Origin of the sequence: Burkholderia sp. SRS-25, assembly GCF_004343765.1 — a bacterium.
In the GTDB taxonomy this organism is placed as follows: Bacteria; Pseudomonadota; Gammaproteobacteria; order Burkholderiales; family Burkholderiaceae; genus Burkholderia; species Burkholderia contaminans.
This window is the reverse complement of the sequence record NZ_PTXM01000010.1, coordinates 172,598-227,717: the sequence shown is the minus strand read 5'-3', so window position 1 is coordinate 227,717 and position 55,120 is coordinate 172,598. Positions and strand designations below refer to the sequence as shown.

Genomic DNA, 55,120 nt, shown 5'->3' with positions numbered 1-55,120 from the left:
CGTCTGCGCGCGCTCGGCCTGCGGCGGCAGGCTCGCGCATGCAACGAGCGCCAGCAACGAAAGAAGCGCACCCCACGAACGCAGCATGGTCATGATTGCCGTCCCACTCCCGGCCGAAGCTGTTTATTTTCGCCGCCGGATGGATCGCGGGGCTGTCTGGTTTTCCTTTGGCCGCAACCGGTGTCGCGCGCGGAACGGCCGCGCTACAGCATACTTCGATTGACCGCGGCGCGGCACCCTCTCGGTACTTTCCTGATCACCACATGGGTCGCGCGTGCCCGCAAAGAAAAACCCGCGACGCATGAAGCCATCGCGGGTTTTCGGCATGCTGCGTGAACGCGCGCATGAAATCTGGTGGGCCCGGCGGGGTTCGAACCCGCGACCAATCGATTATGAGTCGACTGCTCTAACCGCTGAGCTACAAGCCCTGATGAGAAGCGAAGCGTGTCACACGCTGCCCCGACGAAGAAGCCGGGCCGGCATTGTAACAACAAAGGAGAGAAACGCCACCGGCATCACGCGGATGCCGGCGGCGTTCGCAGGAGAGACGCTGGAAATCAGTTCCCTTCGAGGAACGACTTCAGCTTGTCGGAACGGCTCGGGTGACGCAGCTTGCGCAGCGCCTTGGCCTCGATCTGACGGATCCGCTCGCGCGTGACGTCGAACTGCTTGCCGACTTCCTCGAGCGTGTGATCGGTGCTCATTTCGATACCGAAGCGCATCCGCAGCACCTTCGCCTCACGCGGCGTCAGCGAATCGAGCACGTCCTTCACGACGTCGCGCATGCTCGCATGCAGCGCGGCATCCGCCGGCGCGACCGTGTTGGTGTCCTCGATGAAGTCGCCGAGATGGGAGTCGTCGTCGTCACCGATCGGCGTTTCCATCGAGATCGGTTCCTTCGCGATCTTCATGATCTTGCGGATCTTGTCTTCCGGCATTTCCATCTTCTCGGCGAGCGTTGCCGGATCCGGCTCGAGACCGGTTTCCTGCAGGATCTGCCGCGAGATGCGGTTCATCTTGTTGATCGTCTCGATCATGTGAACCGGAATACGGATCGTGCGCGCCTGGTCCGCGATCGAGCGTGTGATGGCCTGACGGATCCACCACGTCGCATAGGTCGAGAACTTGTAGCCGCGACGGTATTCGAACTTGTCCACCGCCTTCATCAGGCCGATGTTGCCTTCCTGGATCAGGTCGAGGAATTGCAGGCCGCGGTTCGTGTACTTCTTCGCGATCGAGATCACGAGACGCAGGTTCGCCTCGGTCATTTCGCGCTTCGCCTGGCGTGCCTTCAGTTCGCCGGCCGCCATCTGGCGGTTGGTTTCCTTCAGGTCCTTCAGCGGCAGCACGACGCGCGCCTGCAGGTCGAGCAGGCGCTGCTGCTGTTCGCGGATCGCCGGGATGTTGCGCGACAGGACCGCGCTGTACGAATGGCCTTCGGCCATGATCTTCTCGGCCCAGTCGAGATCGGTCTCGCTGCCCGGGAAGCGCGCGATGAATTCCGAGCGCGGCATGCCGCACTTGTCGACGACGATGTGCAGGATCTGGCGTTCGACCTGACGCACTTCGTCCACCTGCGCACGCAGCGTGTCGCACAGGCGTTCGACGGTACGCGCGGTGAAGCGGATCGTCATCAGTTCGGTCTGGATCGTTTCCTGCGCCTTCAGGTAGGCCTTCGACTTGTAGCCTTCCTTTTCGAATGCGCGGCGCATCTTGTCGAACCACTCGCTGATCTGCGAGAACTTCTCGAGCGACGCACGCTTGAGGGCTTCGAGCTGGGCGGCGTTGGCCGATGCCTGCGCGGCACCATCGTCCTCCTCCTCTTCCTCCTCTTCCTCTTCCTCTTCGGCTTCCTCGTCCTCGTTCTCGATGGCTTCCGCTTCCTTCGCGGAGAAACCGTCGGTATCGGCGGAGTCCGAAGCATTCGGATCGAGCAGGCCGTCGACGAGTTCGTCGACGCGGATCTCTTCGTTCGCGACGCGTTCGGCCATCGCGAGGATGTCGGCGATCGTCGTCGGGCACGCGGAGATGGCCATCACCATGTGGCGCAGGCCGTCCTCGATCCGCTTCGCGATCTCGATTTCGCCTTCGCGCGTGAGCAGTTCGACCGTGCCCATTTCACGCATGTACATCCGGACCGGATCGGTCGTGCGGCCGAATTCCGAATCGACGGTGGACAGCGCGACTTCCGCTTCCTCTTCGACTTCATCGTCCGACGACGCGGCGGGCGCGTTGTCGTTCAGGAGCAGCGTTTCCGCGTCCGGCGCCTGCTCGTAGACCGCCACGCCCATGTCGTTGAACGTGCCGATGATGCCCTCGAGGGCTTCGGTCTCGGTGAAGTTGTCCGGCAGGTGGTCGTTGATTTCGGCGTACGTGAGGAAGCCGCGCTCCTTGCCGAGCTTGATCAGCGCGCGCAGTTTCACGCGGCGCTCTTCGAGCTCCTCGGCCGTACCCGGCGTGCTCGTCGCGAACGCTTCCTTCAGTAGCGCCTTTTCCTTGGCGCGACGATCGCGCACCTTGGATTTGCCCGGTGCAGCCGCTGCCGCTGCTGCTGCGGGCTGCTCGTCGCTCTGATTTGCGTCGTCTTCGACGGATACTTCGTTCAGCTTTTTGGTCATGGAGTTCGCCGTACCGGCTATATCGACTCGCGGCTGCTGGACGACAGCCGGTTGAACCGTGGGTGCATGAGTAGTACGTACTGCCGTTTCGTCCGCGGCGGCAGTCGTGTCCCTTGCGCTTTTCGCACTTGCCCGCTTCGCCGCCGGCTTGGCCGGCCCGGAGTCGGGTCTGGCGGCAGCCCGTGTTCTGGCTGCCGGCGCCGGCGCAGCCTGAGCAGTGCCGGCCGCGGTTTTCTTTCCTGCAGGGGCTGACGTGGCTGAAGACGTTGTCCTGGTGGAAGAAGCAGACTTGGCCGCTGTGACCTTTTTGGTCGGCTCCGTCGAGCCCTTGCCTGTTGCTTTCTTTCCGCCTGTCGTCTTTGCCATCGCGATTCTCGCCTCTGCTTGGAAAACAAACCGCTGGAAACCTTATATTATAGCACGCTGGGAAGCCCTCTCTAAGCTCCCCGGCCGCCTACAGCCCGAGCCGACGCTTCATGTCGGTTCGCTGCTGGTTCAATTCCGTCAATTCGGCCAATTCCTCGGGTGTGAAGGTGGATTGCCGCGCCAGCCTGTCAAGCCGGTCGCAGCAGGCGTCGTAACGCATCTTGAGCACCGCCGCCTGCAGTTCCTCCGCCGCGATCCGTTCCTGTTCACGCTGCCGCTCGGGCACCGTCTCATCTTCCGGATTCTGTAACAGCAAGTCGCGGACGTTTTCATCATAGTCCAGAATTTCGCGGAAGATTTCCTCGTAAGTCGCTCCATTCGAGGACGTCCGCAGCACATCCGACAGCAGCCGGAACTCCGCGCCGTCGCCCAGCGCGCGCGCATGATCGACGACTTCCGCGAACAATTCGCCGATGCGCGGCAACGCGCGCAGGGTCGCCAGTTGCTCATCGTCGAGCTGCGACGCGATGCGCGGATGCATCACCAGCGTGCGCAATGCGCGCTTTTCGCTGTCCGTCACGCGGCGCCGCTCGCTGCGCGCAGGCGCCTGGCGCGGCGGTGCCGCGATCCGTGTATCGACGTCGGACAGCTCTGCAACCTCTTCGAACGGAATGTCGAGGCGGTCGGCGAACATGTGCATGATCTGCGCGCGCAATGCGTTCGCGGGGAGCGCCTGCAATAACGGCTTCGCATCGAACAGCGCCTTCGCGCGGCCTTCCGGCTGATCGAGCGCCTTGCCGGAAATTGCTTCGTTCAGCAAAAATTGTGACAGCGGCATCGCGCGCTCGACCTGCTCGGAGAACGCGTCCGCGCCGAATTCGCGCACGTAGCTGTCCGGATCGTGCTCGGTCGGCAGAAAAAGGAACCGGATCGTGCGGTTGTCCCCCGCATGCGGCAGGCAAGCCTCGAGCGCGCGCCGGGCCGCTCGCCGCCCGGCCGAATCGCCGTCGAAACTGAAAATGACCGTGTCGGTCTGGCGCAGCAGCTTCTGCACGTGAATCGGCGTGCACGCGGTGCCGAGCGTCGCGACCGCGTTCGGGAACCCGAGCTGGGCGAGCGCGACGACGTCCATGTAGCCCTCGACGACCAGCACGTACTTGCGCTCGCGAATCGCGAGCCGCGCCTCGAACAGGCCGTACAGCTCGCTGCCCTTGTTGAACAGCGGGGTTTCGGGCGAGTTCAGGTACTTCGGCTCACCGCTGCCGAGCACGCGGCCGCCGAAGCCGATCACCTGCCCCTTCACGTTGCGGATCGGGAACATGATCCGCTCGCGGAACCGGTCGTAGCGGCGCGCGACGCCCTGCGCATCGGTCTTCTCGCTGACGATCACGAGCCCCGACTCGACGAGTGACTCGTCGCGATAGTCGGGGAACGCGGCTTCGAGGTTCTGCCAGCCGTCCGGCGCGTAACCGAGCCCGAAGCGCGCAGCAATCTCGCCGGTCAGGCCCCGGTTCTTCAGGTACTGGATCGCGACGGTCGCGCCGCGCAACTGCTTGCGGTAGTAGTCGCACGCGGCAGTCATCGCATCGGACAGCGCGGTTGCGACCGATTTCGACACCGGCGCCGGATAGTCGCCTCCGCCCCCACCGCCGCCACGCATCGACGGCTCGTGCGGCACGGTCAGCCCGACGGACTGCGCGAGATCCTGTACAGCCTCCGGGAACGTGAGCCCCGCGTGTTCCATCAGAAAGCCGATCGCCGTGCCGTGAGCCCCGCAACCGAAGCAGTGATAGAACTGCTTGGTTGGGCTGACGGTAAACGACGGGCTCTTCTCGTTATGGAACGGGCACAGCCCCATGAAATTGGCGCCGCCCTTCTTGAGCTGCACGTACTTGCCCACCACGTCGACGATATCGACGCGGTTCAGCAAATCCTGCAGGAACGAATGCGGAATCACCGTGGGATCGAGCGAAAAAAAGACAATACGACACCCCGGCGCACGCACGGCGCGCCAGGGAAACGGGTTTTACTTCGTGAGTGCGGCCTTGACCAGCGCGGAAATGGCCGTCATGTCGGCGCGGCCTGCGAGCTTGCCCTTCAGCACGCCCATCACCTTGCCCATGTCCTGCGGGCCGGCGGCGCCCGTCTGCGCGACCGCTGCCTGGACTTCGGCGGCCACCTCGGCCTCCGACAGCTGCTCGGGCATGTAGCCGCTCAGCACGGCCAGTTCGGCCTGCTCCTTCGCGACGAGGTCGTCACGGCTGGCTGCCTGGAACTGGCTGATCGAATCCTTGCGCTGCTTGATCATCTTGTCGATCACGGCCGTGATGCCCGCGTCGTCGAGGGTGATCTGATCGTCGACTTCGCGCTGCTTGATCGCGGCCATCAGCAGGCGAATCGTTGCCAGGCGCTCGCTTTCCTTCGCGCGCATCGCGGCCTTCATGTCTTCGCTGATCTGCTCTTTCAAACTCATCTTTCACCCGGGAAGGAAACGTGAATCCGACGCCCGCCATAAGGGCGTCAACACAAAAACCCGCTTGGGACAGTGTCTCAAGCGGGTTGCTCGAATCCGGCATCGGCGGCTCGCCTGATCGATCGCACGATCATGCTCGATCTTTCGCGATCACCTGATCGCACGGAGTCGCCGGTGCGCCGCTCAGCGAACCGCGCGGCGCCCAATCGTTCAGTACAGCTTCTTCGGCAGTGTCTGGCTGCGGATGCGCTTGTAATGACGCTTCACTGCAGCAGCCTTCTTGCGCTTGCGCTCCGCGGTCGGCTTCTCGTAAAACTCGCGCGCACGAAGCTCGGTCAACAGACCATTCTTCTCGATCGTGCGCTTGAAGCGACGCATTGCAACTTCGAACGGCTCGTTCTCTTTAACGCGAATGATCGTCATGATCCGACACGAATAAAGGTTTGCAAGGAAAGACTACCGAGTATAGCAGAGCGATTGCCTAAAGGCACGGGGACTGGTCCCGCCAAAACGGCGTCGGCCCGGCCTCGTCAGGCGCCGCGCGCATACTCGGCCGCGGCCTGTCCGGCCGCCGTACCGGACGCCCATGCCCACTGGAAGTTGTAGCCGCCGAGCCAGCCCGTCACGTCCACCGCCTCGCCGACGAAGAACAGCCCCGGTACGCGCGCGCTCATCATCGTCGCCGACGACAGGTCGCGGGTATCGACCCCGCCCTTCGTCACTTCGGCCTTCTTGTAGCCCTCGGTGCCGTTCGGTATCAGCGTCCAGCCGGACAGCGCGTCGCCGATCTGGCGCAGCGTCTTGTCGGGCAGGTCCGCGAGCCGCGCGTCGGCCGCGACGCGGTGAGTGTCGAGCCACGCATGCGCGAGGCGCGACGGCACCCAGTCCGCGAGCAGCGAACCGATCTGGCGCTTTGACGTGCGCTTCGCGTCAAGCAGGTCGGCGACCGTGTCGCGCTGCGGCAGCAGATCGACGCGGATCGGGTCGCCGGGCTGCCAGTAGCTCGAGATCTGCAGGATCCCGGGCCCGGACAGGCCGCGATGGGTCAGCAGCAGGTCCTCGACGAATTCGCCGCCGCGCTTCTTGTCGCCGGTCGATACGCGCACCTCGAGCGATACGCCGGACAACGCCGCGAACGGCTCCCAGTCCTGCTGCGCGAACGTCAACGGCACGAGCGCGGGCCGCGTATCGATGAGCTTGTGGCCGAACTGCTTGGCGATCCGGTAGCCGAAGTCCGTCGCGCCGATCTTCGGAATCGACAGGCCGCCGGTCGCGATGATCAGTGCGCGCGCACCGATCGGCCCCGCCTGCTGCGTGTCGAGCGTGAAGCCGTCGGACGGCGCATGGCGCACCGCGTCGACGACGACGGGCCGGCGCCACGCGATACCGCCAGCGTCGCACTCGTGCTTCAGCACGTCGATGATCGCGTCGCTGCCGTGGTCGCAAAAGAGCTGGCCCTTGTGCTTTTCGTGCCAGGTCACGTGATGGCGCTTGAGCAGCCCGAGGAAGTCGCGCGGCGTATAGCGCGCCAGCGCCGAGCGCGCGAAATGCGGGTTCGACGACAGATAGTTGTCGGGGCCGGCGTGCAGGTTCGTGAAGTTGCAGCGGCCGCCGCCCGAGATGCGGATCTTCTCGGCGAGCCGCGGCGCGTGATCGATCAGCACGACGCGGCGGCCGAGCTGCCCGGCAACCGCGGCGCTCATCATTCCGGCGGCGCCCGCGCCGATCACGGCGATGTCATAAGTTTCCATGGCGCGGATTGTACCTGCCCGGCATCCGGCCCGGGCCGCTGCCAGCGGGGGCAGGCCCTCGCCTGCTATACTTTCCGGTTACGTTGACCTTCCTGCGGCGCGCCCGATACGGCGTGCCCTGCCCGTACCCATGCTCGTTCTCGGCATCGAAAGCTCCTGTGACGAAACCGGCCTCGCGCTCTACGACACGCAGCGCGGCCTGCTCGCGCACGCGCTCCACTCGCAGATCGCCATGCACCGCGAATACGGCGGCGTCGTGCCCGAGCTCGCATCGCGCGACCACATCCGCCGCGCGCTGCCGCTGCTCGAGGAAGTGATGGCGCAAAGCGGCACGCGCCGCGACGACATCGACGCGATCGCGTTCACGCAGGGCCCTGGCCTCGCCGGTGCGCTGCTGGTCGGCGCGAGCATCGCGAATGCGCTCGCGCTCGCCTGGAACAAGCCGACCGTCGGCATCCACCACCTCGAAGGCCACCTGCTGTCGCCGCTGCTCGTCGACGAGCCGCCACCATTCCCGTTCGTCGCGCTGCTGGTGTCCGGTGGCCACACGCAACTGATGCGCGTGACCGACGTCGGCGTGTACGAGACGCTCGGCGAAACGCTCGACGACGCGGCCGGCGAAGCATTCGACAAGACGGCCAAGCTGATCGGCCTCGGCTACCCGGGCGGCCCGGAAGTGTCGAAGCTCGCCGAAACCGGCACGCCGGGTGCGGTCGTGCTGCCGCGCCCGATGCTGCATTCGGGCGACCTCGACTTCAGCTTCAGCGGCCTGAAGACGGCCGTACTCACGCAGATGAAGAAGTTCGAAGCGGCGAAGCTCGAAGGTGAAGCCCTCGAACGCGCGAAAGCCGACCTCGCGCGCGGCTTCGTCGATGCGGCCGTCGACGTGCTCGTCGCCAAGTCGCTCGCCGCACTGAAGAAGACGAAGCTCAAGCGCCTCGTGGTCGCGGGCGGTGTCGGCGCGAACCGCCAGTTGCGCGCTGCACTGTCGGCCGCCGCGGCCAAGCGCGGCTTCGATGTGCACTACCCCGATCTCGCGCTCTGCACCGACAACGGCGCGATGATCGCGCTCGCAGGCGCATTGCGGCTCGGCCGCTGGCCCGAGCAGGCGAATGCCGACTACGCATTCACGGTGAAGCCGCGCTGGGATCTCGCATCGCTCGCGCGCTGAGCCACGCACGCGACGCAACGTCGCACCGGCAAACAGAAAGGCCGCTCGATACTGAGCGGCCTTTTGTCATCGACGCGACAAAACGCCGCGGCGTTATGCCGCCTGTCGCTTGTCGCGTTCGATCAGCGCATACGCGCTGTGATTGTGGATCGACTCGAAGTTCTCGGCTTCGAGCACGTATGCCACCACACGCTCGTCCGCATCGAGACGCTGCGCGACGTCACGCACGAGATCCTCGACGAACTTCGGGTTCTCGTACGCGCGCTCGGTGACGAACTTCTCGTCCGGACGCTTCAGCAGGCCCCACAGCTCGCACGACGCCTCTTCCTCGGCGAGGCGGATCAGCGCCTCGACCGGCAGGTCGGCCGCGAGTTCCGCGTCGATCGTCACATGCGAACGCTGGTTGTGCGCGCCGTACTGCGAGATCTTCTTCGAGCACGGGCACAGGCTCGTCACCGGCACGAGCACCTTCAGAAACAGGCGCGTATCGCCGTTGCGGCTTTCGCCTGCGAGCGTCACTTCATAGTCGAGCAGGCTCTGCACGCCCGACACCGGCGCCGTCTTGTTCACGAAGTACGGGAACGTCACTTCGATGCGGCCTGCTTCGGCTTCCAGCTTCTCGAGCATCGATGCGAGCATCGCGCGGAAACGCTCGACCGTCAGCGGTGCACGATTCTCTTCGAGCAGCGCGACGAAGCGCGACATGTGCGTGCCCTTCTGATCGGCCGGCAGGCGGACATCGAGGTTCCAGACACCGACGGTCGGCTGCACGTCGCCGCTTTCGGTACACACCGTCAACGGATGCCGGACCGCCTTCACGCCCACACGCTGAATCGGAATCTGGCGGGTATCCACCGTGCTCTGCACGTCGGGCATCACGAAGGCGGGATTCATCTGGTTCATCTTGTTCAATCCTTGTAAGCCGCGCGTTCGACGACGCGCACGCCGCGTCATGCGGCAGCCGGAAAAGCAACATGGGCCCGCAGGCCCATGTTTTCCGCATCAATGAAGACCGGTTGCGCCAGTCGCGCCGGCACCGCCCGCAGGCGGCGCCAGCTTATGCGACGCGCTTCGCCTGACCGGCGACATCGGCCGCCGGATTCAGAAAGCGTTCGCGAATCGATTTCGCGATACCCGCGCCGTCGAGGCCGCATTGCGACAGCAGCTTCGCGGGGTCGCCGTGATCGATGAACAGGTCAGGGAGGCCCAATTGTAGTACGGGTCGGATAACCCCACTCTCCATCAGGGCTTCCACGCAGGCCGAGCCCGCGCCGCCCATCACGCAGCCTTCCTCGACCGTGACGACGTAGTCGTGCGTCTCGGCGAGTTCACGCACGAGCGCCGCATCGATCGGCTTCACGAAGCGCATGTTCGCAACGGTCGCATCGAGTTCCTCGGCCGCGGCGAGCGACGGTGCAACCATCGTGCCGAACGCGAGGATTGCGACGCGCTTGCCTTCCGGCTGCGACGTCTGGCGACGCACTTCACCCTTGCCGAGCGGGATCTCGGTGAATTCCTTCACCGTCGGCACGCCCGTGCCCGCGCCGCGCGGATAGCGCACTGCGGTCGGGTTCGGCTGCTGCAGCGCCGTGTGCAGCATCTGGCGGCACTCGTTCTCGTCGGACGCAGCCATGATCGTCATGTTCGGGATGCAGCGCATGAACGCGAGATCGTACGCGCCCGCGTGCGTCGCGCCATCCGCGCCGACCAGGCCCGCGCGGTCGATCGCGAACACGACCGGCAGGTTCTGCAGCGCGACGTCGTGAATCAGCTGGTCGTAAGCACGCTGCAGGAACGTCGAGTAGATCGCGACGACCGGCTTGAGGCCTTCGGTTGCCATGCCGCCCGCGAACGTCACCGCGTGCTGCTCGGCGATGCCGACGTCGTAGTAGCGATCCTTGAAGCGCTTCTCGAACTCGACCATGCCCGAGCCTTCGCGCATCGCGGGCGTGATGCCGACGACGCGCGTATCGCGCTCGGCTTCGTCGCACAGCCACTCGCCGAACACTTGCGTGTACGTCTTCTTCGCGGGCGTGGCCGACGGCTTGATGCCTTCGGCCGGGTTGAACTTGCCGGGGCCGTGATAGAGCACGGGATCCGCTTCGGCGAGCTTGTAGCCCTGGCCTTTCTTCGTCACCACGTGCAGGAACTGCGGGCCGCGCAGTTCGCGGATGTTCTGCAGCGTCGGAATCAGCGAATCGAGATCGTGACCGTCGATCGGACCGATGTAGTTGAAGCCGAACTCTTCGAACAGCGTGGCCGGCACGACCATGCCCTTCGCGTGCTCCTCGAGCTTGCGTGCGAGTTCGAGCACCGGCGGCGCAACGCTCAGCACGCGCTCGACGCCCGCGCGCGCAGCCGCATAGAAGCGGCCCGACATCAGGCGTGCGAGATGGCGATTCAGCGCGCCGACCGGCGGCGAGATCGACATGTCGTTGTCGTTCAGGATCACGAGCACTTTCGCATCTTCCGACACGCCCGCGTTGTTCATCGCCTCGAACGCCATGCCGGCCGTCATCGCGCCGTCGCCGATCACGGCGATCGAGAAGCGGTCGTCGCCGTTCAGCTGACTGCCGATCGCCATGCCGAGTGCGGCCGAAATCGACGTGCTCGAGTGCGCGGTGCCGAACGTGTCGTATTCGGATTCGCTGCGACGCGGGAAGCCCGAGATGCCATCCTGCTGGCGCAGCGAATGCATCTGGTCGCGGCGGCCCGTCAGGATCTTGTGCGGGTAGGTCTGGTGGCCCACGTCCCAGACGATGCGATCGTTCGGCGTGTTGAACACGTAGTGCAACGCGATCGTCAGCTCGACCGTCCCGAGGTTGGACGACAAATGGCCGCCCGTCTTCGACACACTGTCGAGCACGAACGCGCGCAGTTCATCCGCGAGCGGTTGAAGTTGGCGACGATCGAGGCGGCGCAAATCCGCCGGGTCGTCGATGGTTTTCAGCAAGTCGTACATCGTCGTTCCATTGTAGGAAATCAAACGCGCCCGCATTCTGTTGCACGCACCGTAGCATGTGCGCGGCGGCGGGCTTTCGCGTCAGCTGACCCGGTTCACTACCAGGTCGGCAAGTTCGGCCAGACGCTGTGCGCGTGCGCCGAACGGTTTCAGCGCGTCGTGCGCTTCGGCGCGCAGTTGCGCTGCGAGCTCGCGCGACGCCTCGAGGCCGAGGATCGATACATAGGTCGGCTTGTCATTCGCCGCATCCTTGCCGGCCGTCTTGCCGAGCGTCGCCGAATCGGTCGTGACGTCGAGAATGTCGTCGACGACCTGGAAGGCCAGGCCCACGGCCCCCGCGTACACATCGAGCGCAGCCATCGTTTCCGCGGACGGCGTCTCGCCGGCCAGCGCGCCCATCCGCACGGCCGCGCGCAGCAATGCACCCGTCTTCATCCGGTGCATCGTCTCGAGCTGCTCGCGCGTCAGCTTGAGGCCGACGCTCGCCAGGTCGATCGCCTGGCCGCCGGCCATGCCGATCGAGCCGCTTGCCAGCGCCAGCTCGCGCACGAGCGCCGCCTGCTGCACCGGCGACAGCGCAGCGGCGTCGGTCAGCGCAACGAACGCCTGCGACTGCAGCGCGTCGCCGACGAGCAGCGCCGTCGGCTCGTCATACTGCACGTGCACGGTCGGCTTGCCGCGACGCAGTGCGTCGTCGTCCATGCACGGCATGTCGTCGTGCACGAGCGAGTAGACGTGGATCATCTCCAGCGCCACCGCCGCCGCGTTGCGCGCCGCTTCCGTCGCGCCGGTCAGTTCGCCTGCTGCATGGCACAGCAGCGGGCGAACGCGTTTGCCGCCGCCGAGGACCGCATAACGCATCGCCTCGTGGAGTTTCGCCGGCATCGCGGTTTCAGCGGGCAGATAATGGCCGAGTGCGTCCTCGACACGGTCTAGCACGGACCGCATCCATTGTTCGAATGTCATAGATCGTCGTCTTCGCCGTCCGTGGCGGCCGTTCCGGACGAAAGCGGCTTCAGCGTCGCGCCGTCGAGCACGCGAACCTGCTGCTCCACTTTCTCGAGCTGCTGTTGGCAAAACGCAACGAGGGTCGCACCGCGGCGATACGCCGTCAGTGAATCCTCGAGGCTCAACGCGCCGCCTTCCATCCGGGCAACCAGCGTCTCGAGTTCCGCGAGCGCCATCTCGTAATTGTCCGGCAACGGTTCGGTGCCATTGCCGGGCGGCGTGGCGCCTGGGGATGCGGTTTTCGCCATGGACGAGGGTGTCAAATTTCAAAACAAGTCGGACATTCTACGGCAAAAGAGAATTTTCCGACCTGCCGTCGTGGGCACCCGGCACATATTCCGGCCCCATCTCCGACTCACAGTGTGCGCCTCCCGATTGCCGCCCGACAAAAAATTGACACAAATCAGGCACTTAATCCTAGCCTTGAGAGGCGAACCGGGTATAATTCCCCGTTTCCCTAAATCGATTTTTCGATGGTTGGGTTGTTCACTGCTTTCACGCTAACACCGGGAGTGGGAATGTCCAATCTGAGCGATGCGCTTCAGTTGAAGTCGGCTCACAGCCAGCTTCCAGTCACTGCATACTTCGATGAGGCGCTACTCGAGCGCGAGATCGAAACCCTCTTCAAGAAAGGACCTCGTTACGTCGGGCACGAGTTGATGGTGCCCGAGGCGGGGGATTATTTTGCGCTGCCGTCCGAGAAGGAAGGCCGCGTGCTGGTCCGTAACCAGACGAACCAGATCGAACTGCTGTCGAACGTCTGCCGCCACCGGCAGGCAATCATGCTCAACGGGCGCGGCCGCACGCAGAACATCGTGTGCCCGCTGCACCGCTGGACGTACGACCTGGAAGGCGAGTTGCTCGGCGCACCGCACTTCCCCGACAAGCCGTGCCTGAACCTCGGCAAGAGCCCGCTGCAGAACTGGCAGGGGCTGCTGTTCGAGGCCGAAGGCCGGCATGTCGCGCGCGATCTCGCCAACCTCGGCACGAAGCATCACTTCGACTTCTCCGAGTACCTCTTCGATCACGTCGAAGTGCACGAGTGCGATTACAACTGGAAGACGTTCATCGAGGTCTACCTCGAGGATTACCACGTCGTCCCGTTCCATCCGGGCCTCGGCAGCTTCGTGTCGTGCGACGACCTCAAGTGGGAGTTCGGCGACTGGTACAGCGTGCAGACGGTCGGCGTGCACAACGCCCTCGCGAAACCGGGCAGCGCGACTTACCAGAAATGGCACGAGCAGGTGCTGAAGTTCCGCAACGGCGTGCCGCCGGAGTTCGGTGCGATCTGGATGGTCTACTACCCGGGCCTGATGATCGAGTGGTATCCGCACGTGCTCGTCGTGTCGTGGCTGATTCCGCAAGGCCCGCAGAAGACGACCAACATCGTCGAGTTCTATTACCCCGAGGAAATCGCGCTGTTCGAACGCGAATTCGTCGAGGCCGAGCGCGCCGCCTATATGGAAACGGCCGTCGAGGACGACGAGATCGCGATGCGGATGGACGCAGGCCGCCGCGCGCTGATGGCCCGAGGCGAGTCGCAAGTCGGCCCGTACCAGAGCCCGATGGAAGACGGCATGCAGCACTTCCACGAGTTCCTGCGCCGCCACCTCGGCGACGTTTGATAACCGGCGCGGCGCTTTGACGCCGCACGGCATCCGGCAGACGAAAAGACGGGCTTCGGCCCGTCTTTTTTTGTTTAGACTTGGAATGTCAGGCCATTCGCACTCCAGGGAGCCGTCATGCCACACACTCACTACACCACGCTCATCTCCGCCGCCAATCTCGCCGAGCGCCTGGCGGCGGCGCCCGGCAGCGTCGCGCTGTTCGACTGCCGCTTCGATCTCGTCGACCCCGCTGCCGGCGAAGCCGCGTACGCGGCCGGCCATCTCCCCGGCGCCCAGTACCTCCATCTCGACCGCGACCTGTCGGGCCGCAAGACGGGCACCAACGGCCGCCATCCGCTACCGACCCGCGACGCACTCGCCACGCTGCTCGCGAGCCGCGGCCTCAAGCAGGGCCAGCAGGTCGTCGCGTACGACGCGCAAGGCGGCGCGTATGCGGCGCGCCTGTGGTGGCTGCTGCGCTGGCTCGGCCATGATTCGGTTGCCGTGCTCGACGGCGGCCTGCAGGCGTGGGAAGCAGCCGGCCAGTCGCTGGCAACCGACGTGTCGCACCCGGCCGCCGGCGATTTCCGCGCAGCCGCGCCGCTCGAATCGACAGTCGACGCGGCAGCCGTACTCGCCAACGTGAACGCACCCACGCGCGTCGTGATCGATGCACGCGCACCCGACCGCTACCGCGGCGAAAACGAAACGATCGATCGTGTGGGCGGCCACATCCCCGGCGCGCGCAATCGCTTCTTCAAGGACAACCTGACCGCCGACGGCCGCTTCAAGACCGGCCATGAACTGCGCGAGGCGTTTTCCGCCGTGCTGGCGGGCACCGAACCGAACCGCGCGATCCTGCAATGCGGCTCCGGCGTCACCGCATGCCACAACGCGCTTGCGCTGGAGGTGGCGGGCCTGCACGGCGCGTCGCTGTATCCGGGCTCGTGGAGCGAATGGAGCGCCGATCCGTCGCGGCCGATCGCAACCGGCCCGACGCCGTAAGCGCCGGCGCGGCGCAGTCGCAACGAAGCGGCGGCCTGTGCCGCCGCTTGCCGTTTACATCACACCGTACTTGTGGAGCCACGCGATCGCGCGCTTCCAGCTCTCCTCCGCGTCGGCCTTCACATAGCTCGGCCGGTAATCGGCAAAGAACGCGTGACCGGCATCCGGGTACACGACGATCTCCGATTCGCGCGCGAGCTTCGAGTCGCTCGCCTGGATCGCCTTGCGCATGTCCGCGAGCGACGCCTGCGTGATGTTCGTGTCCTTCTCGCCATACAGCCCGAGCACGGGCACCTTCAGCAACGATGCATGATCGACCGGGTTGAACGGCGTCATCTCGTCCGTCTTGCCTTCGACGAACCCGTACCATGCAACGGCCGCACGCACGTGCGGGTTGTGCTCCGCATACAGCCAGCTCTGGCGGCCACCCCAGCAGAACCCGACCACACCGAGACGCGACAGGTCGCCGCCGTTCTTGCCGGCCCATGCGACGGTCGCATCGAGATCCTCGGTCACCTGCCGGTCCGGCACCTTGCTGACGATGTGCTCGACCAGATCCTTGATCGTCGGATACTTCTCCGCATTGCCCTGCCGCGCGAACAGGTCGGGGGCGATCGCAAGATAACCGAGCTTCGCGAAGCGGCGGCAGACATCGGCGATGTGCGCGTGCACGCCGAAGATCTCGTGGATCACGATGACGACCGGCAGGTTCGTCTTGTCCTTCGGCTGCGCGCGATACGCGGGCACGCTCGCATCGCCCGAGCGGATCTCGACGGTGTCGACGTCCAGCCCTTCGCTGTCGGTCGTGACCGTCTGCGCCGACACGGGCAGTACGGCCGCCGCGAAGGCACCGCCCAGCGCGGCCTGCATGAACTTGCGACGCGAGAACGGAACGTGGGGAACCAGGCTGTCGACTTCGGGTTTCAACATGAATGCACTCCTCGATTGGGGGCCGCCGTCACGATCACGGACACGGCATGACGGGGCATCGCGCCGGCGCGCGGCGCGGACGTCGCGGCGGTTGGCACCCCGCCGCGAACGGAAACCCGGACAAGATGCCCAATAATCCGTTGTCGCGTCAACTGTCGGATATGTAAGACTCGATTACGGCGTGTTGATTCGGCCGCACGGCAACCCGCGGTGAGCCCGTTGAATCGCAATGCAACGAGCCGCATGTCGCCCCCGGTTGCGCGCCCGGATGCTTGCGAATTGAAACGAAAAACATGCGGCCGATATTGCCCGCCAAGCGCACGCATGGCCGCCCGGCAGCCCGCAAAAAGCAACGGACGGAGACCACGCACCATATGCGTACTCCCCGTCCGCTTCCCGCGCGAACGCGCGCTCAGTGCAGCTTGACGCGCGGCAGTGTCGTGCGACGCAGCCAGTGTGCAACCGTGTCGAGCATCATGCGCGGATAGCCGTGCAGCGCGGCGATGTGCACCCGGTACAGCGACATGTACATGAAGCGCGCGAACAGCCCTTCGATCAGCATGTTGCCGCCGATCAGCCCGCCCATCAGGTTGCCGACCGCGCTGAAATGGCCGAGCGACACGAGCGAGCCCAGGTCGCGATAGGTGAATTCGGGCAGCGGGCGCCCGTCGAGCCGGCAGCCGATTGCCTTCAGCAGGAAGCTCGCCTGCTGGTGTGCGGCCTGCGCGCGCGGCGGCACGTTGCGCTCGTTGCCGGGCCAAGCACAGGCTGCACAATCGCCGAGCGCGAATACGTTGTCGTCGGTAAAGGTCTGCAGCGTGCGGCGCACGTCGAGCTGGCCGAGCTTGTTGACCTGGAGGCCATCGAGATTGGCGAGTACGGACGGCGCCTTGATGCCGGCAGCCCAGACCGTCAGGTCGGCACGCACTGTCTTGCCGCTCGCCGTATGGACGGCCCCGGGCGCCACCTCGGTCACGCGCTCGGCGAGCATCAGCCGCACGCCGATCTTTTCGAGCAGTTCGGCCGTCGCCGACGACACGCGCTCCGGCAACGCCGGGAGGATCCGCGGCCCCGATTCGATCAGCACGATGCCGACGTCGTGCCGTGGGTCGAGCTTGTGCAGCCCGTAGGCCGACAGCACCTGCGCGGTGTTGCGCAGCTCGGCGGACAGCTCGACGCCGGTCGCGCCGCCACCGACGATCGCGACCTGGATGCGCGGCTCGGCCGATTCACCCGGCGCAGTCGGCGCCGGCGCCTGGTGCTCGGCGCGCATGCACGCGGCGATCAGCCGCTTGCGGAAGCGCTCGGCCTCGCCCACCGTATCGAGCGCGATCGCGTTTTCCGCCGCGCCCTGCACGCCGAAGAAGTGCGTCGTACTGCCGATCGCGATCACGAGCGTGTCGTATTCCAACTCGCGGGCCGGCAGCAGTTCCTCGCCGTCGCTGTCGTTGATGGGCGACAGCGTGATGCGCTTTGCCGCGCGATCGAGCCCGGTCAGCCCGCCCTGCTGGAATTCGAAGCCATGCCAGCGCGCCTGCGCCGCATATTCGAGCTCCTGCGTGAACGGGTCCATGCTGCCCGCCGCAACCTCGTGCAGCAGCGGTTTCCAGATGTGGGTCGGATTGCGGTCGACGAGCGTGACAAGCGCACGCGCGGGACGATTGCCGCGCGCGCCGTAACGGTCGCCGAGCCGCGTCGCCAGTTCCAGGCCGCCCGCGCCTCCACCTACGATGATGATCCGATGCATCTGTTCCCCCTTTGCGATTCGAAACTGCTGCCGCCGGACAAGGCAAACGCGATGCATTCGCACCACCCGGTGGATTAACCGGTTCGGACATCATCAATGTGCAGTTCGAAGCACTTGATGTTTCCAATCCCGGAACGCGGGGCGCGCTGCCCCCGTGTCAATGACATGCATTGTCCGGGAGCTTGCGCGTTGACCACAAGCAAACCATCTCGATATTCAGCATCCCTGCAACAATATGCCGCAGGAATCGGGAACCGCGCAACGGTGCGTCAGTGTGCCTCTTCCCAGTTCGCGCCGGCACCCACTTCGGCCACCAGCGGCACCTTCAGCTTCGCCACGCCGCACATCATTTCCGGCAGTTTCTCGCGCACCAGCGACAGCTCGCCGTCGGGTACCTCGAGCACCAGTTCATCGTGCACCTGCATGATCATCCGCGACGCAAGCTTGTCACGCGTGAGCCAGTCGTCCACCGCGATCATCGACAGCTTGATCAGGTCGGCCGCCGTGCCCTGCATCGGCGCATTGATTGCCGCGCGCTCCGCCGCCTGGCGGCGCGGACCGTTGCCGCCGTTGATCTCGGGCAGCCACAGGCGGCGCCCGAAAACGGTTTCGACGTAGCCCTTCTCCTTCGCAACCGAACGCGTGTCTTCCATGTACTGCGCGACACCCGGGTAGCGGGCGAAATAGCGGTCGATATAGAGCTTCGCCGCATCGCGCGTGATGCCGAGGTTCGACGCGAGCCCGAACGCGCTCATCCCGTAGATGAGCCCGAAGTTGATCACCTTCGCAATGCGGCGCTGATCGGAATTGACCTCCAGCGGCGTCACGCCGAACACCTCGGCGGCCGTCGCGCGGTGGATGTCCTCGCCCTGCGAGAATGCACGCAACAGCGACGCGTCGCCCGAGATGTGCGCCATGATCCGCAGTTCGATCTGCGAATAATCGGCCGACACGATCCGGTGTCCCGGCGAAGCGATGAACGCCTCGCGGATCCGCCGGCCCTCGGCCGTGCGCACCGGAATGTTCTGAAGATTCGGATCGTTCGATGCCAGGCGGCCCGTGACCGCGACGGCCTGCGCGTAGTTCGTGTGCACGCGCCCCGTTGAAGGGTTCACCATGCGCGGCAGCTTGTCGGTATAGGTCGACTTCAGCTTCGACAGCCCGCGATGCTCGAGCAGCAGCTTCGGCAGCGGGTAGTCCTCTGCCAGCTTCTGCAGCACTTCTTCGTCGGTCGACGGCGCACCGCTCGGCGTCTTTTTCACGACCGGCAACTGCAGCTTTTCGAAGAAGATCTGCCCGATCTGCTTCGGCGAGCCGAGATTGAATTCGCCGCCCGCCAGTTCGTACGCCTGCGCTTCGAGCTCGATCAGGCGCGTCGCGATTTCGGTGCTCTGCGCCTGCAGGCGCGCATCGTCGATCAGCACACCCGTGCGCTCCATCTTGCGCAGCACGCGCGACACGGGCATCTCGATCTCGCGGTACACGTACAAGAGGCCCGGTTCGCGCGCGACTTGCGGGTACAGCGCGTGATGCAGCTGCAGTGTGATGTCTGCATCTTCGGCCGCGTATTCGGCGGCCTGCGTGAGCGCGACTTCATCGAAGCCGATCTGCTTCGCGCCCTTGCCGGCCACGTCTTCGTACTTGATCGTCTTGACACCCAGATGACGCAGCGCGAGGCTGTCCATGTCGTGCGTGCGGTGCGATTCGACCACGTACGATTCGAGCAGCGTGTCGTGCTCGATGCCGTTCAGCGCGATGTCGTAGTTCGCGAGCACCTGCGCGTCGTACTTCAGGTGCTGGCCGACCTTCTTGCGATCGACCGATTCGAGCCACGGCTTCAGGCGCGCGAGCACTTCGTCGAGCGGAAGCTGTTCGGGCATGTCGGGGCCGCGATGCGCGACCGGCAGATAAGCCGCCTTGCCCGGCTCGACCGAGAACGACAGGCCGACGAGCCGTGCGAGCATCGGGTCGAGCGCGGTCGTCTCGGTGTCGAATGCGGTGAGCTCGGCCGCGTCGATCTTCGCGAACCACGCGTCGAATTGCTCCCAGGTCTGGATCGTGTCGTATTCGCGCACGGTGTCGGCCGCCACCACCGGCGCCGGCTCGCCTTCCGGCGCGTCGGCGCCGCCGCCTTCCGCCGGCGCGCTGTCGACTTCGCGCAGCCAGGTCTTGAAGCCGTAGCGCGCGAAGATGTCGCGCAGCAGGTCGCGCGCTTCGCCGTCGGTCTTCAACGACGCTTCGATCGATTCGAGATGCGGCGCGAGATCGCAGGCCGTGTCGACGGTCACGAGCTTGCGGCCGAGCGGCAGGAAATCGAGCGCGCGGCGCAGGTTGTCGCCGACCACGCCCTTGATGTCGCCCGCATGCTCGATCACGCCGTCGAGGCTGTCGTATTGCGCCAGCCATTTCACGGCCGTCTTCGGCCCGCACTTCTCGACGCCCGGCACGTTGTCGACGGTGTCGCCGATCAGTGCGAGGTAGTCGATGATGCGCTCGGGCGGCACGCCGAACTTCGCAATCACGCCGTCGCGGTCGAGCGTCTCGTTGGTCATCGTGTTGACGAGCGTGACGTGGTCGGTGACGAGCTGCGCGAGATCCTTGTCGCCGGTCGACACGATTACGTTCATCCCGTGCCGCTCGGCTTCGCGCGCGAGCGTGCCGATCACGTCGTCGGCCTCGACGCCTTCGACCATCAGCAGCGGCCAGCCGAGCGCACGCACCGCGCCGTGGATCGGTTCGACCTGCAATGCAAGATCGGGCGGCATCGACGGACGGTTTGCCTTATAGTCGGCATAAAGGTCGTCACGGAACGTCTTGCCCTTTGCATCGAACACGCAAGCGCTATACTCTGCACTGACTTCCTTGCGCATACGGCGCAGCATGTTGATGATTCCGTAGAGCGCTCCGGTCGGCTCCCCGCCAGGGCCACGCAAATCAGGCATCGCATGGTAAGCCCGATACAGATAGCTCGAACCGTCAACCAATAGCAGGGTCTTACCTTCCAGATTTCGTTCTTCAGGCATTATGAACAAGAGAAAAGTGATTCCGAGTCTGCGTTCGCTCGCAGATCAAGAACGCGCGACGGCCAAGAAGGCCCGCGCATCGTGGCAGATGTTCACGATTATGGCAGAGTTTATCGAGGCGACCGAGTACCTGTCGGAGATCCGCCCGGCTGTCAGCATCTACGGTTCTGCCCGCCTCAAACCCGATACGCCGCACTACAAGCTCGCCGCGCAGATCGCGCGCAAGCTGTCCGACGCCGGCTTCGCCGTGATCTCCGGCGGCGGTCCCGGCATCATGGAAGCGGCGAACAAGGGCGCGCACGCCGGTAAAGCGCCGTCGGTCGGCCTGAACATCGAGTTGCCGCACGAACAGGCCGGCAACCACTACCAGGACATCTCGCTGCGCTTCCGCCACTTCTTCACGCGCAAGGTCACGTTCGTGAAGAATTCGGATGCGGTGATCGTGATGCCGGGGGGCTTCGGCACGCTCGACGAACTGTCGGAAGTGCTCACGCTGATCCAGACGAAGAAGTCGCGCCTCGTGCCGATCATTCTCGTCGGCAGCGAGTTCTGGAAGGGGCTGCTTCAGTGGTTCCGCGACCAGCTGATCCCGATGGGCCTCATCAACCCGGAAGACATGGACCTGATGCAGGTGATCGACGATCCCGACCAGGTGCTCGACGCGGTGCTCGCGTTCTACGAGGACAGCGGCGAGGAAGAAGGCTCGGACGATGAAGGCCATCCGCCGCGCCCCGAAGAAGACCGGATGTTCTACCTGTAATCCATCCCTGACGACCGCCGGCCCGACGGCCGGCGCGCCCCTCCCGCGCGGCAGACGTGGCAATTCAGCCACCTGCCCCGTGTCAATTTGTAACGCCCCATTAATCGCGCTTCGTGGCCTCGCGCCATCGAATGTCAAATCAGCACAGCCCGTGCCGTGCGGCGCGCGCCATCTTCCGCACGCGCAGGCCGCCATTGTCAAATGACGCAGCCCGACGCCCGCATCCGGCGCCTGCCGGCCGCCAATCCTCCGTAACAACCCCGCCTCGCATTTTCCGTCGCGCGCCATCACACTGCATGTGTCGGTGCGGCGTTCCCCCGGTGGAACGGTCCCCCTCGCTTCCATCGCGTCGCGCCGGCCTTTTATAACGACACCACGGAAAAGAACATGCAACGCTCGCTGATCGCCCTTGCCTTCGCCGGCCTCGGCCTTTCGCTGTCCGGCCTCGCCCACGCCGTCAACGTCGACGTCAACATCGGCACGCCCGCACCGGTCGTCGTCGCGCCTGCGCCCGTCGTGGTCGCCCCGGCGCCCGCGGTGATCGTCGGCTGGCATGGCGATCGCTACTACGACGGCCGCCGTTACTGGGAACGCCGCGAGTGGGAAGATCACGAGCGTCATCACGGCCGTGGCGGCTATCACTGCCCGCCGGGGCATGCAAAGAAGGGGGAGTGCTGAGCCCCCAGCCTTGCCGCTTTGAGCCACCTGTACCGCGAATCGGCGATCTGCCGACGCAGGCGCGCTCTTCTGTCGAGCCGCCCTGACCGGGCCGAAAGAACGTCGACCGACGCCCCCCCTCGACAGTCGCACACGTCACGCCCGCGCTTGGGGTGGCGCAAATACGCCGGCGCCGCGCAATCAGCCCGCTGTCGGGCAGATTGCCGGTTCGCGCCGCGATGTCGATCCGCTGCTCGACGATATCGGCCATGTCGTCGCTGACGATCAGCTCGGCCGTCATGCCCGGCTGCCAGTCGCAAAATTCGCCGAGCAACGGCGCGAGAAAACGACGGGCCAGCGAATATGGCGCCGCAACACGGATGAAGATGCTCACGTTCCGGCGACATCATGGCCTCGCCCGGTCCGTGTCGATGCAGAGCTGGCACAGCCTGGTCTGCCGCGACGACGAGCGCGACATGCTGCCGTCGGTGACACTGACGAATACCGTCATCGCATTCAATCGATTCCCCGTAGCGGGCATGCCTTCACGGCACTGCTCGGAGCGGAGACCGTAGCGATCACAATGACGAGAAAAAGCCGACGGCCGATTAACGATTAACGATGAAATCTCGAGGCTGCCGGTGTCTCCCCCGGGCTTGCGCAGTAGCGGCCGCTCCGTCGCGCCATTGACGCGTTCCCTTCTCTGTCGCGCCTCAACCTGCGAACGAGGCGCACCCAAGGATGGGCGCGCCTGTTTCACGGCTTACTTAACGAAGTAGCACCAACACGGTTTGGGTTTGCTCGGGCCGACTACTGCGACGGATTCGCAAGGATCGGACGGGCCGAGCACCGCTTCTCTTTCGCAAGGCGGCTTCGGCTTGGATGGACCGATCACCGCTTGGGCCATGGCCGACAGCGAAGCAGTGAGCATCAGGGAAGCCAGCAGGATTTTGATTTTCATCGGATATGTCTACTCTCAATATTATAGGAATCAATTGGATCGGCTGTTCGCCGATCCTTCGTGCGGGCGTCGGACAACGCCACGCAGGAGAGCATATTCTCGATGACAACGACAAAACTATAGGACAACTTCCAAATTGGAGAAAATGGTCGCGTCCGCGTACGAAGGCCGCATTGCGGCCACGACGAATGTCCAGGCGACCGGAGGTGTGACGCAGGCGCGCGGCCGCCGCCGTGAAGCCCGGCAGGGCATCGCCCTCCCCCTGCCAGTCATGCGCGTTACTGAAACGCCACTTCCGCGAAACTCCGCAGCTTCCGACTATGCAGCTTGTCGAGCCCGTTCGTGCGCAGGATCTCCATCGCCTTCACACCGATCTGCAGATGCTGGTCGACCTGCCCGCGATAGAACGTATCGGCCATGCCCGGCAGTTTCAGCTCGCCGTGCAGCGGTTTGTCCGACACGCACAGCAGCGTGCCGTACGGCACGCGGAAGCGGAAGCCGTTCGCGGCGATCGTCGCGCTTTCCATGTCGAGCGCGATCGCGCGGCTCTGCGACAGGCGCTGCACGGGTTCGCGATGGTCGCGCAGCTCCCAGTTGCGGTTGTCGACGCTCGCGACCGTGCCCGTACGCATCACGCGCTTCAGCTCGACGCCATCAAGTTGCGTGACGTCGGCCACCCCGCGCTCGAGCGCGAGCTGCACTTCGGCCAGCGCCGGAATCGGCACCCACAGCGGCAGGTCGGCATCGAGCACGTGATCCTCGCGCACGTAACCGTGTGCGAGCACGTAGTCGCCGAGACGCTGCGTGTTGCGCAACCCCGCGCAGTGACCGAGCATCACCCACGCATGCGGACGCAGCACCGCGATGTGATCGGTGATCGTCTTCGCGTTCGACGGGCCGACGCCGATGTTGACCATCGTGATCCCGCTGCCGTCCGCGCGCTTCAGGTGATACGCGGGCATCTGCGGCAGGCGCGGAGGCGCGGCGCCCTCGGCCGGCTCGCTGCCGAGGTTCGCGTTGTAGGTGACGACATCGCCCGGCTCGACGAACGAGCTGTACTGGCTCCGGTATGCACGCACCTCGGGGTCGTCGCTCTCCGTCATCACCGTACGGCCCAGCTTCACGAACTCGTCGATGTAGAACTGGTAGTTCGTGTAGAGCACGTAGTTCTGGAAATGCGTGGGCGACGTCGCCGTGTAATGGCGCAGCCGGTGCAGCGAGAAGTCGACGCGCGCGGCCGTGAACAACGCGAGCGGATGCGGCTCGCCCGGCGCCGGCTCGAACGTGCCGTTGACGATGCGGTCGTCGAGATACGACAGGTCGGGCGTGTCGAAAATGTCGCGCATCGCGAGCAGGCGGTCGCGATCGAGCTCGCCCTCGAGATGGATGCCTTCCGGAAACGCGAAATGGATCGGAATCGGCTGCGACGACACGCCGATCTCGATCTTCACATGGTGGTTCTTCGCCAGCAGGCGCAGTTGCTCGCGATAGTAGTTCGCGAAGAGATCGGGGCGCGTGACCGTCGTCTCGAATACGCCGGGGCCCGCGACGAAACCGTACGAGCGGCGCGAATCGACATGCGTGTTGACGTCGGTGCGGATCCGCACGAACGGGTAGCATGCGCGCACGTGCTCGGTAATCGATTCGTGGCGGCGATAGCGGGCGAACGCATCGCGCAGGAAGCCCGTGTTCGTGTCGTAAATGGCGGACAGCCGCGCGACGGCGGCGATCGGATCGTCGAAAGCCTCGACTGACGGGCTCTCGGGCGTCAGCACTCGGTGCCGGCGGCTCAAATCGTTCTTCATTTTCATCACCTCGTCTGATCCGACGACATTACCACGGAACCCGGTCGCCCTTATGGCTGCCCCTACGCACGCGAGGGCCGGATGGGGCGCAGTATTTGCTAAAATCGGTGGGTTCACTGGAGACTCATCATGAAGCCGCTCATTCTCGTCGCCGCTGCCGCCGCGTTTGCCGCCGCCAGCGTCGCTTACGCCGCCGGCGGCACGCCTGACGCCGACGCGCAGGCTCGGGCCGAGGCCAACGAGGCCGCCGGCCTGCCCGATCTCCGCAAGATCAACCGGCCGGGCGCCGAAGTCACGTCGAAAGTCGACTTCGCCGACATCCGCCGCACGCCGAGCTTCCACGAAAAGAGCAAGAACGGCACCGAAGTCACCGAGTACCGTGATCGCGGCAAGCCGGTCGAGATCGACGTGAAGTCGAACTTCGGCACGCGCTACCAGATGAGCTCGACGCCCGACACGTCGCCGAAGCCGCACGACGCGGGCATCCCGATCACGCGCCTGCCGTCGCTGAACCTGCGCTACTGATTCCGTGGCGCGCGGCACCGACCGCCGCGCGCCGCCTCCCTTCACCCGATGTCGCGACGCACGCCGCCCGCGTGCCGACACCCTGACCTGACGCATCCCGCATGGCCGTTTTCACTGCTGTTTCCGACTCCGATCTCGCGCAATGGATGCGCCACTACGAACTGGGCGACGTGCTCGCGTTTCGCGGCATTCCGTCCGGTATCGAAAACAGCAATTTCTTCCTGACGACGACGCGCGGCGAGTACGTCCTCACGATCTTCGAAAAGCTCACGGCGCAGCAACTGCCGTTCTATCTCGACCTGATGCGCCATCTGGCCGGCCACGGCGTGCCGGTGCCGGATCCGATCCCGCGTGACGACGGCGCGCTGTTCGGCGAGTTGCACGGCAAGCCGGCCGCGATCGTCACGAAGCTCGACGGCTCGGCCGAACTGGCGCCGGGGGTCGAACACTGCATCGAGGTCGGCCAGATGCTCGCGCGCCTGCACCTCGCCGGCCGCGACTATCCGCGCAACCAGCCGAACCTGCGCAGCCTGCCGTGGTGGCAGGAGAACGTGCCGGCGATCGTGCCGTTCATCACGGACGAGCAGCGCGCGCTGCTGGAAGGCGAACTCGCGCACCAGGCCAGCTTCTTCGCGTCGGACGACTACGCGGCGCTGCCGGCCGGGCCGTGCCATTGCGACCTGTTCCGCGACAACGTGCTGTTCGCGCACGCGGCGCCCGGCACCGGCCACGACGTGCGGCTCGGCGGCTTCTTCGACTTCTATTTCGCGGGCTGCGACAAGTGGCTGTTCGACGTCGCGGTCACGGTCAACGACTGGTGCGTCGACCTCGCGACCGGCGTGCTCGACGTCGCGCGCGCCGACGCGCTGCTGCGCGCGTACCAGACCGTGCGGCCGTTCACGGCCGAGGAGCGCCGCCACTGGAGCGACATGCTGCGCGCGGGCGCGTACCGCTTCTGGGTGTCGCGCCTGTACGACTTCTACCTGCCGCGCGCGGCCGAGATGCTCAAGCCGCACGATCCCGGCCATTTCGAACGCATCCTGCGCGAGCGTATCGCGCATACGCCCGCGCTTCCCGAGATCCACACCGCATGCAACTGATCGAAGTGCCCGCCAAAACGGGCTATGTCTGGTTCCGTCAAGGCGTCTGGCTGTTCCGCCGGAATCCGCTCGCGTTCATCACGCTGTTCTTCACGTACCTGCTGGCGATCACGCTGATATCGATGGTGCCCGTGATCGGCTCCGCGCTGCCGCTGGTATTCATTCCCGGCGTCGCGGTCGGCTTCATGGCCGCGTGCCGCGACACGGTGGCCGGCAAGCCCGTGATGCCGACGATCCTCGTCGACGGCTTCCGTTCATATGGCACCGTCGCGACCCAGCGGCTGCTCGTGCTCGGCGTGATCTACGTCGCGTCGATGGTGATCGTGTTCGCCGCTTCGTCGTTCGTGGACGGCGGCGCGCTGTTTCACGTGATGATGGGCGCGGCGGACGAAGCCAGCACGACGCCGGAAGCGCTCGCCGCGCAAGGCACGCTCGGCGCGCTGTTCTTCGCGACGCTGCTCTACCTGCCGGTCGCGATGCTGTTCTGGTTCGCACCGGTGCTGGTCGCATGGCATGACGTCCCGCCCGCCAAGGCGCTGTTCTTCAGCGTCGTCAGTTGCTGGCGCAATCGCGGCGCGTTCGTCGTGTACGGCGTGCTGTGGTTCGCCGTCGCGCTCGGCACGTCGCTCGCGCTGTCGCTGCTGCTGCAGGCGCTCGGCGCCGGCGCCTACGCGCTGACGATCATGATGCCGGTGACGATCATCATCGTCACGATGCTGTACTGCTCGTTCTACGCGACCTATCGCGGCTGTTTCGGCGTACAGGAACCCGGCGCGACGACCACTACGTCGGGCCGCTGAAGCCCCCCGGCCGGCGCGCGTCGCCGGCCCGCCGCTCTCCGCACCGGGTCAAGACCCGGCGCACCCGCCCTTCTCCTGTCTCCGTCGACCAGAGCCCTTCGCCGGCCGCCCCTGTTCATCCCGATGTTTTGCGCGCAAAATAATTTGCGTGCAAATTGTTCGCGCGTTCTCCGCGCGCCCGAATCATGGACCGCCTGCCTCCGCTGCCCCAGACGCTCGACGAGCAACTCTGCTTCGCGCTCTACTCGACTTCGCACGCGATGACGAAGGCGTACAAGCCGCTGCTCGACAAGCTGTCGCTGACCTATCCCCAATATCTCGCGATGCTCGTGCTGTGGGAGCGCGACGACATCGCCGTGAAAGACATCGCCGCGCGGCTCGACCTCGACCCGGCCACGGTCACGCCCCTGTTGAAGCGGCTGGAGGCGCTCGGCTACGTCGAGCGCGTGCGCAGCGCAACCGACGAACGCATCGTGAACGTACTTGTGACGCCGGAAGGCCGTGCACTGAAGGAGCGCGCGCGCTCGGTACCGGCCGATCTCTTTTGCGCGATGCAGCAATCCCCCGATTTCCTGGTCAGGCTGCGCGCCGATCTCCAGCAGTTGCGCGACGCACTGTCAGCCGCGAACGAGCGCTGACAGGCGGGCCTCGAGGAACCGGCCCGGCACTGTCGGGCCTTTTCGTCCAAAATTCATTTGCACACAAATTATTTGTGTTCTATTGTTCGTGTGTGGCCGGCGACACCTATTCGACCGGGCCGCTTTTCCTCCCTTTTCCAGACAGGAGCTGCACGATGAACATTCTGTACAAGACCAGCGCCACGAGCACGGGTGGCCGCGATGGCCGCGCGGTATCCGCTGACAACAAGCTGGAAGTCAAGCTGGCCGCGCCGCGCGAACTCGGCGGCACGGGCGCGGAAGGCACGAATCCGGAGCAGCTGTTTGCCGCAGGTTACTCGGCCTGTTTCCTGAGCGCGATGAAATTCGTCGCCGGCCAGGACAAGAAGGCACTGCCGGCCGATACGCAGGTCACGGCGGAAGTGGGCATCGGCCCGAACGACGCAGGCGGCTTCGGGCTCGACATCGAGCTGCGCGTGTCGCTGCCGGGGCTCGACAAGGCCGACGCGCAAGCTCTGGTCGAAAAGGCACACCACGTGTGCCCGTATTCGAACGCGACGCGTAACAACGTGCCGGTGCGCCTGACGGTCGTCTGACGCGACACAAGGCCTGGAATGCAAAAAGGGCGCGTGCGGCATGGTGCCGCACGCGCCCTTTTCTGCTGCGTGACTCGCCGGAACGGCGGACCTGACTACCCGCCCTGTGCTTCTTAGCGCGAGCCGAACGTATACGGGCGGTTCATCGCCGCTTCGCGGTCGATCTTGCGCATGCGGAATTCGAGATCATAGATGTCGGTGGCTTCAGCCAGATACGCGTCGGCGCGCTCTTTCGAGGCCTTTTCAGCGTTCTTGGTCAGCATCAGGAAGAGGTGGCTCAGCAGGTACATGGTTGATCTCGCAATCCAAAGGTTCTTTGACTAGGGTTTTCCCGAATTATAGGGAAAACCCTAGTCTTTGGCCAGCATCGATCAGCCGGTGCGTCGTTAGGTCGCCACAGTGCGGCGCTGGGTTTCGAAAAAGGCCCAGATCATCGCGCTCGCATCGGGGCCGACCGCCGCGTGGAACGGCACGGCTTCGTCGCCGCCGGCCCATGCATGGTCGAGCCCTTTCACATGGCAGAGCCGCACGACCGGCTCGCCGTCACGGCAGACATCGGTGATCTGCGCGCCGGCGTCGCGCGTCTCCACTCGCTCCCCGCCGCGCAGGGCGCCGCGGCTGTCGGCAAGCCCGTTCAGGCGCATGAACTGCACCGTCAGCTGGTCGGCATTCTTCGGCGCGACCACGTGGTCGCCGTCGCCCTGGACGACCAGCGCCGGCATGCCCGGATACGCGGCGGCATCGACCAGCGCATCGACCGCCGCCGCCGGGTTCTGGCGCACGCCGCGCCGCATCACGTCCATCGCGGTAATGCCCGAAGTCGCCTCGCCGAGCGCGGGGCCCGAATGCAGCGCCACCGCCGCGAAACGGTCCGGATGGTGCAGGACAAGAAGCGACGCGAGACCCGCGCCGGCCGACAGCCCCGCGACATAGACACGCGAGGCGTCGAAACCATGTTCATCGACGAGCGCGTCGACGAGCGACGCCACCGCGTTCGCCTCGCCGCGGCCCGCGCGGTCGGTGTCCTCATACCAGTGCCAGCAGCCGTGCGCGTGCGCGCGCAGCGACTGCTCCGGATACAGCACCGCGAAGCCGTGCTTGTCGGCCAGCAGGTTCATCCGCGTGCCTTGCACGAATTCGTCGACGGACTGTTGGCAGCCGTGCAGCATCACCACGAGCGGCATCGCGCCACGCCGGCGGCCAGGCGGCACGTAGAGGCCGTACGCGAGATTCTGGACGAGGCGCCCGAGCGCGGGGGCCATCGGATGTTCGCCGCGCGTCCACTCGCCGGCCGCCCATGCGGCCGCGCGCGGTCGCACGCGCGATTCGCGCGGCGGGGACAGATCGGATACGGCGGGAGAAGCCGCCGCCTCGAGTGCGTCACGTGTGATGCGCTGCGCATCGCGCGCCGCGCGCTTGGCGGCCGGAGACAGCATGCGTTTCATGCCGCCCAGCCACACCTTGGTCAGACTTTTGGTCATCGATCGGGCTCGCAGTCAGGAAAAATAGGGGCACCACAACGGATGCATCGTTCGTCTTTGTGCAATGCACCATAACATTGTTTCTGGGATTTTTCCTGCGCGCGGATAGTTCCCGCCCGCGCAAAAAACGGGGCTCGTGCGCACGCGGCGCTATACTGGGGCTTCGCCGCTTGTATCCGTTGTAGTCGTTCTTCCCGGCTCGCGCGTTGATTTAAGCATCTTCCCCGCCTTCGTTCGTCCCCTTCCCGATGTTCGACCTGTCGTCTCACCTGTGGATCATGATCACCGCGTTCGGCGGCGCCGGCCTGACCTTGCCGCTCGCGATCACGATCGCCGTCTGGCTCGCGCTCGGCTACTCGTGGCAACGCGCGGCGGCGTGGCTCGGCGTGCTCGCGGCCGCGATCGGCGTGGTCGCGCTCACGAAGATCGCGTTCCTCGGCTGGGGGATCGGCATCCGCAAGTGGGATTTCACGGGGTTCAGCGGCCATGCGATGCTGTCGACGTCGGTCTATCCGGTCGCGATTTTCCTGGCGCTGATCCGCACCCGCGCGCCGGTGCGACTCGCCGGCATCGCGCTCGGGCTCGCGGCCGGCGTCGCGGTCGGCGTGTCGCGCGTCGCACTCGACGCCCATTCACCGTCCGAATCGATCACCGGCTGCATCGTCGGCGCGATCGCCGCGCTCGCGTTCATCGCCGGTTCGTGGCGCGCGGTGCCGCACCGCTGGTCGGTGCCCGCGGTCGTCGCAAGCCTCGCGCTCGTCACGGTGGCGCTGCACGGCATCACGGTGCCGTCGCACCGCTGGGTCACCAAGGTGGCGTTGCAACTGTCGGGCCACGAGCGCCCGTTCGTCCGCGCGCGCTGGAAGGCCAACCCGAACTACCGCCCCGCATCGCAGCCGTCGTCGCTGCAGCGCACCCGGTCGTCGCCGCAAACGCTCCGTACGTGACCGGCCGCCCGGCCGTCCCGCCCCCTTTTCACGTCTGACCATTCCATGCGCGCGGCCGCATGAGCACTATGTCGAGCGTTATAACCCGCCCTATATTACGATTACGGTTTCCACCCGTTCAAAACGACTCCACCATGCGCTCAACCGTCCGTCCGCTTCGCCGCACCCTGCTTCGCCTGCTGCCGATCGCCACGCTTGCCGCTGCCGGCATCGCGTTCAGCGCGCCCGCTTCCGCAGCAGACGAACTGGTCGTGTCGGCCGCCGCCAGCCTGACGAACGCGTTCAAGGCCGTCGGCGATGCATACGAGAAGCAGCATCCGGATACCAAGGTGCTGTTCAACTTCGGCGCGTCGGACGTGCTGATGCAGCAGATCGCCAAGGGTGCGCCGGCCGACGTGTTCGCGTCGGCCGACCAGAAGGCGATGGATCGCGCGGCCGACGAAAAGGTGATCGTGCCAGGCACGCGTCGCGATTTCGCGGCGAATTCGCTCGTGCTGATCGTGCCGGCGGACAGCAAGGCCGCCGCACCGAAGTCGTTGAACGACCTGACCGCGCCCGGCGTGAAGCGCATCGCGTATGGCGACCCGGCATCGGTGCCGGTCGGTCGCTACACGGAAGGCTCGCTGCGCGTGGCCGGCGTGTGGGACGCGGTCAGCGCGAAGGGCGTACTGGCCGCCAACGTGCGCCAGAGCCTCGACTATGTCGCGCGCGGCGAGGTCGATGCGGGCTTCGTGTTCGGTACCGACGCCGCGATCATGCCGGGCCGCGTGAAAATCGCGCTGACCGTGCCGACGAAGACGGCCATCACCTATCCGATCGCCGTGGTCAAAGACAGCCGCCACGCCGCGCAGGCGCAGTCGTTCATCGACTTCGTCGCGTCGCCGCAGGGCCAGGCCGTGCTGTCGACGTTCGGCTTCAAGCCCGCGGGCAAGTGAGCGTAACGCGATGCAAGACGCCTGGGTACCGCTGCTGCTGTCGTTGAAGGTTGCCGGCTGGGCAACCGCGCTCGACATCGTGCTCGGCGTCGCGGCCGCGTTCATGCTCGCGCGCTGGCGCTCGCCGCTGCGCGACGTCGTCGATTCCGTGCTGACGCTGCCGCTCGTGCTGCCGCCGACGGTACTCGGCTATTACCTGCTCGTGCTGCTCGGCCGGCGCGGCGTGTTCGGCGCATGGCTCGACAAGCTCGGCATCGAGCTCGTCTTCACGTGGCAAGGCGCGGTGATCGCTTCGATGGTCGTCGCGTTTCCATTGATCCTGAAGTCGGCACGGGCGGCGTTCGAAGGCGTCGATCCGCACCTCGAACGCGCCGCGCGCACGCTCGGGCTCGGCGAAGTCGCGGTGTTTTTCCGCGTGACCCTGCCGCTCGCCACGCGCGGCATTCTCGCGGGCGCGCTGCTCGCGTTCGCACGCGCGCTCGGCGAGTTCGGCGCGACGCTGATGATCGCGGGCAACCTGCCCGGCCGCACGCAGACGCTGTCGGTCGCGATCTACGCGGCCGTGCAGGCCGGCGACGACAGCACCGCCAACTTCCTCGTGCTGGTGACGTCGATCACCTGCGTGCTCGTACTGCTCGCGACCGGCTGGCTCGTGCCGTCGCGTGCCCGGCGGAGCCAGCTGACATGAAGCGCTCGCCTCGTTTATCGTCTTTCGCGGTCGAGCGGCTTCGGCGGAGGCACGCATGAGCCTCGCCGTCGATATCCGCAAGACCTACGCAAACGCCGAGCGACGCTTCACGCTCGACGTGTCGTTCACGGCAACGACGCAGCGCGTCGTGCTGTTCGGGCCGTCCGGTGCGGGCAAGAGCATGACGCTGCAAGCAATCGCCGGCCTGCTGTCGCCCGACGAAGGCACGATCACGCTGGACGACGAACCGCTGTTCGACGCCGCGCGCCGCATCGACGTGCCGACCCGCGAGCGGCGCGTCGCATACCTGTTCCAGGATTACGCGCTGTTTCCGCATCTGAACGTGCGCCAGAACATTGCATTCGGGCTCACGTCGGGGCTGCGCAACCCGCGCGCGAAAACGGTGCCGCCGGAAGTCGCGTACTGGCTGCAGGCGTTCGACCTCGAAGCGCTCGCGGGGCAGTATCCGTCGCAATTGTCGGGCGGCCAGAAACAGCGCGTCGCGCTGGCGCGTGCACTGGTTGCGCAACCGCGGATCCTGCTGCTCGACGAACCGTTCGCGGCGCTCGACGGCGCCATGCGCCAGCGCATGCGTCACGAACTCGCGGAGCTGCAGGCGCGGCTCGATATCCCGATGGTGCTGATCTCGCACGATCCCGACGATGTCGCCGCGTTCGGCGACCAGGTCGTGCAGTTGAGCGAAGGACGCGTGCAGGCGACTCCGCCGCACGCCGAGTGGCCGACGCGCGTCATGTGAGCGCGCGAGGCCGTGGTCGTGGCAGGCAGGTCGAAGCCTGAGAGAGGCCGCGTGTAGCGGCATAGGCTGAAAGCGGAAACGAAGCCGGAGCCGTGCAGGCGCTGTGCGATGCCGGCTTCGCCCCGCCCGTCACAAGATCGTCGACGCACCGCCCGGCCTGCTTCGTCAGCCCGTTACCGCAAGAATCACGCTCGACGCCTTGAACAGCGCGATCGCCGGCCGGCCGGCGTCGAGCTGCAGTGCAGAGACGCTGTCGTTGGTCACGACGGCCGTCAGCGTCCCGCCGCCGTCGAGCGCCAGCGTCACCTCGCTGTTCACCGCGCCCGCCGCGACGGTTTCCACACTGCCGCGCAACTGGTTCCGTGCGGACACCTTCAAATCGTACTCGCCATCGTCGACCGCGAGCACGACCCACGACGCCTTCACCAGCGCGCAGGCGTCCGCGCCGACCTGCAGGCCGAGCGCATCGGCGCTTTCGTGCGTCAGCACGGCAACGATCGGCTGTCCGCCGGGCAACGCGAGCGTGACCTCGTCATTGACGGTGCCGCGCACGATCGATGCGACCTTGCCGAACAACTGGTTGCGCGCGCTGGTCTTCATCCCGATCCGGCCGATCAGCGCCCAGTCGACGTCGAACCCGGCCACGGCCGCGCTCGCGGCCTCGATGAACCGGCGATGCTCGCGCTCGATCGTACGGAACGCGGCGATCAGCGACGTGGCGCGCGGCGTCAGCGTCGTGCCGCCACCGCCCTTGCCGCCCGTCGAACGCGCGACGAGCGGTTCGCCGGCAAGATTGTTCATCGTGTCGACCGCATCCCACGCGGCCTTGTAGCTGAGGCCGACGGCCTTCGCCGCGCGCGTGATCGAGCCGGTGTCGCCGATCGCCGCGAGCAACGCGATGCGCGTGGCGCCGCCGAGCGTCTGCTCGCCGGCGCGCAGCCACAGCTCGCCGCCCAGTTCGAGCGGTTCGGCGGACGGGAAAGAATGCGGTGCGTCGGTCATCGGGATACGTACGGGAATCGGGCGGCCATTATAGTCAGCGCGTACCGGTCAACCGGGCTTGCCTTCGAGCTTCGGCGGCCGCAGGCTGGCCAGCAGCGTCTCGGCGTCGCGCGCCGCGCGCTGTTCGAGCGCTGCGCCGTAGCCACGCACGAAACCGAGCTGATACGGCGGCGCAGCCAGTTTTTCGAGGTGCTGCAGCGCGACCATCGTGTCGTTCGCTTCGCCGAGCACGCTCTGCACGCGCGTAAGCGTCTTGACCGTCTCGGTACGCGTGCGGCGCGACGCCAGCGACGCGAAGAATTCGAGCGCATAGCGCAGCCGCTTCGCATCGATCCGCACCTGATGGCGCGCGGCCGTGTCGAGCGACGTCAGCGACGGCGACGCGTACAGATGACCGAACAGCCGCCGCACGCGCTTCGTCGCGTGGCGCCGCAGCGAGGGCGCGTCGCCGTCTTCGGCAGCCGGCAGCGCAAGCGAGCTCAGCCACTCGAGCCAGCCGAGCGCCAGCCGCGCATAGCGAGCCGAATGCAGCGCCTGCCGCAACTCGACCCGCGCAGCCGCGCACTGCGCGCGCGCGGCGTCGAGCGTGCCGTTCCACTCGCCGTCGCCGCCGTCGGCCGCGATCAGCGCGGGCAGGCTTTCGGTCGCGAACACGTCCCAGTCACGCACCGTGCCGAGCAGCGAGGCAAGCCAGCGCAGGTCGACACCGAGCGTGTCGCGCCACTGGCGGTCGGCAAAGCGCGGGAAGAAGCGCATCAGCGTACGCAGGCGGCGCAGCGCGACACGCATCTGGTGCACGAATTCGGGGTCGTCGTGCTCGATCACCCCGCCCTCGTTGCCGAGCCATTGCGCGGTGATGTCGCCGGACAGCGCGAACAGCGCGGCGCGCTGCGTGCGCACGCCGGTCAGGTCGACGAGCTTGGCCTTGACGGGCCCGTCGGCAGCCGGCTCGGCCGCGCATGCGCGATCGATCACGCTCGTCAGCTGCACGAATGCGGGCCACGCGCCGCTCAATTCGCGCGCCGCGGCAAACAACGCATGCAGCGCGGCGGTACGCGCGGGCAAGGTTTCCCAGTCGGGCGCGGCAAGGCGCAGCTCGACGTAGCGGCGCGGCGGCTCGCTGCCGCGATGCAGCGTGACGTCGTCGAGCGTCATCTCGACCACGACGCCGCTGTCGTCGGCCCAGCGCCCGCGCCGCCGTTCGCTGACGAGGCGCAGCGCCGACGATTCCGGCTGCACGCCTGGGGCCGCGGGCACTGCGGCGTCGGGCGCGACGCCATCCACTTCGTCGGCAGGTGCATCGGCCTCGGCAGCCGCCTCGGGCAGGGGCAGCGGCATCGCGACGGCGATGCCCTCATGCTCCGCGTCGAACAGTTCGCGCGCAGTGACGCCCGGCGCAAACGCCTTCGTGCGCGACGCGACCACACGCCTTCCATGTGCGTTCGACTCGACCCACGTCCACCAGCTCGCGCCGGGGCTCAACTCGGCCTCCTCGATCTGGCACGGCTCGATCGTCACGCGCTCGTGGCCGCGGCGCATCCGGACCTGCGGGCAGATCCGCCACGCGCGCACGAGTTCAGCGCCGAAATCACGCTGCGCCCCGCGGGCGCGACTCGCAGCCTTGACCGGCCACCCTTCCAGCGACAGCGACAACACGACTTCCAGCACACGCGACATGGAGGCTCCTGCACATGAAGAACCGCCGGCGCATCGATCGCGCCGGCGTCATCCGTGAAGCTGCTTCCATAGTACACGTCGCGAAAACTCGCAGGCGACGATCTGGCCCTGCCGTGCTGTCGCAGGTCAAACGGCGTATTGCGCGAGGCCGTTGCCGAACGACCAGTCCTCCTTCAGCACCTCGACAAGACTGATGAATACGTCCTGCTGCCGCACGCCCGGCTGCTGCGCGAGGTTGTCCGCGATCGCCCGGTACAGCGCCCGCTTCTGCTCGAGCGTGCGCGTGTTGTTCGCGGTGATCTGGATCATCACGAGATCGTCGCTGCGTTCGATATCGAGGTAGTGACGGCCGAACACGAAATTCTCGGCCGCGTGCTCGGTGACGACCATGAAGATGTCGTCCTCGGGCACGTTGAACGTATGCATCAGCGCGCGATGCACGCCGTCGACGAGCGCCGCGCGGTAGGCGGCCGGCTTGCCTTCGCGAACTGCGATACGGGTGAATGGCATGGTCCTGCTCCTGTCGGTGAAGTTGGCGTTGAAGAACGGAAACACAGCGTCAGGTTAGGCGCGCCGAACTATAATAAACAGTCATCGATGAATATTTCATCCATTTACATCGAAAATGAAAGTCCTTGATCTCGATGCCGTCCGCGCGTTCGTGCTGGTCGCCGATCTCGCCAGCTTCACGCGTGCCGCCGATGCGCTCGGCACCACGCAATCGGCCGTCAGCCTGAAGCTGAAGCGGCTGGAGGCCCACCTCGGCAAGCCGCTGCTCGCGCGCACGCCTCGTGTCGTCAAGCTGGCCGCCGACGGCGAAAATTTCCTGCCGGCCGCCCGCGCGCTGCTCGATGCGCACGATCATGCGCTGGGTGCGATCTCGGCCGGCACGCATCGGCTGTCGCTCGGCGTCAGCGAGCACGTCGCCGTGCCCGACCTGCCGGCCGTGCTCACGAGCCTGCATCGGCAGGATCCGGGGTTATCGCTCGAAATGCATCTCGGCACGTCGACGAACCTGCTCGCGCAATACGACGAACGCCGGTTCGATGCGGTGATCGTGCGGCACGAGCCAGGCGAAGACCCGCCGCGCGAAGACGGCACGCTGCTGTTTTCCGAACCGCTGGCCTGGCTCGCCGCGCCGGACTGGGTACCGCGCGCAGGCGAACCGCTGCCGCTCGCGGTGCTGGCCGGCCCGTGCGGCGTACGGGCCGCCGCGCTGCGCGCGCTCGACCATGCGGGACGGCCGTGGCGCGAGCGCTTCACGGGCGGCGGCGTGGCGGCGGTCACGGCCGCCGCCGCCGCGGGGCTCGCGGTCTGCCCGCTGGCGCGGCGGGTTGCGCCGCGCACGCTGGTCGACGTCGGCGCGAAATTCGGGCTGCCGCCGCTGCCGCTGTCGCAGGTCGTGCTGTATTCGCGCGTACGCGACGCACGTGCCGGCGCCGCGTTGCGCAGGTTTGCCGACAGCCTTGCAATCTCGGCGTAAACTGACGCGTTCCGCCGCCCGCAATCTCCAGAAGAATTCCAATGAAGCCCGAAGCCCGCAAGCACCTCCGAGCCAACCTGCTGATGCTCGCCGCCGCCGCGATCTGGGGTTCGGCGTTCGTCGCCCAGCGACTGAGCCTCGACGTGATCGGGCCGTTCCTGTTCACGGGGCTCCGTTTCCTGCTCGGCGCGCTGGTGCTGGTGCCGCTGCTGATGCTGAACACGGCGTCGCGCATGCAGTTCGCGGCGATCCGCCGTGAGCCGACGCTGCTGCTGCCGGGCCTCGCGCTCGGCGGGTTGCTGGCGGTATCGATTTCGCTGCAGCAGATCGGCCTGCAGTACACGCGCATCGCCAACGCGGGCTTCATCAGCTCGCTGTACGTCGTGATCGTGCCGCTGATGGGCGTGTTCGCCCGTCACCGGATCGGCCCGGGCACATGGTTCGGCGCGCTGCTCGCGGCGATCGGCCTGTATTTCCTCTGCATCAACGAGCAATTCTCGGTGCTGTACGGCGACTGGTTCCAGCTCGCCGGCGCCGTGATCATCGCCGCGCACGTGATGGCCGTCGGCCATTTCGCGAAGCGCCACAATCCGCTCGTGCTCGCGTTCATGCAATTCGTCGTGTGCGGCGCGGCGTGCCTCGCGGTCGGCCTCGTCGTCGAGCCGGTCAGCGGCACGATGCTGCGCAACGCGCTGCCGACGCTGCTGTACGGCGGCATGCTGTCGGTCGGGGTCGGCTATACGATGCAGGTCGTCGCGCAACGCGACGCGGCGCCCGCGCACGCGGCCGTGATCTTCAGCATGGAAGGCGTATTCGCGGCGGTCGCCGGCTGGGCCGCGCTCGGCGAAACGCTGACGCTGCGCGCGCTCGTCGGCTGCGCGCTGATGCTGGCCGGCCTGCTCGCGTGCCAGCTGCTGCCGAACGGCGACGCCCGGAAAAAGGACGAAGACGCACTGCCGGCGTGACACGCACCGTCCCTATAATGACGGTTCGCGTGACTTCCACGCCAACCGCTCCCGACAGGCCAGCTCCGTGACGTCCACTACAGTCGATCCCGCCGCCGACCTGCTGCGCGAACGCGCAGCGCATTACGCCACCCAGGCGGCGCTGTTCCTGCGCGACCAGGCGCTCTCCACCGCGTCGCACGACCTGCGCAGTCCGCTGAACGCCATGCATAGCTGGGCGTACGTGCTCGAGCGCCAGCTCGCCAACGCCGATCCGAACCTGCAGCGCGCTCTCGCGGGCATCCGCACGGGCATCGACCAGCAGGTCGCGCTGATCGACGACGTGCTCGACGCGCCGCGCGCAGAAACGCGCACGCTCGCTCTCAAGCCGCAGCCGTTCGCGCTGCGCGCGCTGCTCGACGACACGATCGCGCTCGCCCGTTGCGCGCTCGCCGACGCACGACAGGTCGCCCTCGACGCGACGCTGCCGGACGGCGAACTGTCGCTGACCGCCGACCGCGAACGCATCGCGCAGGCGCTCTGGACGATGCTGACGACCGCGGTCGAAGCCAGCGCCGCCGGCAGCCGCGTGACGTTTGCGTGCGCTCGCGACGGCATGCACTTCACCGCGCGCGCCACGTGTAACGTCAACGCGGACGCGCTCGTCGATTCCGCGCAACCGCATGCATTCGAATCGTTCGCACGACGCGAGATGCTGCGCGAGCGCGACGCCAAGCGGATCGCCTGGACGCTCGCGCTTTGCCAGCGCGTCGCGCTCGCACACGGCGGCACGTTCGCGCATGACGCGTTCGCCGATGGCGCCCCGGCCACCATCACGTTCTCCGTGCCCGGTGAGGCGCCGGTGTAAGCAATCGGCCGCCCGCCGCATTACAACTTCCTTTCTGGCTCTATACTGATGGGCCTGTCATAACCGGAGTGTTTCTTTGTTACAGATCTTCGCGCTCATCGGCGCGTTGTTCCTGGTGGCCCTGAACGGGTTCTTCGTTGCGGCCGAATTCGGCCTCGTCAAACTGCGCGCCACGCGCGTCAAGACACTGGCCCGCAAGCACGGCCTGCGCGGTCGCATCCTCGGCATCGTGCACGGCCGTCTCGACGCGTATCTTTCCGCGTGCCAGCTCGGCATCACGCTTGCGTCGCTCGGCCTCGGCTGGGTCGGCGAACCGGCTTTCGCGCAACTGCTCGGCCCGCTGCTCGACCTGATCGGCGTGGAATCCGAACGCGTCGTGCACCTGATCTCGCTGGTGTTCGCGTTCTCGCTGATCTCGTTCCTGCACATCGTCGTCGGCGAGCTGGCGCCGAAATCGATGGCGATCCGCCAGTCGGAGAAGGTCGGCCTGTGGGTCGCGTTGCCGCTCTATGCGTTCTACTGGGCGATGTATCCGGCGATCTGGGTGCTCAACAACAGCGCCAACGCGGTACTGCGCCTCGCGGGGCTCTCCGCCGACCACGGCAGCGACGCCCACTACTCGACCGACGAGCTGAAGCTGATCCTGCGCAGCCGCCGCAGCACGGCCGGCAACGCGGCCCAGCCGGCGCGCGGCACGTACAGCAACGACGAGTGGAACACGCTCGCGCATTCGCTCGATTTTTCGTCGATGACGGTGTCGGACCTGATGCGGCCGGCCCATGAAATGATCGGCCTGCGCCGCGACCTCCCGCTGCCCGACAACATGGAGATCGTCGCGCGGCACCGCTTCAGCCGTTATCCGCTGTTCGAGGATGCGTCGCGCGAACAGGTGAGCGGGCTGATCCACCTGAAGGACCTGCTACTCGCGCGTCACGCGGGCGCGGCGCTGGAAGACCTGTCTGACTATGTCCGCCCCGTGCAGTACGTGAGGCCAGACACGCCGGCGCTCGACCTGTTCCGCCGCTTCCGCAAGGGCGCACCGCACTTCGCGCTGGTCGGCAACAAGGGCGAGAAGCCGATCGGCTTCCTGACGCTCGACAACCTGCTCGGCGCGCTGGTCGGCCAGATCCACGACGAGTTCCGCCAGGGCGACGCCGACTGGAGCCGCCTCGACGACGGCACGCTGATGGGCAAGGGCAGCCTGCCCGTCGTGTCGCTCGAACAGGCGCTCGGCATCGACATCGACGAAGGCCGCGCGGAATCGGTCGGCGGCCTCGTGATCCAGGCGCTCAGCGACTTGCCGACCGAAGGGCAGCGCGTGTCGTTCGACCGCTTCGACGTCGTCGTGAAGAAGATGAACGGGCCGCGCATCGTGCTCGTGCGCGTCTACCCGAAGATCTCGAAAGAGGCCGACGAATGACCGCCGCGCTTCGCTGCACGCGATGAACGCCACGCTGCCGCGCTGCTGCGTGATCACGCCGGAGCCGGCGTCCGCGTCGGCGGCCGATTGCGCGGCGTTCCTCGACCGGCTGTCGGCCGTGCTCGCGCGCGGCGAGACGCTCGTGCAACTGCGCGTGAAATCGCTCGATGCAGCCGCGTTCGTGCAACTCGCCGCCGACTCGCTCGCGCGCTGCGACGCGGCCGGCGCGCACCTGATGCTGAACGGACCGATCGATGCGGCCGGCGTGATGCGGCTCGACGGCGCCGGCTGGCATCTCGACGGCACCGCGTTGCGCGCCGCCGCGCAACGGCCGTTGCCTGCCGGACGCCGGGTGTCAGCCGCCTGCCACACGCGCGACGACCTGCTGCTGGCCGCGCGCGCCGGCGCGGATTTCGTCACGCTGTCGCCTGTGTTGCCGACACTCAGCCACCCCGGTGCGCCGACGCTCGGCTGGACGCAGTTCAACGCGCTGGCCGTCGAGGCCGCGATGCCCGTCTTCGCGCTCGGCGGCATGACGCGCGCGCACCTCGACGAGGCGCGCCGCCACGGCGCCTACGGCATCGCGGGCATTCGCGGGTTCTGGTAGTTCGGGGATTTCCTGCGGTACAGCCGGGCGCAGATGCGCCCAGCCTCTCAAACGCTTACCCGCTCACATCGTCATGCGTTCAGGTTCGGACGCGATCCGCGCCACGCACCATCGTCGATGCGACGTGCATCATGCGTAAGCGCATACCGGTTGACGTCACCCGTCAGCCACGCGACGAGCGCATACGGCGGCAACACCCCTTCATCGACCCGGTCGCGCGCACGCGCCGGCGTCTCGAACACGATCCGTCCTCTCGGTGCGTCGAACGGCACCGCCTCGGGCGACAGGTTCAACGCGATCGTCAGCGTCTCGTCGTCGGCGAGCTTCCATGATGCAAGCAGCGCGTCGGCATCGCCGTCGCCGTCCGACTTCAGCGCACGCGCTTCCTGCGGCCTGCAATCGGACAATCGCGGCGCGATCAGCTTCGCGCGCACCGCGAGCGCCGACTGCACGAAGTGCGCTCGATCGGCGTCGCGCGCGGTTTCGTCGAAGATCAACGGAATCTGCGGTGTGAGCAGCGACAGCGCGAGGGCAGCCAGACCGGCCTCCTGCCCGTGATCGCCCTGCCCGCTGTCGCGCCACGCACCGTCGGACAGCACCAGCGACGTCAACGACAGCCCGCTGTCGGCAGCCATGCCTTCGCCCACCCCGGCCGGCTGGAATGCGGCCCCGGCCGCGGTCAGTGCGCGGGCGAGCGTGTGGATCGACTGGTGCGTGGAAATGCCTTCGTGGGCCGACGTATCGCGCCCCGTCAGCCGGTGCAGCGCGCGTTCGCCGCATCCGTTCCACTGTGCATCGAAATGGGTGTCGGCAAGGTGCGCCGGATGCCGCTCGCTGCCGAGTACGAGATGGATCAACCGGTCGGCCGGCACGGCCGCGCGCACGCGATCGGCGATCTCGCGCAGCCACGACACGCCGATCCGGTCGGCTTCGCGCAGGCGCAGCCCGTCGCAACGGTACTCGTCGATCCAGTACAGCGCGTTGTCGCAGAAGAAATCGCAGACTTCCGGATGATCGAGCGCGAGCGGCGGCGCCTGGAGCGGATCGTCGCGCGTATGGAAGAACGGCGCCGCGTAGTGGCGCAGCGCATCGGTGCCGCTGCCGAAACGCGCGTAATCGAGTTCGAGCAGCACCGCGAGACCGTAGCCGTGCGCGTCGTCGATCAGCGCCTTCAGCGCGTCGGGGCCGCCTTCGGCGGCGAGCGGCGCGAACGGCAGGCTGTCGTGCGGCGACGCGAGCAGTTCCAGCGCGGTCACGCCGAGGCGCGCGAGTTGCGGCAGGCGCCGGCGCACGCCGTCGAAGCCGCCCACCGCGTGCGGACGAATCGCATAGAGCGCGATGTCTTCCCATGCACGCCCGCGCCAGAACGTGTTGCGCCACGTGAACGCGCGCGGATCGATGACCTCGCTCGGACCGTTGAGCCCTTCGGGTTGCGAGCGCGACGCGGGATCGGGAATCGACACCGCATCGTCGAGGCGATAGCGGTAAAGCGCACCCGCGCCGCAATCGGCAAAGACTTCGAACCAGTTCGTGCCGGCGGCAGCCATCGGGACGAGCAACGGGCCGAAGCCGGTATCGAGTTCGAGCTGGACCTGCGTGCTGCCCGGCGCCCACACGCGAAAATGCGTGCGCGGCGTCGCACAGAGCGCGCCACAGGGCTGGGCGCCAAACGGCAAGCAGTGAATGTGGTGCTGCGCATACGGATCGTGCGGACAATCGGACATCATGCGCTCCTCGTGCGTACCGAGCGGCATGGCCGCGCCCGCGGGGCGCGGCGCATCGGGGCCCGGCATGCGACGGCCAGGCGGGGGGAGAGAAACGAGTATGCGCCGGATTCGCTACCGCGATGCATCGTGCCCGGACATTTTTAAATACGAATCGACCCCGGGGAAACCCGCAATCCGACACGTCCCGACGAGTCGGGTAGCCCGCATACCGGGATGACCACTTGCCTTGTTGCACCGGCCGCGCACGCTTACGCTCTGCGCCAGGCTCGCGGGCACGTCGTCCGCCCCCAACCGAGGAACCCGCCATGTCGCTTCCCGCCAGCGCCGCCAAATTCGATCCGGCACGCGCGCACGAATACGCCGAGCAATCCCGCATCGCGCTCGCCGGCTACGATGCCTGCCACGAACTCACCGCGTGCATGCTCGCATCGGCCATCGACACGCCCGAGGCACGGATCCTCGTCGCGGGTGCGGGCGGCACGGGGCAGGAAATCTGCGTGGCGGCCGCGCTCGAGCCGGGCTGGCAATTCACGGCCATCGACCCGTCCGCGCCGATGCTCGCGCTTGCGCGTTCGAACGTCGAGGCCGCAGGCTTCGGCGCGCGCACGGCGTTCGTCGAGGACGGTGTCGACGCGTTGCCCGATGCATCCGCGTTCGACGGCGCGACACTGATCGGCGTGCTGCATCACGTGCCCGGCGACGAAGCGAAGGCCGCGCTGCTCCGTGCGATCGCGCGGCGCCTGAAGCCCGGCGCACCGCTCGTGCTCGCCGGCAACCACCGCCGCTACGCGGACCACCCTCGCCTGCTCGACGCATGGCAGCAGCGCTGGCGCATGAAAGGCGCGACGCCCGACGCGGTGCGCGCGCAACTCGCGAAGATCCTGCAGGGCGCCGATCCGCCCGCGTCCGAGGAAGCCGTGTTCGGCCTGCTGCGCGATGCGGGCTTCGATGCGCCGCTGCGCTTTTTCTCGAGCCTGTTCTGGGGTGCGTGGATCGCGGTGAGGCGCGCGTGAACGAACGGGGTGGCCGGCCAAGCGCGGTCGGCCAGACGCGGTCGGCCAGACGTGGCTCGTCACGGCGCGCAACGCTTCGCGTACGCGCCACGCGCGCTGGGTATGATGTCGTTCCCGTCCCCACGTCCGGCGTCGACATGCTCACCGTCCACCACCTGAACAACTCGCGCTCGCAGCGCGTGCTCTGGCTGCTCGAAGAACTGGATGTGCCGTACGAGATCGTGCGCTACGCGCGTGATCCGAAGACGATGCTCGCGCCGCCCGCGTTGCGCGCGATCCATCCGCTCGGCAAGTCGCCCGTCGTTACCGACGAAGGCCGCACGTACGCCGAATCGGGCGCGATCATCGAATACCTGGTCGAACGCTACGGCAATGGACGCATGGCGCCGCCGCCCGGCGCGCCCGAGCGGCACGACTACACGTACTGGCTGCACTACGCGGAAGGGTCGGCGATGCCGCCGCTGCTGCTCAAGCTCGTCGCACTGCGGATCGCGCATGCGCCGATGCCGTTCTTCGCACGGCCGATCGCGCGCAAGATCGCCGACACGCTGCAATCGGGCTTCGTCGATCCGCAGATCGCGCTGCATCTCGGCTATGTCGACGACACGTTGAGCCGCACCGGCTGGTTCGTCGGCGACGGTTTCAGCGCAGCCGACATCCAGATGAGCTTTCCGCTCGAAGCGGCGACCGCGCGCGGGGGCGGCAGCCGGTATCCCGCGATCGCGCGCTTTCTCGATGCGATCCACGCGCGGCCCGCGTACCAGCGGGCGCTGGAGCGCGGCGGCCCTTATGACCTGCTCAAGTAACGCTGCGGATGACCCGGGCCTGCATCAGCTCAGCAGGCCCGCCGCGACGTTGATCGACAGCCCGAGCACGGCCATGTTGAAGTAGAACGACAGGATCGACTGCGCGAGCACCGAGCGCCGCGCGGAGCGGTTCGCCAGCGACACGTCGGCCGTCTGCGACGCGACCGCGATCGTGAATGCGAAATACAGGAAATCCCAGTAATCGGGCTCGGGGTTCTGGTCCGGGAAGCGCAGCGCGCGATCCTTGGCCGGCGAGCCGTAATAGAGCCGCGCATAGTGCAGCGTGAAGATCGTCGGGATCAGGAACCACGCGCCGAACAGCGTCGCGCCCGTGATCGCGTAGTGGCTGAGCCCCGCGCTGAAGCCGACGCTCTTGGCGGTCGCGAGTTCGATCGCGATCGCGGCGACGCTCGCGACGGTCGCAAGGCACACGACGGTCAGTACGGTCGTCGCGTTTTCATCCTCGCGAATCGCAATTTCGCGCACCTGGTGATGATGCGCGGTGATCATGCGCACCCACATCAGCACGAGATACAGCCAGATCGCGCAATCCCAGCCGATCAGCGCACGCACGGTCGGACGCAGAGAAAACGGCAGCAGCACCGCGCACAGCACGCCGGCGACGAACGCCGCGACCATGCGCGGCCGGTTGCGTAATACCTGCGGATAAATCGTCATCATGTGATTCCGAAAGCGGATGGAAAGGGTTCGGCCGGCATGCGGGACTGCCCGTCGCGCCGGCGGGTATTGTCCCGATTATCGCCATTCCATCGTGACGTGGCGATGGGGGCGCGAGCGCCTAAGATATTGGGATGACTGCCACCGCCCCCCTCTGCCGCCATCCGGCGAACACGGCCGGCCGCGACTTCGTCGTCGGCGACCTGCACGGCTGCGTGGATGTGCTGCGCGCGCTGCTGCACGACATCCGCTTCGACCCGGCCCGCGACCGCCTGTTCTCGGTCGGCGACCTCGTCGACCGCGGCCCGGCCTCCGAAACCACCCTCGACCTGCTCGACCGCCCGTGGTGCCACGTCGTGCGCGGCAATCACGAGGAAGTGCTGAGCCTCGTGGCGCGCGGCAAGCTGTCGCCCGACGCGTGGCGCGGGATCGGCGGCGACTGGGGAGCCGACCTGCCGCCGGAACGGCTGCACGCGCATGCGGCACGCGTCGACGCGCTGCCGCTGGTGCGCGTGATCGGCGACGGCCCCGGGCGCTTCAACGTGCTGCATGCGGAATTCTTCGGCTCGGACGCCGATCTCGACACGGGCAGCTATGCGCACGACGTGCGCGAGCGGCTGATCTGGGGCCGCGATCTCGTCCAGGGGCTCGCCGATCCGGCGCGTCAGGCCGGGCTGTCGCTGACCTGCACCGGGCACACGCCGGTGCGCGCGCCGCAGCGGATCGGCGCGCAGTGGTTCATCGACACGGGCGCGTTCGCACCGGCCGGGCGGCTCACGCTCGCCGAGCCGCACACCGGGCGCACCTGGTCGATGACGCAGGCCGAAGCGCGCGAACGCCACGCAGGCGACTGGCCGCTGCCCTGAGGCGGCCGATATGCCCCGAAGCGGCTGATATGCGCTGACGCCTGCAAGCAGGCCCTAGCCGACCTGGTTCAGTTCGAACACCGCATCGACGGCCGAGCCGTTCCAGTTGTATTCGAGGTAGGCCGCGTGATGGCAGTCGCGCAGCAGCGCGGTGCGGAACGCCGCCAGGCACTCGCCGCGCGGGTCGCGCACCGACGGATAGACGATCCCCGCGCCGCCCGCATTGCGCACCGCGCGCCCGAGCGCCTGCCCGGCGCTGTAATCGAGCGGGTGCAGCCACGCCGGATCGCGTTTCGGCCACGTGCGGATGTCGGCTACTTCGCCTTGCGCGATCACCGTATAGAGCCGCATCTGCTGGCGCATCGGCGGCTCCTTCGTCGCTTCCAGGAACAGCGCGCTGTGGTACCGCGTTTCGGCGATCGCCGTATCGCGCGAACGTGCGCAGTAGAACACGCCATAGCTGCCGTCGGAAAAGCGGCTGCCCTGCGGATTCAGGTGCGTGAACGCGGCCATGATCGGCCCCCAGCCCTGCCCGTAGCGGCGCTCGGCGGGCGGCACGAGGTCGAGTGCGCCGACTTCGTTGCGGATGCGGTCGTTGGTCAGCGATTCGAGTGCGTAAAGCGCGTCGAAATCGTCCGCCGAGGCCACGCGGTCGAACAGGTTAATCGCAGGGAAGCGGGTGGGGATCACGCGATAGGCCGGCGCCCAGTCGACTGCGGTCGTGGGCCATTGTTGTGCTTGGATCGGCATTGTCACGCCCAGCCACCTCGCATCGCGTCGAGATATTGCCGGACCGCGACCAGATCGCCGACGTTGCCGGCGAGCATCCGGTCGAGTGCGCGCTTGCCGCCGAACGGCGCAGCGTCGTTGGGCCGCTTGACCCACGCATCGGCCGCGGCCGGCTGCGGCAGCAGGATCTGCAGCGCCTTGTAGATGCCGAGCAACAGCGATAGCCGCTCGAGCGTGTCGCGCGGCAACCGCGCCGATTCCGGCGTGGCCTTCCACTTGAAGAACGTCGAACGGCCGGGCGATCCGAGCAGCACGATCTGCTCGTCGATCGTCAGTTCCCAGTCGCGTGCGATGTTGAAAAACGCGCGCAGGCCGGCCGCCGACATCTGCGCGACCGAGGCCTGCGGCGGGGCGGAGTGCGATTCATAGGCGGGCTGTGACATGATCGTTAGTCTCGAAACGAATTTACTAACAAGATTAGTCCATTTCCGTATTTTTGCAAGGGTCGAGACCCGCCGCCCGATTCGCTCATCCGACAAAACGATATTTTTTGTCCATTCTGGACTCTTATTTTATTTTCTGCGTTAATGGTCGTGCGGACACCGCGCGCAGACGCGGTTCGTGTCCGTGAAACCGTGTCGCACAGAACCCGGAAGCACCCCGCCAAGGAACGCACCATGAAGAGACTGATTGCCGCTGTTTCGATCGCCCTGCTCGCGGTATCCGCAGGCCCCGCCGCCGCGAAGGACTGGACCACGATCCGCTTCGGCACCGATGCCAGCTACGCGCCGTTCGAGTCGAAGGCGCCCGACGGCAAGCTCGTCGGCTTCGACATCGACCTCGGCAACGAGATCTGCGCGCGCCTGAAGGCGAAGTGCGTGTGGCTCGAGAACGATTTCGACGGGATGATTCCGGCGCTGAAGGCGAAGAAGTTCGACGCGGTGCTGTCGTCGATGTCGATCACGCCGCAACGCGCGCAGCAGATCGGCTTCACGACGAAGATCTACAACCAGCCGACGCGGCTCGTCGTGAAGAAGGGCTCGCCGCTGCTGCCGACTGCCGAATCGCTGAAGGGCAAATCGATCGGCGTCGAACAGGGCACGACGCAGGAAACGTATGCGAAGGCGTACTGGGGCAAGCAAGGCGCGAACGTCGTGTCGTACCAGAACCAGGACGGCGTGTACGCAGACCTGACCTCGGGCCGCCTCGACGCGGCACTGCAGGATGAAGTGCAGGCGGCCATCGGGTTCCTGAAATCGCCGCGCGGCGCGAACTACACGTTCGTCGGCCCCGAGCTCGTCGACGAAAAGGTGCTCGGCATCGGCGCCGGCATCGGGCTGCGCAAGGAGGACACCGACCTGAAGGCGAAGATCGACAGCGCCATCCTCGATATGGTCAAGGACGGCACCTACAAGCGGCTCGCGTCGAAGTACTTCGACTTCGACATCTACGGCGGCTGAAACGGCGTCGCGCGCGTACGGGCGCCACTCCCGTCGCGCGCGTCCGACCGCCCCTCCCCTCACCACCGGACGGCACCGGCGTCACGCCGTTTGCCGTCGCATCGAATGCTTCATCCGTCGCACACGTGGCACGACGCTTCGCATTTCATTCGGATTGCAGATTGATCGTTCACGGGGGCGATGCCTCGCGCGAACGGATATCGTGCGGCTTCGGTCAGTAGGCGAAGACCGGGCGTCGAGGTACCGGCGCCCGTGCGCACATGCCCTTGCGAATCGGGTTCGCATGCAGGAAAGTGCCGACCCGGCGCGGATGACCGGCAATCAGCCGGATCCGCCTCGCACCGGGTGCGGAGAGATGGCCTGTCGATGCATGCCGGCCGGCTGCGAGAACGACATTCGACCGGCGATGCTCCGAATCGTGGCGATCGCGGCCTGCTTGCCGCAGTGTGTAGCGATCGATCATTTTTTTCCCCGTATCAGTCAGATGCTTGTTCCGGCAACCGGACGAAACCGGTGCCCCGGCGATCAGGCGACGACACTCCGTGCTCGCCGGAACGCAGCTGTCGTGCCGCGCTCCGCCGCCGCATCCCCGCGGACTGTGTCCTGGCCGGTACTGACAGTGTCCCCTGTCGAACCGGACGGACCGTGCATCGTCGACTTTCGCACGCCCACTGTCGCAAGGAGCGGGCCAGCGTCGCGCGAGCCCGTCCGGACAAGGGGGTGATCGGGCAGCGTGGTGGCCGGAACGGGTGCCGAAGGCGGGAAGTTACGAAACTGAAACACGCGGCGCGCGGCATGCGCTCGCCGCGTCGCGGCCCTGCCGTGCCGGATAAGGCTGAACAATGCAGCGCGACATTTTTACCGACGGAGAGCCGGCCGTTCACGCCGATTTGCCGCGCAAATTTGCGTGGCTGCCGAAGCGAAATGTTTCATGCGCGTTACATGGCGCAGGCGGCACGGGAGTCGCAGGTTGTCCGCGCATCCATCGGCCGGCGGCATCGCTATACTGCGAAACCGGTGCGCGTCATGTTTGCGTCGGCGCCCTTCGCCGGCGCATGACGCACCGCTCGACACCGCTCCACACGCCGCCCCATCACCCGAACGACCGCCACCGATGATCCGCACCCTCTATACCGCCGAACGCGCCAGGCTGATTCGCTTCGGGGTGTCGGGCGTCGGTTCGACCGCGCTGCATGCGCTGATCGCGGCAGCGATGTTCGCGCTGTTCGACGCGACGCCGGTGAGCGCGAACGCGGTCGCGTTCGCGTGCTCGACCGCGTTCTCGTATCTCGCCAACACGCTGTGGAGTTTTTCGTCGCCGGTGACGTGGGGTAACTTCGCGCGCTTTCTCGCCGTCGCGATGGCCGGCCTCGGCACGACGATGCTGCTGGCGCACGGCACCGAGACGCTCGGCCTCGCCCGCGCGTGGAGCATCGTCGCGGTCGTGCTGTGCGTGCCGCCGGTCACGTTCGTGCTGCACCGGCTCTGGACCTATCGCTGAACCGGCTCACGCGTCACGCGTGCGCCGCTCAGCCGACCCGCTGATGTCCCGCGTCGCCGGACGGTGCGCCGTCGTGCCCGCCGTTGTTGTCGTGATCGTTCAACCCGTGCTCGATCATCATCCGGTAGAGCGTCACGCGTGAAATGCCGAGTTCGGCCGCAGCCTTGTTGATGCGGTGATCGTTGCGCAGCAGCGCATTCTCGATCGCGGTGCGCTCGGCGAGCGCACGCGCCTGTTCGAGGGTCACGGGTTCGGTTTCGCCCGGCGCCTCGAGCCCGAGATCGTGCGGCGTCAGCAACCGGCTCTCGGCCATCACGATCGCACGCCGCACGCGGTTGATCAGCTCGCGCACGTTGCCCGGCCATTCGTAGCGGCGCATCGCATCGAGCGCAGCAGACGTGAAGCCGCTGATCTTGCGGCCGCTGTCGGACTTGAATTTCTGCAGCACGTAGTGCGCGAGGATGTCGATATCCTTGCCGCGCGCGCGCAGCGGCGGCTCGTGGATGCGCAGCACGCACAGGCGGTGATAAAGGTCCGCGCGGAAGCGCCCGGCCTCGACCGCACCGTCGAGATCGACGTGGGTGGCCGAGATGATCCGTACGTCGACCGGGATCGATTCCTGGCCGCCGAGCCGCTCGATCTTCCCTTCCTGCAGGAAACGCAGCAGGCTCGCCTGGCTTTCGACCGGCATGTCGCCGATTTCGTCGAGAAACAGCGTGCCGCCGTTCGCCGATTCGATCCGGCCCGCGCGCCGCTGGTTCGCGCCGGTGAACGCGCCGCGCTCGTAGCCGAACAGTTCCGACTGCAGCAGATGATGCGGAATCGCGCCGCAATTGATCGCGACGAACGGCCCCTTGCCGCGGCCGGAACGCTCGTGAATCGCGAGCGCCGTCAGCTCCTTGCCGGTGCCCGACTCGCCCGAGATGAACACGCTCGCGTCGGTCTTCGCGACCTTGCGGATCGTGCTGAACAACTGCTGCATCGCCTCGCAGTTGCCGATCATCCCGTGTTCGCCGATCGACGCCGCATAGGCCGCGCCATCGACGCGATCGAGCGCGGCCATCCCGCGCGCATGGCCGAGCACGTGCGAAATCCATTCGTAGGGCAACGGGAGGGTCACGTAATCGAAGCAATAGCTGCGGATCAGTTCGCGCACCGCGGGACTGATCGTGATGCCGGCCTGCGCGATGGAGATCCAGCCGATCGACGGCTGGCTCAGGCACGCCTTCAGCGCGGGATAGTCGCGCGACGTGAACCCGCTGAAATCGACCAGACCCGCGGCGACGCTCACGCCGGAGGTCATGTTCTGCGCGGCGCCGGCCGTCTTCGCGACGGAGATTTCCCACCCGAGCCCGCGCAGTTGCGCGAGCAACGGCTCATCGGGCGAACGCATGATCACGAACAGCTTGCGTCCGTCCTCGGGCGCGGTGACGGACACATGCGACATCTCGGGCACCGCATGCCCGTTTGCGTCAGGTGACCTAGCAACCATCGTTGTTCCCCGCTTGGCGTTGGTATTGCGCCGGCTCGCCGTCACGCGCGACGGACCTCGATCGAACCGACATATTGGCCGCATTTCCGTCCGAATAAAATCCCCCCGTGCAGGAATCGCGCGTGCGGTGGACATTGTCATGAACGGTATATCGATGCGGCCGGCCCGCGGCTAGATGGGTGTTATCCCGGTGGCGTGCGCGGCGCGGGCCCTGACCGGACGGCCGCATCGCGCGCAAAGCCGCGCCGGTGCTGGCGCAGGGCGTTCGCGGGCGATGCGGCGCACGCCGGATCGCCCCACCCTCGCAGGCGCGCACAACCGGTCGCACGGCCGGCCGGACGCCCGCGCAGCCGGTTCGAATTGATTTCGGTCAATCGTCAGAGGAACGCGGTTGATGCACGAACGCAACATGCGCGGCCCGATGCCGCGCGTGCCGGCGCAGCGGCGGCGGCGGTCTCAGCGGCCCGATGCGAGCGGCGCCGGCGCGTTCGCGCGGCCACGGCCGGCCGGCGTGCCGCCGTGTTCGCCGTAGGTGGCGGCGAGCGCGTCGACCCGCGCGAGATGGTGATGATTGTCGTGATCCCACGGATGGAAGCCCGGCCGGAAGAAGCTCAGCCATTCGCCGGCGATGCGCGGGAACAGCCCGCGACGCGGCCCGTAAAGGAACGCGATCATCCGCAGCATGCCGCGCACGTGATGGCCGGCGCCACGATCGCGCCACAGCAGCGTCGCATGCATCAGGAACACGGTCGGCCAGAACGTCAGCGTCGTCAGCAGATACACGCCGATCCGGATCAGGTAACGGCGCAGCCCCGGCTCCATCGCGGCATTCCATACGTCGAACGACACGGCCTTGTGCTCCGTTTCCTCGAGCGCGTGCCAGATCCACATCTGGCGATAGCCCTCGACCGAACCTTCGAGACGCGTCGGGTCGCGCAACAGCCAGTCGGCGAGCATCGCCGTGTAGTGCTCCGCCGCGACCGTATGCGCAAGTTGCACCGAATGCGGCAGCTTGCGCTTCATGTAGCCGAGCACCGTCCAGACGCGCTTGTCGAGCTTGCGCGCGGGCAGGCGGTTCGCCTGCATCAGCTCGTTGTATTCGATGTGCTCGCGCGTGTGCATCGCCTCCTGGCCGATGAAGCCGAGCACCTGCTGCTTCAGCACGGGATCGTCGATCCGGTCGCGGTAGTTGCGCACGGAATCCATGAAGAAACGCTCGCCGGCCGGAAACAGCAGCGACAGCGCGTTGAAGAAATGGGTCACGTGCGACCCGAGGCCATGCCAGTCCTTCGCGCGTTCGACCGGCAGGTCGAAGCGCAGGTCGCGGCGCACCGGCATGATCCCGGCTGCGGTGGCGGAAGCGGCTGACTTCATGTTCATCGTTCTCCTGGTTCCGGAGCGGCCCGGCGCGTCGTCCGACACAGCCGGCGCAGGCCCGGGCGGCGCGTCACGCACCGCCAAAATCTTGACATCGACAGCTGTAAAGATAGGCTGCCCGCGGCGGCGCACGCAAGCCGCGCGGTAGATGCGCGCTTCCAAACAGGGCACGGTCGGAAAGGCGGAAAAAACGGCACTCGAACAGCGTCCGGGCTCGGCGGGATTCGAACGCGCGCGGTGGATCGCGAGCGACATGCGCCGCTTCGTGCCGTGTGATGTCGATGGTCCGAAAGCCCCGCGTGGCGGGCGTTTCGCGGAATCGGACGAAGCCGCGCGGCAAGCGGCCGAGCGCCCCGGTAGCACCGATTCATACACGCGTCGCACTCGCACGGTGCAACCGCGGTCGCGGGGCGTGCGAAAAATTCAAACGCGCGTTCCATTTGCGTTTCCGACGATCGCGGCCACGGCAGCGCGCCGCCCGCGACACGCGTGCGACCGGCCGACAGCCACGTGCGGCGGCCCGCTGCGCGCTCGCCTACAATAGCGGTTTTACCCATCCTTTTTCAGGAGAAGTCATGTCTGTCATCACGACCGAATCGGGCCTCAAATACGAAGACCTGACCGAAGGCACCGGCGACGTAGCGCAAGCCGGCCAGACCGTCAGCGTCCACTACACGGGCTGGCTCACCGACGGTCAGAAATTCGACTCGAGCAAGGATCGCAACGACCCGTTCGCGTTCGTGCTCGGTGGCGGCATGGTCATCAAGGGCTGGGACGAAGGCGTGCAGGGCATGAAAGTCGGCGGCGTGCGTCGCCTGACGATCCCGCCGCAACTCGCCTACGGCCCGCGCGGCGCAGGCGGCGTGATTCCGCCGAATGCCACGCTCGTGTTCGAAGTCGAACTGCTCGACATCTGACACCGCACGCGAGCCGCCGTCTGACTCCTGCCCCATGGCACACCTTCCGTCCCCCACCATCGCACTGCAACGCTACGACACGCTCGAAGCGTCGGACGTGCACGACTTTCACCAGATCGTGCTCGGCATCGACGGTGCGATGGTGATGGCGGTGGACGGCGTCAGCCAGCGGCTCGACCGGCACGGCGCGTGGCTGGTTCCGGCCGGCGCGCGCCACGATTACGCGGGCCTGGGCGAGAACCGCCAGCTCGTGCTCAATCTTCCCCTCGCCTCGCTCGCGGTGCCGCAGCGGCTGTTCGACAGCGCGCGCGCCGTGGCGATCGATCCGGCACTGACGTCGCTGGTCGCGCAGATCGCGGCCGCCGCCGCGCAACTCGAAGCCCCCGCCGACGACGCACGGCACGCGGCCGCGCACCGTTTCCAGTGGCAGGCCGCCGCGAGGCTGTGCGGCGCGCTGCTCGACGAACGCGCCATCGCCGCGCCCGCCTCGGGCCTCGATTTCGCGCGCATCGACCGCTGGCTGCGCGCACGGCTCGACGAGCCGCTGCGCATCGCCGATCTCGCCGCGCACTGCGGCTACGGGATGCGCCGCTTTCATCAACTGTTCGTCGACGCGTTCGGTGAAACGCCGCATCGCTACCTGCAGCGGCTCAGGCTCGACGCGGCCGTGATCCTGCTCGCGGACGGCCGGTATCCGCTCGTCGATATCGCCGGGATGGTCGGCTTCGCGGATCAAAGCACGTTCACCCATGCGTTCACGAAGCGCTTCGGCGTGGCGCCGGGACGCTGGCGCGGCGAGCGGCATTGAACGCAGCCGCCGGCCCGCGCCGAGCGCGCACATCTGCACGTAGCGGCACGATTCTTCGGTAAATCGCGTTCGCGACGGCCCGGCCGCAGCCTGTTCCGTTCCTGCTTCGCGCGCCCTGCTTCGCATCCGGCGTTTCGACGCTTCACGTCCCGCTGAAACATCGCGTGCCGGCCGCGTCCTACGATTGACGCATGGATACGACCGCCCCCACGCCCGCCTTCCCGTCCGCGCTCGCCCGCGTCGTCGCGACCGTCAGCACCGGTTTCGTCGTGACGCAACTCGACGTGACGATCGTCAACATCGCGCTCGCGCATCTTGCCGGCGACCTGCACTTGCCGGTCGCCGGCCTGCAGTGGGTCGTCGATGCGTACACGCTCGCGTTCGCCGTACTGATGCTGTCGGGCGGCGCGCTCGGCGACCGCTTCGGCGCGCGGCGCCTGTACATCACCGGCCTC

At 66.7% G+C, this 55,120-nt stretch carries 54 protein-coding genes, 1 tRNA gene and 1 pseudogene (2 of these 56 cut by a window edge); 27 read left to right on the top strand and 29 right to left on the bottom strand.

What is annotated here, in order from left to right:
- The 7 genes from C5O79_RS16085 to C5O79_RS16055 form a co-directional block, all read right to left on the bottom strand.
- Positions 1-93, bottom strand: the beginning of a protein-coding gene (locus C5O79_RS16085; RefSeq protein ID WP_122475271.1) for a phospholipase D family protein. It extends 1,458 nt beyond the left edge of the window; 93 of the gene's 1,551 nt are visible here — the first part of the coding sequence; its start codon is at positions 91-93; the stop codon falls past the left edge of the window.
- A gap of 259 nt (positions 94-352) precedes the next feature.
- Positions 353-428 (bottom strand) — tRNA-Ile (locus C5O79_RS16080).
- Between the two features lie 129 nt (positions 429-557).
- The gene (gene rpoD / locus C5O79_RS16075) at positions 558-2,984 is read right to left on the bottom strand and encodes an RNA polymerase sigma factor RpoD (protein ID WP_081421070.1); all 2,427 of its coding nucleotides are present in this window, start codon (positions 2,982-2,984) and stop codon (positions 558-560) included.
- Between the two features lie 88 nt (positions 2,985-3,072).
- Positions 3,073-4,941, bottom strand: coding sequence for a DNA primase (gene dnaG / locus C5O79_RS16070; protein ID WP_122475268.1), 1,869 nt, complete (start codon positions 4,939-4,941; stop codon positions 3,073-3,075).
- A gap of 69 nt (positions 4,942-5,010) precedes the next feature.
- A complete protein-coding gene (locus tag C5O79_RS16065) occupies positions 5,011-5,457 on the bottom strand; it encodes a GatB/YqeY domain-containing protein (RefSeq protein WP_122475265.1) in 447 nt (148 codons plus the stop codon).
- Between the two features lie 210 nt (positions 5,458-5,667).
- Complete coding sequence (gene rpsU, locus C5O79_RS16060) at positions 5,668-5,880, bottom strand: 30S ribosomal protein S21 (RefSeq protein ID WP_006479415.1); 213 nt, start codon at positions 5,878-5,880, stop codon at positions 5,668-5,670.
- A gap of 107 nt (positions 5,881-5,987) precedes the next feature.
- The gene (locus C5O79_RS16055) at positions 5,988-7,208 is read right to left on the bottom strand and encodes an NAD(P)/FAD-dependent oxidoreductase (RefSeq protein WP_122475263.1); all 1,221 of its coding nucleotides are present in this window, start codon (positions 7,206-7,208) and stop codon (positions 5,988-5,990) included.
- A 130-nt stretch (positions 7,209-7,338) separates the two neighbouring features.
- Between C5O79_RS16055 and tsaD the strand changes: the two genes are divergently transcribed.
- Positions 7,339-8,379 carry a tRNA (adenosine(37)-N6)-threonylcarbamoyltransferase complex transferase subunit TsaD gene (tsaD, locus tag C5O79_RS16050; RefSeq protein WP_039358123.1) on the top strand — a complete coding sequence of 347 codons (1,041 nt, stop codon included), beginning with the start codon at positions 7,339-7,341 and terminating at the stop codon, positions 8,377-8,379.
- A gap of 93 nt (positions 8,380-8,472) precedes the next feature.
- On the opposite strand, the gene folE2 is transcribed toward tsaD, so the two are convergent.
- The 4 genes from folE2 to C5O79_RS16030 all read right to left on the bottom strand — a co-directional run bounded on the left by folE2 (position 8,473) and on the right by C5O79_RS16030 (position 12,597).
- Positions 8,473-9,282: a GTP cyclohydrolase FolE2 gene (gene folE2 / locus C5O79_RS16045; protein WP_122477354.1), complete on the bottom strand. Its 810-nt coding sequence runs from the start codon at positions 9,280-9,282 to the stop codon at positions 8,473-8,475.
- A 154-nt stretch (positions 9,283-9,436) separates the two neighbouring features.
- A complete protein-coding gene (gene dxs / locus C5O79_RS16040; protein WP_039358114.1) occupies positions 9,437-11,341 on the bottom strand; it encodes a 1-deoxy-D-xylulose-5-phosphate synthase in 1,905 nt (634 codons plus the stop codon).
- Between the two features lie 81 nt (positions 11,342-11,422).
- On the bottom strand, positions 11,423-12,307 hold the full coding sequence (locus tag C5O79_RS16035) for a polyprenyl synthetase family protein (RefSeq protein ID WP_122475260.1): 885 nt from the start codon (positions 12,305-12,307) through the stop codon (positions 11,423-11,425).
- Positions 12,304-12,597: an exodeoxyribonuclease VII small subunit gene (locus tag C5O79_RS16030; RefSeq protein ID WP_011355806.1), complete on the bottom strand. Its 294-nt coding sequence runs from the start codon at positions 12,595-12,597 to the stop codon at positions 12,304-12,306. Before C5O79_RS16030 ends, C5O79_RS16035 begins: the two co-directional genes overlap by 4 nt.
- 270 nt (positions 12,598-12,867) lie before the next feature.
- Here C5O79_RS16030 and C5O79_RS16025 point away from each other — a divergent pair, with 270 nt between their 5' ends.
- Entirely contained in the window at positions 12,868-13,974 is a 1,107-nt protein-coding gene (locus tag C5O79_RS16025) for an aromatic ring-hydroxylating dioxygenase subunit alpha (RefSeq protein ID WP_122475258.1), read from the top strand.
- 117 nt (positions 13,975-14,091) lie between these two features.
- On the top strand, positions 14,092-14,961 hold the full coding sequence (locus C5O79_RS16020) for a sulfurtransferase (protein ID WP_122475256.1): 870 nt from the start codon (positions 14,092-14,094) through the stop codon (positions 14,959-14,961).
- Positions 14,962-15,015: 54 nt separating this feature from the next.
- Here C5O79_RS16020 and C5O79_RS16015 read toward each other — a convergent pair whose 3' ends face one another.
- The 3 genes from C5O79_RS16015 to polA form a co-directional block, all read right to left on the bottom strand.
- Complete coding sequence (locus C5O79_RS16015; protein WP_047850303.1) at positions 15,016-15,891, bottom strand: dienelactone hydrolase family protein; 876 nt, start codon at positions 15,889-15,891, stop codon at positions 15,016-15,018.
- 412 nt (positions 15,892-16,303) lie between these two features.
- Complete coding sequence (locus tag C5O79_RS16005) at positions 16,304-17,638, bottom strand: NAD(P)/FAD-dependent oxidoreductase (protein WP_122475253.1); 1,335 nt, start codon at positions 17,636-17,638, stop codon at positions 16,304-16,306.
- A 269-nt stretch (positions 17,639-17,907) separates the two neighbouring features.
- Positions 17,908-20,661 (bottom strand): DNA polymerase I, encoded by a 2,754-nt coding sequence (gene polA, locus C5O79_RS16000; RefSeq protein ID WP_122475251.1) that lies wholly within the window; start codon positions 20,659-20,661, stop codon positions 17,908-17,910.
- A gap of 1 nt (position 20,662) precedes the next feature.
- On the opposite strand from polA, the gene C5O79_RS15995 reads away from it, so the two are divergent.
- Together C5O79_RS15995 and C5O79_RS15990 are read left to right on the top strand one after the other, a co-directional pair.
- Positions 20,663-21,421, top strand: coding sequence for a TIGR00730 family Rossman fold protein (locus C5O79_RS15995; RefSeq protein WP_039358092.1), 759 nt, complete (start codon positions 20,663-20,665; stop codon positions 21,419-21,421).
- Positions 21,422-21,808: 387 nt separating this feature from the next.
- Positions 21,809-22,099 (top strand): hypothetical protein, encoded by a 291-nt coding sequence (locus C5O79_RS15990; RefSeq protein ID WP_046549958.1) that lies wholly within the window; start codon positions 21,809-21,811, stop codon positions 22,097-22,099.
- A gap of 229 nt (positions 22,100-22,328) precedes the next feature.
- Here the strand turns inward: C5O79_RS15990 and C5O79_RS15985 are convergent.
- The 3 genes and pseudogenes from C5O79_RS15985 to C5O79_RS15970 form a co-directional block, all read right to left on the bottom strand.
- A pseudogene (locus C5O79_RS15985) lies at positions 22,329-22,472 on the bottom strand (LysR family transcriptional regulator); the annotation flags it as partial.
- 369 nt (positions 22,473-22,841) lie between these two features.
- Positions 22,842-23,039: a hypothetical protein gene (locus tag C5O79_RS15975; RefSeq protein WP_122475249.1), complete on the bottom strand. Its 198-nt coding sequence runs from the start codon at positions 23,037-23,039 to the stop codon at positions 22,842-22,844.
- A gap of 278 nt (positions 23,040-23,317) precedes the next feature.
- Positions 23,318-24,844, bottom strand: a complete 1,527-nt coding sequence (locus C5O79_RS15970) for an AMP nucleosidase (RefSeq protein WP_046549960.1) — start codon at positions 24,842-24,844, stop codon at positions 23,318-23,320.
- A 129-nt stretch (positions 24,845-24,973) separates the two neighbouring features.
- On the opposite strand from C5O79_RS15970, the gene C5O79_RS15965 reads away from it, so the two are divergent.
- The 5 genes from C5O79_RS15965 (at position 24,974) to C5O79_RS15945 (ending at position 28,482) form a co-directional block, all read left to right on the top strand.
- The gene (locus C5O79_RS15965; RefSeq protein ID WP_039358086.1) at positions 24,974-25,369 is read left to right on the top strand and encodes a hypothetical protein; all 396 of its coding nucleotides are present in this window, start codon (positions 24,974-24,976) and stop codon (positions 25,367-25,369) included.
- Between the two features lie 101 nt (positions 25,370-25,470).
- Complete coding sequence (locus C5O79_RS15960; RefSeq protein WP_046549961.1) at positions 25,471-26,469, top strand: homoserine kinase; 999 nt, start codon at positions 25,471-25,473, stop codon at positions 26,467-26,469.
- Positions 26,460-27,269 (top strand): BPSS1780 family membrane protein, encoded by an 810-nt coding sequence (locus C5O79_RS15955; RefSeq protein WP_069251080.1) that lies wholly within the window; start codon positions 26,460-26,462, stop codon positions 27,267-27,269. Before C5O79_RS15960 ends, C5O79_RS15955 begins: the two co-directional genes overlap by 10 nt.
- Before the next feature lie 185 nt (positions 27,270-27,454).
- Positions 27,455-27,907 (top strand): MarR family transcriptional regulator, encoded by a 453-nt coding sequence (locus C5O79_RS15950; RefSeq protein WP_039358079.1) that lies wholly within the window; start codon positions 27,455-27,457, stop codon positions 27,905-27,907.
- Positions 27,908-28,062: 155 nt separating this feature from the next.
- Positions 28,063-28,482: an organic hydroperoxide resistance protein gene (locus C5O79_RS15945; RefSeq protein WP_039358076.1), complete on the top strand. Its 420-nt coding sequence runs from the start codon at positions 28,063-28,065 to the stop codon at positions 28,480-28,482.
- A gap of 113 nt (positions 28,483-28,595) precedes the next feature.
- Here the strand turns inward: C5O79_RS15945 and C5O79_RS15940 are convergent, their stop codons facing one another.
- Positions 28,596-28,772: a DUF3563 family protein gene (locus C5O79_RS15940; RefSeq protein WP_069251078.1), complete on the bottom strand. Its 177-nt coding sequence runs from the start codon at positions 28,770-28,772 to the stop codon at positions 28,596-28,598.
- Positions 28,773-28,868: 96 nt separating this feature from the next.
- Positions 28,869-29,963 carry a PHB depolymerase family esterase gene (locus C5O79_RS15935; RefSeq protein ID WP_046549963.1) on the bottom strand — a complete coding sequence of 365 codons (1,095 nt, stop codon included), beginning with the start codon at positions 29,961-29,963 and terminating at the stop codon, positions 28,869-28,871.
- Positions 29,964-30,211: 248 nt separating this feature from the next.
- On the opposite strand from C5O79_RS15935, the gene C5O79_RS15930 reads away from it, so the two are divergent.
- The 4 genes from C5O79_RS15930 (at position 30,212) to C5O79_RS15915 (ending at position 33,290) form a co-directional block, all read left to right on the top strand.
- Positions 30,212-30,910: a phosphatase PAP2 family protein gene (locus tag C5O79_RS15930; RefSeq protein WP_122475246.1), complete on the top strand. Its 699-nt coding sequence runs from the start codon at positions 30,212-30,214 to the stop codon at positions 30,908-30,910.
- 134 nt (positions 30,911-31,044) lie between these two features.
- Positions 31,045-31,845: a molybdate ABC transporter substrate-binding protein gene (modA, locus tag C5O79_RS15925; protein ID WP_122475243.1), complete on the top strand. Its 801-nt coding sequence runs from the start codon at positions 31,045-31,047 to the stop codon at positions 31,843-31,845.
- 10 nt (positions 31,846-31,855) lie between these two features.
- The gene (gene modB, locus C5O79_RS15920) at positions 31,856-32,533 is read left to right on the top strand and encodes a molybdate ABC transporter permease subunit (RefSeq protein WP_039358066.1); all 678 of its coding nucleotides are present in this window, start codon (positions 31,856-31,858) and stop codon (positions 32,531-32,533) included.
- A 55-nt stretch (positions 32,534-32,588) separates the two neighbouring features.
- Complete coding sequence (locus C5O79_RS15915) at positions 32,589-33,290, top strand: ATP-binding cassette domain-containing protein (protein ID WP_047850311.1); 702 nt, start codon at positions 32,589-32,591, stop codon at positions 33,288-33,290.
- A 165-nt stretch (positions 33,291-33,455) separates the two neighbouring features.
- On the opposite strand, the gene C5O79_RS15910 is transcribed toward C5O79_RS15915, so the two are convergent.
- The 3 genes from C5O79_RS15910 to C5O79_RS15900 form a co-directional block, all read right to left on the bottom strand.
- The gene (locus tag C5O79_RS15910) at positions 33,456-34,292 is read right to left on the bottom strand and encodes a TOBE domain-containing protein (RefSeq protein WP_122475241.1); all 837 of its coding nucleotides are present in this window, start codon (positions 34,290-34,292) and stop codon (positions 33,456-33,458) included.
- 48 nt (positions 34,293-34,340) lie between these two features.
- Positions 34,341-35,969, bottom strand: a complete 1,629-nt coding sequence (locus C5O79_RS15905; protein ID WP_122475238.1) for a CHAD domain-containing protein — start codon at positions 35,967-35,969, stop codon at positions 34,341-34,343.
- A gap of 126 nt (positions 35,970-36,095) precedes the next feature.
- Positions 36,096-36,479 (bottom strand): tautomerase family protein, encoded by a 384-nt coding sequence (locus tag C5O79_RS15900; protein ID WP_011355834.1) that lies wholly within the window; start codon positions 36,477-36,479, stop codon positions 36,096-36,098.
- Between the two features lie 115 nt (positions 36,480-36,594).
- Here C5O79_RS15900 and C5O79_RS15895 point away from each other — a divergent pair, with 115 nt between their 5' ends.
- From C5O79_RS15895 to C5O79_RS15875, 5 genes are all read left to right on the top strand, one after another.
- A complete protein-coding gene (locus C5O79_RS15895; RefSeq protein WP_039358052.1) occupies positions 36,595-37,452 on the top strand; it encodes a LysR substrate-binding domain-containing protein in 858 nt (285 codons plus the stop codon).
- Between the two features lie 41 nt (positions 37,453-37,493).
- A complete protein-coding gene (locus tag C5O79_RS15890) occupies positions 37,494-38,417 on the top strand; it encodes a DMT family transporter (RefSeq protein WP_122475236.1) in 924 nt (307 codons plus the stop codon).
- Between the two features lie 67 nt (positions 38,418-38,484).
- A complete protein-coding gene (locus C5O79_RS15885; RefSeq protein WP_046549970.1) occupies positions 38,485-39,264 on the top strand; it encodes a HAMP domain-containing sensor histidine kinase in 780 nt (259 codons plus the stop codon).
- A gap of 76 nt (positions 39,265-39,340) precedes the next feature.
- Positions 39,341-40,684 carry a hemolysin family protein gene (locus C5O79_RS15880; RefSeq protein ID WP_046549971.1) on the top strand — a complete coding sequence of 448 codons (1,344 nt, stop codon included), beginning with the start codon at positions 39,341-39,343 and terminating at the stop codon, positions 40,682-40,684.
- 22 nt (positions 40,685-40,706) lie between these two features.
- On the top strand, positions 40,707-41,291 hold the full coding sequence (locus tag C5O79_RS15875) for a thiamine phosphate synthase (protein ID WP_046549972.1): 585 nt from the start codon (positions 40,707-40,709) through the stop codon (positions 41,289-41,291).
- A gap of 71 nt (positions 41,292-41,362) precedes the next feature.
- Here the strand turns inward: C5O79_RS15875 and C5O79_RS15870 are convergent, their stop codons facing one another.
- Complete coding sequence (locus tag C5O79_RS15870; RefSeq protein ID WP_047851086.1) at positions 41,363-43,015, bottom strand: DUF3459 domain-containing protein; 1,653 nt, start codon at positions 43,013-43,015, stop codon at positions 41,363-41,365.
- Positions 43,016-43,323: 308 nt separating this feature from the next.
- On the opposite strand from C5O79_RS15870, the gene C5O79_RS15865 reads away from it, so the two are divergent.
- Entirely contained in the window at positions 43,324-44,031 is a 708-nt protein-coding gene (locus tag C5O79_RS15865) for a class I SAM-dependent methyltransferase (protein WP_122475233.1), read from the top strand.
- A 137-nt stretch (positions 44,032-44,168) separates the two neighbouring features.
- Positions 44,169-44,837 (top strand): glutathione S-transferase, encoded by a 669-nt coding sequence (locus tag C5O79_RS15860; protein ID WP_046549974.1) that lies wholly within the window; start codon positions 44,169-44,171, stop codon positions 44,835-44,837.
- Positions 44,838-44,861: 24 nt separating this feature from the next.
- On the opposite strand, the gene C5O79_RS15855 is transcribed toward C5O79_RS15860, so the two are convergent.
- Positions 44,862-45,515, bottom strand: a complete 654-nt coding sequence (locus tag C5O79_RS15855) for a DUF1345 domain-containing protein (protein ID WP_122477351.1) — start codon at positions 45,513-45,515, stop codon at positions 44,862-44,864.
- Between the two features lie 134 nt (positions 45,516-45,649).
- On the opposite strand from C5O79_RS15855, the gene C5O79_RS15850 reads away from it, so the two are divergent.
- Positions 45,650-46,381 (top strand): metallophosphoesterase, encoded by a 732-nt coding sequence (locus C5O79_RS15850; RefSeq protein WP_046549976.1) that lies wholly within the window; start codon positions 45,650-45,652, stop codon positions 46,379-46,381.
- 54 nt (positions 46,382-46,435) lie between these two features.
- On the opposite strand, the gene C5O79_RS15845 is transcribed toward C5O79_RS15850, so the two are convergent.
- Both C5O79_RS15845 and C5O79_RS15840 read right to left on the bottom strand, forming a co-directional pair.
- Positions 46,436-47,131, bottom strand: coding sequence for an RES family NAD+ phosphorylase (locus tag C5O79_RS15845; RefSeq protein ID WP_122475231.1), 696 nt, complete (start codon positions 47,129-47,131; stop codon positions 46,436-46,438).
- Positions 47,132-47,133: 2 nt separating this feature from the next.
- Positions 47,134-47,553 (bottom strand): MbcA/ParS/Xre antitoxin family protein, encoded by a 420-nt coding sequence (locus tag C5O79_RS15840; protein ID WP_011355846.1) that lies wholly within the window; start codon positions 47,551-47,553, stop codon positions 47,134-47,136.
- A 234-nt stretch (positions 47,554-47,787) separates the two neighbouring features.
- Between C5O79_RS15840 and C5O79_RS15835 the strand changes: the two genes are divergently transcribed.
- Positions 47,788-48,570, top strand: a complete 783-nt coding sequence (locus tag C5O79_RS15835) for an ABC transporter substrate-binding protein (RefSeq protein WP_039360511.1) — start codon at positions 47,788-47,790, stop codon at positions 48,568-48,570.
- Positions 48,571-48,784: 214 nt separating this feature from the next.
- Here the strand turns inward: C5O79_RS15835 and C5O79_RS15830 are convergent, their stop codons facing one another.
- Entirely contained in the window at positions 48,785-49,033 is a 249-nt protein-coding gene (locus C5O79_RS15830; RefSeq protein ID WP_046549978.1) for a hypothetical protein, read from the bottom strand.
- Between the two features lie 651 nt (positions 49,034-49,684).
- Between C5O79_RS15830 and C5O79_RS15820 the strand changes: the two genes are divergently transcribed.
- Complete coding sequence (locus C5O79_RS15820; RefSeq protein ID WP_122475229.1) at positions 49,685-50,071, top strand: GtrA family protein; 387 nt, start codon at positions 49,685-49,687, stop codon at positions 50,069-50,071.
- A gap of 28 nt (positions 50,072-50,099) precedes the next feature.
- On the opposite strand, the gene C5O79_RS15815 is transcribed toward C5O79_RS15820, so the two are convergent.
- Positions 50,100-51,563: a sigma-54 dependent transcriptional regulator gene (locus tag C5O79_RS15815; RefSeq protein ID WP_047850320.1), complete on the bottom strand. Its 1,464-nt coding sequence runs from the start codon at positions 51,561-51,563 to the stop codon at positions 50,100-50,102.
- A 456-nt stretch (positions 51,564-52,019) separates the two neighbouring features.
- Positions 52,020-52,937: a metal-dependent hydrolase gene (locus tag C5O79_RS15810; protein WP_046550020.1), complete on the bottom strand. Its 918-nt coding sequence runs from the start codon at positions 52,935-52,937 to the stop codon at positions 52,020-52,022.
- A gap of 578 nt (positions 52,938-53,515) precedes the next feature.
- On the opposite strand from C5O79_RS15810, the gene C5O79_RS15805 reads away from it, so the two are divergent.
- The 3 genes from C5O79_RS15805 to C5O79_RS15795 all read left to right on the top strand — a co-directional run.
- On the top strand, positions 53,516-53,857 hold the full coding sequence (locus C5O79_RS15805; RefSeq protein ID WP_046549981.1) for an FKBP-type peptidyl-prolyl cis-trans isomerase: 342 nt from the start codon (positions 53,516-53,518) through the stop codon (positions 53,855-53,857).
- 34 nt (positions 53,858-53,891) lie between these two features.
- Positions 53,892-54,665, top strand: coding sequence for an AraC family transcriptional regulator (locus C5O79_RS15800; protein WP_122475227.1), 774 nt, complete (start codon positions 53,892-53,894; stop codon positions 54,663-54,665).
- 191 nt (positions 54,666-54,856) lie between these two features.
- Positions 54,857-55,120, top strand: partial view of an MFS transporter gene (locus tag C5O79_RS15795; RefSeq protein ID WP_122475225.1) — the 5' end (the start) only. Its footprint extends 1,185 nt past the window's final position; 264 of the gene's 1,449 nt are visible here — the first part of the coding sequence; the start codon lies at positions 54,857-54,859; its stop codon lies beyond the right edge, outside the window.

What these genes read in the sequence shown, in the direction of transcription:
- rpoD (WP_081421070.1), bottom strand. Translation starts at nt 2,984, where the DNA reads ATGGCAAAGACGACAGGCGGAAAGAAAGCAACAGGCAAGGGCTCGACG.
- C5O79_RS16065 (WP_122475265.1), bottom strand. Translation starts at nt 5,457, where the DNA reads ATGAGTTTGAAAGAGCAGATCAGCGAAGACATGAAGGCCGCGATGCGC.
- rpsU (WP_006479415.1), bottom strand. Translation starts at nt 5,880, where the DNA reads ATGACGATCATTCGCGTTAAAGAGAACGAGCCGTTCGAAGTTGCAATG.
- C5O79_RS16055 (WP_122475263.1), bottom strand. Translation starts at nt 7,208, where the DNA reads ATGGAAACTTATGACATCGCCGTGATCGGCGCGGGCGCCGCCGGAATG.
- tsaD (WP_039358123.1), top strand. Translation starts at nt 7,339, where the DNA reads ATGCTCGTTCTCGGCATCGAAAGCTCCTGTGACGAAACCGGCCTCGCG.
- folE2 (WP_122477354.1), bottom strand. Translation starts at nt 9,282, where the DNA reads ATGAACCAGATGAATCCCGCCTTCGTGATGCCCGACGTGCAGAGCACG.
- dxs (WP_039358114.1), bottom strand. Translation starts at nt 11,341, where the DNA reads ATGTACGACTTGCTGAAAACCATCGACGACCCGGCGGATTTGCGCCGC.
- C5O79_RS16035 (WP_122475260.1), bottom strand. Translation starts at nt 12,307, where the DNA reads ATGACATTCGAACAATGGATGCGGTCCGTGCTAGACCGTGTCGAGGAC.
- C5O79_RS16030 (WP_011355806.1), bottom strand. Translation starts at nt 12,597, where the DNA reads ATGGCGAAAACCGCATCCCCAGGCGCCACGCCGCCCGGCAATGGCACC.
- C5O79_RS16025 (WP_122475258.1), top strand. Translation starts at nt 12,868, where the DNA reads ATGTCCAATCTGAGCGATGCGCTTCAGTTGAAGTCGGCTCACAGCCAG.
- C5O79_RS16020 (WP_122475256.1), top strand. Translation starts at nt 14,092, where the DNA reads ATGCCACACACTCACTACACCACGCTCATCTCCGCCGCCAATCTCGCC.
- C5O79_RS16015 (WP_047850303.1), bottom strand. Translation starts at nt 15,891, where the DNA reads ATGTTGAAACCCGAAGTCGACAGCCTGGTTCCCCACGTTCCGTTCTCG.
- C5O79_RS16005 (WP_122475253.1), bottom strand. Translation starts at nt 17,638, where the DNA reads ATGCATCGGATCATCATCGTAGGTGGAGGCGCGGGCGGCCTGGAACTG.
- polA (WP_122475251.1), bottom strand. Translation starts at nt 20,661, where the DNA reads ATGCCTGAAGAACGAAATCTGGAAGGTAAGACCCTGCTATTGGTTGAC.
- C5O79_RS15995 (WP_039358092.1), top strand. Translation starts at nt 20,663, where the DNA reads ATGAACAAGAGAAAAGTGATTCCGAGTCTGCGTTCGCTCGCAGATCAA.
- C5O79_RS15990 (WP_046549958.1), top strand. Translation starts at nt 21,809, where the DNA reads ATGCAACGCTCGCTGATCGCCCTTGCCTTCGCCGGCCTCGGCCTTTCG.
- C5O79_RS15975 (WP_122475249.1), bottom strand. Translation starts at nt 23,039, where the DNA reads ATGAAAATCAAAATCCTGCTGGCTTCCCTGATGCTCACTGCTTCGCTG.
- C5O79_RS15970 (WP_046549960.1), bottom strand. Translation starts at nt 24,844, where the DNA reads ATGAAGAACGATTTGAGCCGCCGGCACCGAGTGCTGACGCCCGAGAGC.
- C5O79_RS15965 (WP_039358086.1), top strand. Translation starts at nt 24,974, where the DNA reads ATGAAGCCGCTCATTCTCGTCGCCGCTGCCGCCGCGTTTGCCGCCGCC.
- C5O79_RS15960 (WP_046549961.1), top strand. Translation starts at nt 25,471, where the DNA reads ATGGCCGTTTTCACTGCTGTTTCCGACTCCGATCTCGCGCAATGGATG.
- C5O79_RS15955 (WP_069251080.1), top strand. Translation starts at nt 26,460, where the DNA reads ATGCAACTGATCGAAGTGCCCGCCAAAACGGGCTATGTCTGGTTCCGT.
- C5O79_RS15950 (WP_039358079.1), top strand. Translation starts at nt 27,455, where the DNA reads ATGGACCGCCTGCCTCCGCTGCCCCAGACGCTCGACGAGCAACTCTGC.
- C5O79_RS15945 (WP_039358076.1), top strand. Translation starts at nt 28,063, where the DNA reads ATGAACATTCTGTACAAGACCAGCGCCACGAGCACGGGTGGCCGCGAT.
- C5O79_RS15940 (WP_069251078.1), bottom strand. Translation starts at nt 28,772, where the DNA reads ATGTACCTGCTGAGCCACCTCTTCCTGATGCTGACCAAGAACGCTGAA.
- C5O79_RS15935 (WP_046549963.1), bottom strand. Translation starts at nt 29,963, where the DNA reads ATGACCAAAAGTCTGACCAAGGTGTGGCTGGGCGGCATGAAACGCATG.
- C5O79_RS15930 (WP_122475246.1), top strand. Translation starts at nt 30,212, where the DNA reads ATGTTCGACCTGTCGTCTCACCTGTGGATCATGATCACCGCGTTCGGC.
- modA (WP_122475243.1), top strand. Translation starts at nt 31,045, where the DNA reads ATGCGCTCAACCGTCCGTCCGCTTCGCCGCACCCTGCTTCGCCTGCTG.
- modB (WP_039358066.1), top strand. Translation starts at nt 31,856, where the DNA reads ATGCAAGACGCCTGGGTACCGCTGCTGCTGTCGTTGAAGGTTGCCGGC.
- C5O79_RS15915 (WP_047850311.1), top strand. Translation starts at nt 32,589, where the DNA reads ATGAGCCTCGCCGTCGATATCCGCAAGACCTACGCAAACGCCGAGCGA.
- C5O79_RS15910 (WP_122475241.1), bottom strand. Translation starts at nt 34,292, where the DNA reads ATGACCGACGCACCGCATTCTTTCCCGTCCGCCGAACCGCTCGAACTG.
- C5O79_RS15905 (WP_122475238.1), bottom strand. Translation starts at nt 35,969, where the DNA reads ATGTCGCGTGTGCTGGAAGTCGTGTTGTCGCTGTCGCTGGAAGGGTGG.
- C5O79_RS15900 (WP_011355834.1), bottom strand. Translation starts at nt 36,479, where the DNA reads ATGCCATTCACCCGTATCGCAGTTCGCGAAGGCAAGCCGGCCGCCTAC.
- C5O79_RS15895 (WP_039358052.1), top strand. Translation starts at nt 36,595, where the DNA reads ATGAAAGTCCTTGATCTCGATGCCGTCCGCGCGTTCGTGCTGGTCGCC.
- C5O79_RS15890 (WP_122475236.1), top strand. Translation starts at nt 37,494, where the DNA reads ATGAAGCCCGAAGCCCGCAAGCACCTCCGAGCCAACCTGCTGATGCTC.
- C5O79_RS15875 (WP_046549972.1), top strand. Translation starts at nt 40,707, where the DNA reads ATGAACGCCACGCTGCCGCGCTGCTGCGTGATCACGCCGGAGCCGGCG.
- C5O79_RS15870 (WP_047851086.1), bottom strand. Translation starts at nt 43,015, where the DNA reads ATGTCCGATTGTCCGCACGATCCGTATGCGCAGCACCACATTCACTGC.
- C5O79_RS15865 (WP_122475233.1), top strand. Translation starts at nt 43,324, where the DNA reads ATGTCGCTTCCCGCCAGCGCCGCCAAATTCGATCCGGCACGCGCGCAC.
- C5O79_RS15860 (WP_046549974.1), top strand. Translation starts at nt 44,169, where the DNA reads ATGCTCACCGTCCACCACCTGAACAACTCGCGCTCGCAGCGCGTGCTC.
- C5O79_RS15855 (WP_122477351.1), bottom strand. Translation starts at nt 45,515, where the DNA reads ATGACGATTTATCCGCAGGTATTACGCAACCGGCCGCGCATGGTCGCG.
- C5O79_RS15850 (WP_046549976.1), top strand. Translation starts at nt 45,650, where the DNA reads ATGACTGCCACCGCCCCCCTCTGCCGCCATCCGGCGAACACGGCCGGC.
- C5O79_RS15845 (WP_122475231.1), bottom strand. Translation starts at nt 47,131, where the DNA reads ATGCCGATCCAAGCACAACAATGGCCCACGACCGCAGTCGACTGGGCG.
- C5O79_RS15840 (WP_011355846.1), bottom strand. Translation starts at nt 47,553, where the DNA reads ATGTCACAGCCCGCCTATGAATCGCACTCCGCCCCGCCGCAGGCCTCG.
- C5O79_RS15835 (WP_039360511.1), top strand. Translation starts at nt 47,788, where the DNA reads ATGAAGAGACTGATTGCCGCTGTTTCGATCGCCCTGCTCGCGGTATCC.
- C5O79_RS15830 (WP_046549978.1), bottom strand. Translation starts at nt 49,033, where the DNA reads ATGATCGATCGCTACACACTGCGGCAAGCAGGCCGCGATCGCCACGAT.
- C5O79_RS15820 (WP_122475229.1), top strand. Translation starts at nt 49,685, where the DNA reads ATGATCCGCACCCTCTATACCGCCGAACGCGCCAGGCTGATTCGCTTC.
- C5O79_RS15815 (WP_047850320.1), bottom strand. Translation starts at nt 51,563, where the DNA reads ATGGTTGCTAGGTCACCTGACGCAAACGGGCATGCGGTGCCCGAGATG.
- C5O79_RS15810 (WP_046550020.1), bottom strand. Translation starts at nt 52,937, where the DNA reads ATGAAGTCAGCCGCTTCCGCCACCGCAGCCGGGATCATGCCGGTGCGC.
- C5O79_RS15805 (WP_046549981.1), top strand. Translation starts at nt 53,516, where the DNA reads ATGTCTGTCATCACGACCGAATCGGGCCTCAAATACGAAGACCTGACC.
- C5O79_RS15800 (WP_122475227.1), top strand. Translation starts at nt 53,892, where the DNA reads ATGGCACACCTTCCGTCCCCCACCATCGCACTGCAACGCTACGACACG.